This window comes from Nocardioides sp. NPDC006273 (assembly GCF_040613495.1).
In the GTDB taxonomy this organism is placed as follows: Bacteria; Actinomycetota; Actinomycetes; order Propionibacteriales; family Nocardioidaceae; genus Nocardioides.
This window is the reverse complement of the sequence record NZ_JBEXSD010000027.1, coordinates 1-57,248: the sequence shown is the minus strand read 5'-3', so window position 1 is coordinate 57,248 and position 57,248 is coordinate 1. Positions and strand designations below refer to the sequence as shown.

Annotated in this window: 53 protein-coding genes (1 of these 53 running past the window's edge); 4 read left to right on the top strand and 49 right to left on the bottom strand. The window is 68.5% G+C overall.

Features of this window, described 5'->3' with window-relative positions; all coding sequences use genetic code 11:
- From ABZZ22_RS13760 to ABZZ22_RS13740, 5 genes are all read right to left on the bottom strand, one after another.
- Window positions 1-355 carry the 5' portion of an NADPH:quinone reductase gene (locus tag ABZZ22_RS13760; RefSeq protein WP_354932147.1) on the bottom strand. It extends 674 nt beyond the left edge of the window, so the window shows 355 of its 1,029 coding nt (coding positions 1-355); it begins with the start codon at window positions 353-355; its stop codon lies beyond the left edge, outside the window.
- Between the two features lie 65 nt (window positions 356-420).
- The gene (locus tag ABZZ22_RS13755) at window positions 421-1,653 is read right to left on the bottom strand and encodes a hypothetical protein (protein ID WP_354932144.1); all 1,233 of its coding nucleotides are present in this window, start codon (window positions 1,651-1,653) and stop codon (window positions 421-423) included.
- 172 nt (window positions 1,654-1,825) lie between these two features.
- Entirely contained in the window at window positions 1,826-2,239 is a 414-nt protein-coding gene (gene nusB, locus ABZZ22_RS13750) for a transcription antitermination factor NusB (protein ID WP_354932141.1), read from the bottom strand.
- A gap of 3 nt (window positions 2,240-2,242) precedes the next feature.
- Window positions 2,243-2,809, bottom strand: a complete 567-nt coding sequence (gene efp / locus ABZZ22_RS13745; protein ID WP_292647787.1) for an elongation factor P — start codon at window positions 2,807-2,809, stop codon at window positions 2,243-2,245.
- Window positions 2,810-2,954: 145 nt separating this feature from the next.
- On the bottom strand, window positions 2,955-3,410 hold the full coding sequence (locus ABZZ22_RS13740; RefSeq protein ID WP_354932136.1) for a type II 3-dehydroquinate dehydratase: 456 nt from the start codon (window positions 3,408-3,410) through the stop codon (window positions 2,955-2,957).
- A 134-nt stretch (window positions 3,411-3,544) separates the two neighbouring features.
- On the opposite strand from ABZZ22_RS13740, the gene ABZZ22_RS13735 reads away from it, so the two are divergent.
- The gene (locus ABZZ22_RS13735) at window positions 3,545-4,150 is read left to right on the top strand and encodes a TetR/AcrR family transcriptional regulator (protein ID WP_354932133.1); all 606 of its coding nucleotides are present in this window, start codon (window positions 3,545-3,547) and stop codon (window positions 4,148-4,150) included.
- Between the two features lie 45 nt (window positions 4,151-4,195).
- On the top strand, window positions 4,196-5,353 hold the full coding sequence (locus ABZZ22_RS13730) for an acyl-CoA dehydrogenase family protein (RefSeq protein ID WP_354932130.1): 1,158 nt from the start codon (window positions 4,196-4,198) through the stop codon (window positions 5,351-5,353).
- 113 nt (window positions 5,354-5,466) lie between these two features.
- Here the strand turns inward: ABZZ22_RS13730 and ABZZ22_RS13725 are convergent, their stop codons facing one another.
- The 23 genes from ABZZ22_RS13725 to ABZZ22_RS13615 form a co-directional block, all read right to left on the bottom strand.
- Entirely contained in the window at window positions 5,467-5,991 is a 525-nt protein-coding gene (locus ABZZ22_RS13725; RefSeq protein WP_354932127.1) for a hypothetical protein, read from the bottom strand.
- Window positions 5,992-6,141: 150 nt separating this feature from the next.
- Entirely contained in the window at window positions 6,142-7,239 is a 1,098-nt protein-coding gene (aroB, locus tag ABZZ22_RS13720; protein ID WP_354932124.1) for a 3-dehydroquinate synthase, read from the bottom strand.
- Window positions 7,240-7,255: 16 nt separating this feature from the next.
- Window positions 7,256-7,786 carry a shikimate kinase gene (locus ABZZ22_RS13715; protein ID WP_354932121.1) on the bottom strand — a complete coding sequence of 177 codons (531 nt, stop codon included), beginning with the start codon at window positions 7,784-7,786 and terminating at the stop codon, window positions 7,256-7,258.
- Window positions 7,786-8,964: a chorismate synthase gene (gene aroC, locus ABZZ22_RS13710; RefSeq protein ID WP_354932118.1), complete on the bottom strand. Its 1,179-nt coding sequence runs from the start codon at window positions 8,962-8,964 to the stop codon at window positions 7,786-7,788. Before aroC ends, ABZZ22_RS13715 begins: the two co-directional genes overlap by 1 nt.
- A gap of 46 nt (window positions 8,965-9,010) precedes the next feature.
- A complete protein-coding gene (locus ABZZ22_RS13705) occupies window positions 9,011-9,688 on the bottom strand; it encodes an A24 family peptidase (protein WP_354932115.1) in 678 nt (225 codons plus the stop codon).
- The gene (locus ABZZ22_RS13700; protein WP_354932112.1) at window positions 9,685-10,533 is read right to left on the bottom strand and encodes a shikimate dehydrogenase; all 849 of its coding nucleotides are present in this window, start codon (window positions 10,531-10,533) and stop codon (window positions 9,685-9,687) included. The genes ABZZ22_RS13705 and ABZZ22_RS13700 overlap by 4 nt, the downstream gene beginning before the upstream one ends.
- Window positions 10,534-10,546: 13 nt before the next feature.
- Entirely contained in the window at window positions 10,547-11,947 is a 1,401-nt protein-coding gene (mltG, locus tag ABZZ22_RS13695; protein ID WP_354932109.1) for an endolytic transglycosylase MltG, read from the bottom strand.
- A gap of 169 nt (window positions 11,948-12,116) precedes the next feature.
- Window positions 12,117-12,590: a Holliday junction resolvase RuvX gene (ruvX, locus tag ABZZ22_RS13690; protein WP_354932106.1), complete on the bottom strand. Its 474-nt coding sequence runs from the start codon at window positions 12,588-12,590 to the stop codon at window positions 12,117-12,119.
- Window positions 12,590-15,283: an alanine--tRNA ligase gene (gene alaS, locus ABZZ22_RS13685; protein ID WP_354932103.1), complete on the bottom strand. Its 2,694-nt coding sequence runs from the start codon at window positions 15,281-15,283 to the stop codon at window positions 12,590-12,592. The genes ruvX and alaS overlap by 1 nt, the downstream gene beginning before the upstream one ends.
- The gene (locus tag ABZZ22_RS13680; RefSeq protein WP_354932100.1) at window positions 15,283-15,720 is read right to left on the bottom strand and encodes a DUF6167 family protein; all 438 of its coding nucleotides are present in this window, start codon (window positions 15,718-15,720) and stop codon (window positions 15,283-15,285) included. The genes alaS and ABZZ22_RS13680 overlap by 1 nt, the downstream gene beginning before the upstream one ends.
- Window positions 15,717-16,304: a hypothetical protein gene (locus ABZZ22_RS13675; RefSeq protein WP_354932097.1), complete on the bottom strand. Its 588-nt coding sequence runs from the start codon at window positions 16,302-16,304 to the stop codon at window positions 15,717-15,719. Before ABZZ22_RS13675 ends, ABZZ22_RS13680 begins: the two co-directional genes overlap by 4 nt.
- Before the next feature lie 78 nt (window positions 16,305-16,382).
- A complete protein-coding gene (locus ABZZ22_RS13670) occupies window positions 16,383-17,744 on the bottom strand; it encodes a replication-associated recombination protein A (RefSeq protein WP_354932094.1) in 1,362 nt (453 codons plus the stop codon).
- Between the two features lie 33 nt (window positions 17,745-17,777).
- Window positions 17,778-18,770, bottom strand: a complete 993-nt coding sequence (locus tag ABZZ22_RS13665) for an ABC transporter permease (RefSeq protein ID WP_292653053.1) — start codon at window positions 18,768-18,770, stop codon at window positions 17,778-17,780.
- Window positions 18,771-18,898: 128 nt separating this feature from the next.
- Window positions 18,899-20,707, bottom strand: coding sequence for an ABC transporter substrate-binding protein (locus tag ABZZ22_RS13660; protein WP_354932090.1), 1,809 nt, complete (start codon window positions 20,705-20,707; stop codon window positions 18,899-18,901).
- A 56-nt stretch (window positions 20,708-20,763) separates the two neighbouring features.
- Window positions 20,764-21,762 (bottom strand): ABC transporter permease, encoded by a 999-nt coding sequence (locus ABZZ22_RS13655; RefSeq protein ID WP_354932087.1) that lies wholly within the window; start codon window positions 21,760-21,762, stop codon window positions 20,764-20,766.
- A gap of 316 nt (window positions 21,763-22,078) precedes the next feature.
- Entirely contained in the window at window positions 22,079-23,233 is a 1,155-nt protein-coding gene (locus ABZZ22_RS13650; protein WP_354932190.1) for a dipeptide ABC transporter ATP-binding protein, read from the bottom strand.
- Window positions 23,234-23,352: 119 nt separating this feature from the next.
- Window positions 23,353-24,372, bottom strand: a complete 1,020-nt coding sequence (locus ABZZ22_RS13645; RefSeq protein ID WP_354932084.1) for an ABC transporter ATP-binding protein — start codon at window positions 24,370-24,372, stop codon at window positions 23,353-23,355.
- A 106-nt stretch (window positions 24,373-24,478) separates the two neighbouring features.
- Window positions 24,479-25,495 (bottom strand): ABC transporter permease, encoded by a 1,017-nt coding sequence (locus ABZZ22_RS13640; protein WP_354932081.1) that lies wholly within the window; start codon window positions 25,493-25,495, stop codon window positions 24,479-24,481.
- 150 nt (window positions 25,496-25,645) lie between these two features.
- The gene (locus tag ABZZ22_RS13635) at window positions 25,646-27,379 is read right to left on the bottom strand and encodes an ABC transporter substrate-binding protein (protein WP_354932078.1); all 1,734 of its coding nucleotides are present in this window, start codon (window positions 27,377-27,379) and stop codon (window positions 25,646-25,648) included.
- 98 nt (window positions 27,380-27,477) lie between these two features.
- On the bottom strand, window positions 27,478-28,491 hold the full coding sequence (locus ABZZ22_RS13630) for an ABC transporter permease (protein ID WP_354932075.1): 1,014 nt from the start codon (window positions 28,489-28,491) through the stop codon (window positions 27,478-27,480).
- Between the two features lie 320 nt (window positions 28,492-28,811).
- Window positions 28,812-30,602, bottom strand: a complete 1,791-nt coding sequence (aspS, locus tag ABZZ22_RS13625; protein WP_354932072.1) for an aspartate--tRNA ligase — start codon at window positions 30,600-30,602, stop codon at window positions 28,812-28,814.
- Window positions 30,599-31,987 (bottom strand): histidine--tRNA ligase, encoded by a 1,389-nt coding sequence (gene hisS / locus ABZZ22_RS13620; protein ID WP_354932069.1) that lies wholly within the window; start codon window positions 31,985-31,987, stop codon window positions 30,599-30,601. The genes aspS and hisS overlap by 4 nt, the downstream gene beginning before the upstream one ends.
- Complete coding sequence (locus ABZZ22_RS13615) at window positions 31,984-32,688, bottom strand: MBL fold metallo-hydrolase (protein ID WP_292647744.1); 705 nt, start codon at window positions 32,686-32,688, stop codon at window positions 31,984-31,986. Before ABZZ22_RS13615 ends, hisS begins: the two co-directional genes overlap by 4 nt.
- A gap of 188 nt (window positions 32,689-32,876) precedes the next feature.
- Here ABZZ22_RS13615 and ABZZ22_RS13610 point away from each other — a divergent pair, with 188 nt between their 5' ends.
- Window positions 32,877-34,115, top strand: coding sequence for a DUF349 domain-containing protein (locus tag ABZZ22_RS13610; RefSeq protein ID WP_354932065.1), 1,239 nt, complete (start codon window positions 32,877-32,879; stop codon window positions 34,113-34,115).
- Window positions 34,116-34,155: 40 nt separating this feature from the next.
- On the opposite strand, the gene ABZZ22_RS13605 is transcribed toward ABZZ22_RS13610, so the two are convergent.
- From ABZZ22_RS13605 to xylA, 17 genes are all read right to left on the bottom strand, one after another.
- Window positions 34,156-34,350 carry a hypothetical protein gene (locus ABZZ22_RS13605; RefSeq protein ID WP_354932062.1) on the bottom strand — a complete coding sequence of 65 codons (195 nt, stop codon included), beginning with the start codon at window positions 34,348-34,350 and terminating at the stop codon, window positions 34,156-34,158.
- 17 nt (window positions 34,351-34,367) lie between these two features.
- Window positions 34,368-34,535: a hypothetical protein gene (locus tag ABZZ22_RS13600; protein ID WP_354932059.1), complete on the bottom strand. Its 168-nt coding sequence runs from the start codon at window positions 34,533-34,535 to the stop codon at window positions 34,368-34,370.
- 7 nt (window positions 34,536-34,542) lie between these two features.
- The gene (locus ABZZ22_RS13595) at window positions 34,543-36,858 is read right to left on the bottom strand and encodes a bifunctional (p)ppGpp synthetase/guanosine-3',5'-bis(diphosphate) 3'-pyrophosphohydrolase (RefSeq protein WP_354932056.1); all 2,316 of its coding nucleotides are present in this window, start codon (window positions 36,856-36,858) and stop codon (window positions 34,543-34,545) included.
- Window positions 36,859-36,907: 49 nt separating this feature from the next.
- On the bottom strand, window positions 36,908-37,474 hold the full coding sequence (locus tag ABZZ22_RS13590) for an adenine phosphoribosyltransferase (protein ID WP_354932053.1): 567 nt from the start codon (window positions 37,472-37,474) through the stop codon (window positions 36,908-36,910).
- A gap of 79 nt (window positions 37,475-37,553) precedes the next feature.
- Complete coding sequence (gene secF / locus ABZZ22_RS13585) at window positions 37,554-38,792, bottom strand: protein translocase subunit SecF (RefSeq protein WP_354932050.1); 1,239 nt, start codon at window positions 38,790-38,792, stop codon at window positions 37,554-37,556.
- Complete coding sequence (gene secD, locus ABZZ22_RS13580) at window positions 38,792-40,498, bottom strand: protein translocase subunit SecD (RefSeq protein ID WP_354932047.1); 1,707 nt, start codon at window positions 40,496-40,498, stop codon at window positions 38,792-38,794. The genes secF and secD overlap by 1 nt, the downstream gene beginning before the upstream one ends.
- Window positions 40,499-40,505: 7 nt before the next feature.
- Window positions 40,506-40,850 carry a preprotein translocase subunit YajC gene (gene yajC / locus ABZZ22_RS13575; RefSeq protein ID WP_354932044.1) on the bottom strand — a complete coding sequence of 115 codons (345 nt, stop codon included), beginning with the start codon at window positions 40,848-40,850 and terminating at the stop codon, window positions 40,506-40,508.
- An 88-nt stretch (window positions 40,851-40,938) separates the two neighbouring features.
- On the bottom strand, window positions 40,939-42,021 hold the full coding sequence (gene ruvB / locus ABZZ22_RS13570; protein ID WP_354932041.1) for a Holliday junction branch migration DNA helicase RuvB: 1,083 nt from the start codon (window positions 42,019-42,021) through the stop codon (window positions 40,939-40,941).
- A 3-nt stretch (window positions 42,022-42,024) separates the two neighbouring features.
- Entirely contained in the window at window positions 42,025-42,624 is a 600-nt protein-coding gene (gene ruvA / locus ABZZ22_RS13565) for a Holliday junction branch migration protein RuvA (RefSeq protein ID WP_354932038.1), read from the bottom strand.
- Window positions 42,621-43,145, bottom strand: a complete 525-nt coding sequence (gene ruvC / locus ABZZ22_RS13560; RefSeq protein WP_292647722.1) for a crossover junction endodeoxyribonuclease RuvC — start codon at window positions 43,143-43,145, stop codon at window positions 42,621-42,623. The genes ruvA and ruvC overlap by 4 nt, the downstream gene beginning before the upstream one ends.
- Window positions 43,146-43,339: 194 nt before the next feature.
- A complete protein-coding gene (locus tag ABZZ22_RS13555; protein ID WP_292647720.1) occupies window positions 43,340-44,107 on the bottom strand; it encodes a YebC/PmpR family DNA-binding transcriptional regulator in 768 nt (255 codons plus the stop codon).
- Window positions 44,108-44,211: 104 nt separating this feature from the next.
- Complete coding sequence (gene pdxT / locus ABZZ22_RS13550) at window positions 44,212-44,784, bottom strand: pyridoxal 5'-phosphate synthase glutaminase subunit PdxT (RefSeq protein ID WP_354932033.1); 573 nt, start codon at window positions 44,782-44,784, stop codon at window positions 44,212-44,214.
- Entirely contained in the window at window positions 44,781-45,677 is an 897-nt protein-coding gene (pdxS, locus tag ABZZ22_RS13545) for a pyridoxal 5'-phosphate synthase lyase subunit PdxS (RefSeq protein ID WP_354932030.1), read from the bottom strand. Before pdxS ends, pdxT begins: the two co-directional genes overlap by 4 nt.
- A 51-nt stretch (window positions 45,678-45,728) precedes the next feature.
- Entirely contained in the window at window positions 45,729-46,544 is an 816-nt protein-coding gene (locus ABZZ22_RS13540; protein ID WP_354932027.1) for an inositol monophosphatase, read from the bottom strand.
- Window positions 46,541-47,161: a phosphatidylinositol phosphate synthase gene (gene pgsA / locus ABZZ22_RS13535; RefSeq protein ID WP_354932024.1), complete on the bottom strand. Its 621-nt coding sequence runs from the start codon at window positions 47,159-47,161 to the stop codon at window positions 46,541-46,543. The genes ABZZ22_RS13540 and pgsA overlap by 4 nt, the downstream gene beginning before the upstream one ends.
- A 226-nt stretch (window positions 47,162-47,387) precedes the next feature.
- Window positions 47,388-48,782, bottom strand: coding sequence for a xylulokinase (xylB, locus tag ABZZ22_RS13530; protein ID WP_354932021.1), 1,395 nt, complete (start codon window positions 48,780-48,782; stop codon window positions 47,388-47,390).
- A 9-nt stretch (window positions 48,783-48,791) separates the two neighbouring features.
- Window positions 48,792-49,946, bottom strand: coding sequence for a xylose isomerase (gene xylA, locus ABZZ22_RS13525; protein ID WP_354932018.1), 1,155 nt, complete (start codon window positions 49,944-49,946; stop codon window positions 48,792-48,794).
- 138 nt (window positions 49,947-50,084) lie between these two features.
- On the opposite strand from xylA, the gene ABZZ22_RS13520 reads away from it, so the two are divergent.
- Window positions 50,085-51,287 (top strand): ROK family transcriptional regulator, encoded by a 1,203-nt coding sequence (locus ABZZ22_RS13520; RefSeq protein WP_354932015.1) that lies wholly within the window; start codon window positions 50,085-50,087, stop codon window positions 51,285-51,287.
- A 132-nt stretch (window positions 51,288-51,419) separates the two neighbouring features.
- On the opposite strand, the gene ABZZ22_RS13515 is transcribed toward ABZZ22_RS13520, so the two are convergent.
- From ABZZ22_RS13515 to ABZZ22_RS13500, 4 genes are read right to left on the bottom strand one after another with little or no spacing between them, the layout of a single operon-like run.
- Entirely contained in the window at window positions 51,420-53,798 is a 2,379-nt protein-coding gene (locus tag ABZZ22_RS13515) for a glycoside hydrolase family 3 N-terminal domain-containing protein (protein WP_354932012.1), read from the bottom strand.
- Window positions 53,795-54,640 carry a carbohydrate ABC transporter permease gene (locus tag ABZZ22_RS13510; RefSeq protein WP_354932009.1) on the bottom strand — a complete coding sequence of 282 codons (846 nt, stop codon included), beginning with the start codon at window positions 54,638-54,640 and terminating at the stop codon, window positions 53,795-53,797. Before ABZZ22_RS13510 ends, ABZZ22_RS13515 begins: the two co-directional genes overlap by 4 nt.
- Window positions 54,637-55,575: a sugar ABC transporter permease gene (locus ABZZ22_RS13505; protein ID WP_354932006.1), complete on the bottom strand. Its 939-nt coding sequence runs from the start codon at window positions 55,573-55,575 to the stop codon at window positions 54,637-54,639. The genes ABZZ22_RS13510 and ABZZ22_RS13505 overlap by 4 nt, the downstream gene beginning before the upstream one ends.
- 40 nt (window positions 55,576-55,615) lie before the next feature.
- Window positions 55,616-56,896, bottom strand: coding sequence for an extracellular solute-binding protein (locus tag ABZZ22_RS13500; RefSeq protein WP_354932003.1), 1,281 nt, complete (start codon window positions 56,894-56,896; stop codon window positions 55,616-55,618).
- Between the last annotated feature and the right edge of the window lie 352 nt (window positions 56,897-57,248).

Here is a 57,248-nt window from a genome sequence, read left to right as displayed (position 1 = left end):
AGGACGCGCCCGCGGGCAGCTCAACCGCCTTGTGGGCGGGCACGGCGACGTACTCAGCGGCCGTCCCCCACGCCTGCCCGTGCTGGGCCATGAAGAGCCAGACCTGCTGCCCGACGACGTGGGTGCTCACCCCCTCGCCGATCTCCTCGACGACGCCCGCGCCGTCCTGGCCAGGGGTCGCCTCCGGAGTGCTGAGCGTCCCGCTCAGACCGGCGCGCAGCTTCCAGTCGGTCGGGTTGACCCCCGCCCGCACCAGCTTGACCAGGACCTCCCCCGGACCGGGCTTCGGCACCGGCCGCTCGGTCAGACGCATGGCGGAGGAGGGACCGTTCTCGGAGAAGACCACTGCACGCATAGGGAAGACGCTACCGTCCCCTCCCACTCGTCGGCCGCGCGCGGATCGCGGAGCGATCCCAAGAGCTACAGCGCGTGCGCCATCCCAGCGCAGGCCTTCAGCCACGACATCTTGGTCTCCTCCGAGAGCTGCGAGTACTGCACCGTGGACCCGGCGACGAGCACCGGGTCGAACGGCACCCGGTAGACCCCCCTGGTGCGCTGCTGGTAGACCTCGGTGAGGTCGCGGGCCAGGTTGGTGTCGACCTTCGGGGACGGGTCGGAGAGCACGGTGATCGTCTTCAGCTTGAGGTCGGCGTAGCCGGACTCCTGGAGCGCGTCGAGCATCCACAGTCCGCTGTAGCCGGTGTCCTCGCGCACCGTCGAGGTCACCACCAGCAGGTCGGCGGTGTCGGCGGCAGCCAGCCAGTTCTCGGCGCGCATGTTGTTGCCGGTGTCGACCAGGATCACCTTGTAGAAGCGCTCCAGCAGCTGGTGGACCTGCCCGAAGTCGTCGGCGTGGATCTGACCGGTGACATCAGGACGCTCGTCGGAGGCGAGCACGTCGAAGTGGGCATCGCCCTGGGAGCGTACGAAGGCACCCAGGTCGCCGATGCGGGACTGGTAGACGTTGTTGAACGCGGCCAGGTTGTCGAGCAGCTCGCGGGTGGTGTTGCGGTGGGTGCTCCGCATGCCACGGATGCCGAGAGTGCCGCGGGTCTCGTTGTTGTCCCAGGCCACGATCCCGCCACCGCGCACGGTGCCGAAGGTGTAGCCCGCGGCGAGCACGCCGGTGGTCTTGGCGGCGCCGCCCTTGGGGTTGATGAAGCAGATGGTGCGAGGTCCGTCGAAGTCGCGCTGGATCATCGCCCGGTCCTGCTCGAAAGCGACCTCGGCGGCGCTCATCCTCGGGCTGATCAGCCCACCGGACATCTTCCGGACCGCACCTCGCCAGCCCCACGTCGCGGGGCCGAACCCGGCAGACTCGGCGCGCCTGTCGAGGAAGTCGGTCGCGGTGGGGACCTCCTGCCCGTGGGCGCCCGGGGGCGGCGGCACTGCACCAGATGGAGCGGGCGCGGCCGGCGGGGCGGGCGGAGCGGGCGTCGAGGTGACCTGTGGGTTGGTGATGCGAGTCGCCTCCTGACTCGGGTCGACATGAGGATAGGGCTGGGCGTTGGGGTTGGTGCGCGGCCCGCTGGGGTCCGGCTGCGGCGGCTGTCCCGCCGAGCCCGGCGGAGGCGGTGTCACCCAGTGTGAGGGTGCGCCGGTCGGCCGGGTGCGCGAGTCCGGCTCGTCATAGGGGTTGTTCTCCTGCGTCATGCGCTCTCCGAAATACGGGTCTGGTTGGCGGCCCATCTCAGCCTTGAGTCCAAACATACGGTCCCGACCGAAGCAATCGTCGATAACCGGAAAACAGACGCGTCGTGCCGCTCCCTGAAATGACGGCACGCCTGCCCGGAACGGACCAGGACAGGCGTACGTCTCGTGCTGATCAGGCCTTGGGGAGGTCCTTCGCGACCGCGGCGAGCACGCCGTTGACGAAGGACGGCGAGTCGTCCGTCGAGAGCTCGGTCACCAGGGCGGTCGCCTCGCTGATCGCGACCTCAGCAGCGACATCGCCGTCGAGAAGCTCCCAGACACCGATGCGCAGGACATTGCGGTCGACCGCAGGCATCCGGGTCAGCGTCCAGTCGTGGGCGTGGCCGGAGATCAGCGCGTCGATCCGCTCGGCCTCGGCGACCACACCACGGACGAGCTTGACCGTGAACGGGTTGTTGGGAACGTGGCCATCGCCGATCTGCTGGTCGAGCAGGTCGCCGGCGGAGAGACCCCGAGCCTCGGCGGCGAAGAGCAGGTCAAGGGCCCGCTTGCGGGCCTTGGACCGTGCGGTCGCGACGTGAGCCACAGGTCAGCCCTTGACGCGGGAGAGGTAGGAGCCACCGTCGCGGGTGTCGACCTTGATCTTCTCGCCCTGCTCGATGAAGAGCGGCACCTGGATCTCGGCGCCGGTCTCGAGGGTGGCCGGCTTGGTGCGACCGGTGGCCGAGTCACCCATGACGCCGGGTTCGGTGTAGGAGATGACGAGCTCGACCGACGGCGGGAGCTCGACGAAGAGGACGCGACCCTCGTTGGTGGCCAGGATGACCTCCTGGTTCTCCAGGAGGAAGCCGGCGCCGTCGCCGATGATCTCCGGGGTGACCTCGACCTGGTCGAAGTCGGCGACGTCCATGAAGACGAAGTTGGTGCCGTCGTTGTAGAGGTACTGGAACGAGCGGCGGTCGACCGTGGCGGTCTCGACCTTGGTGCCGGCGTTGAAGGTCTTGTCGACGTTCTTGCCCGACTCGACGTTCTTCATCTTGGTGCGGACGAAGGCCGGACCCTTGCCGGGCTTCACGTGCTGGAACTCGACCACCTGCCAGAGCTGGCCCTCGAGCTTCAGCACCATGCCGTTCTTGAGGTCGTTCGTCGTCGCCATAACCGTCCGTCAGCCTTCGTCTCTGTCGTCCTGCAGCGGTGCAGGCCTGGTTGTCAATGTTCCTGGGTTCGCAGGGCCCTGAGGGCCAGAGGGAATCCTAGTCAACGAGACGCACGCCGACACAATCCGTCACGCTGGCGCTCGTTCACGCACGGCCGATCTTCGCGGCGATCACCTCGAGCGCCTCGCGATAGCCGTCGATGCCCTTGCCCGCCACGACCGCCACCGCGTGCTCGGTGACGACGCTGGTGTGCCGGAAGACCTCGGGGCGCTGGGACGGGTCGGAGATGTGCACCTCGACCAGCGGAGCGGTCAGCTGCGCGCAGGCGTCGTAGATGGCGTAGGAGTAGTGGGTCCAGGCGGCGGCATTGAGCACGACCGGGATCTCCTTGTCGGCCGCGTCGTTGAGCCAGTCGACCATGTCACCCTCGTGGTTGGTCTGACGTACGTCCGCGGCGAAGCCGAGTGCATGACCCCAGTCGACGCACATCGCGGCGAGCTCGTCGTGGGTGGTGTGTCCGTAGATCTCGGGCTGACGCTTCCCGAGACGTCCGAGGTTGGGGCCGTTGAGGACCAGGACCGGCTGCAGCTTCTTGCTCACTCGGTCATCCTGTCACGGCCACGTCACAACTTTTGGCTCGTCTCGGCGCGTGACGGCGATCCGAATCTAAGCGCTCACTTATATTGTGCGACACTGGAAAGTGACACCCGGAGACTCCGACACGAGGACGGCCAATGAACGAGGTCCGCACCAGCACCCAGGCACGCGGAGATCGCAGCCGTGCCCGTCTGCTCGACGCGGCGGTCCAGGCCTTCTCCGCCAAGGGTTTCCACGGCACCAGCACCCGCGACATCGCCACCGCAGCCGGGCTGAGCCCGGCGGCGGTCTACGTGCACCACCGCTCCAAGGAGGAGCTCCTGCACGCGATCGCGGTGCGTGGACACGAGGTGATCCTCGAGGCGGTCACCGACGCGGCCCGTGCCGACGCCACGCCCGCCGAGCGGGTTGCCGCGGCCGTACGCACCTATGTCCTCTTCCACGCGCGCTCCCACACGACAGCGCGGGTCATCAACTACGAGCTCGCGGCGCTGACCGACGAGCACCTGCGCGAGATCGCGGCCCTGCGCCGCGCCATCGACACCGTCATGCGCGAGATCGTCGAGGAAGGCGTACGCAGCGGCGACTTCGACACCCCTGACCCGGCCAAGGCCGCCACCGCGCTGCTCTCGCTCGGCATCGACCTGGCCCGGTGGTACCGCGACGACGGCTCCTGGACCCCTGAGTCCCTCGCCGACTTCTACGCCGACCTCGCACTCCGCGTCGTCGGCGCCCGCCCCTGACCTATCGAACGACAACCAGCGCCCCCTAGAAGAAAGCAAGGATCCATGCGCCGCACGATCTACACCGAGGACCACCAGTCCTTCCGCGAGACCATCCGCTCGTTCATCGAGAAGGAGGTCACCCCGGTCTACGACGAGTGGTACGAGGCGGGGATCGTCCCCCACGACTTCTACCTCAAGCTCGGTGAGCTCGGCGTGTGGGGCATCCAGGTGCCCGAGGAGTACGGCGGCGCCGGGATCGCGTCGTTCAAGTACTCCGCCGTGATGACCGAGGAGCTCTCCCGCGCCGGTGTCTCCTTCGGCGGTTCGTCCGTCCACGTCGGGCTGTGCCTGCCCTATCTCCTCAACCTCGGCACCAAGGAGCAGATGGAGCGCTGGATGCCCGGCTTCGTCGCCGGGTCCGAGATGTGGGCGATCGCGATGACCGAGCCGGGCACCGGCTCCGACCTCGCCGGGATGACGACCAACGCCAAGCTCACCGAGGACGGCAAGCACTACGTCCTCAACGGCGCGAAGACCTTCATCACCGGCGGCGTGAACGCCGACCGCGTGATCGTCTGCGCCCGCACTGCGCCGGCGACCCCCGAGGACCGCCGCGCCGGGATCACCCTGCTCGCCGTCGACACGTCGCTGCCGGGCTACGAGGTGGGCCGCAAGCTCGACAAGCTCGGGCTCAAGGTCTCCGACACCGCCGAGCTCTCCTTCACCGACGTGCAGGTCCCGGTCGAGGACGTCCTCGGCGAGGTCGGCAAGGGCTTCTCCTACCTCGGCCAGAACCTCCCGGTCGAGCGCCTCGGCATCGCCGTCGGCGCCTACGCGCAGGCCGCGGCCGCGATCGAGTTCGCCAAGAAGTACGTCGCCGAGCGCAAGGTCTTCGGCACCGCCGTCGCCTCCTTCCAGAACACCAAGTTCGAGCTGGCCGCGTGCAAGGCCGAGGTCGACGCCGCCGAGGCCGTGGTCGACCGGGCCATCGAGGCCGAGGACGCCGGCACCCTGACCGCCGCCGAGGCCGCCTCGGCCAAGCTGTTCTGCACCGAGGTCGCCCACCGCGTAGTAGACCGCTGCCTGCAGCTCCACGGCGGCTACGGCTACATGAACGAGTACCCCATCGCCCGCCTCTACGCCGACAACCGCGTCAACCGCATCTACGGCGGCACCTCCGAGGTCATGAAGCTGATCATCGCCAAGGACATGGGTCTGTGAGCCGAGACGTGGGAGTCCTGAGGTCACCTGGTGCCCTCGGGACTCCCACGTCTACGCGCGTACGCTCTGGGGCATGACGGAGGGCTCGGACCCTGTACCCGGCTCCAGCCCTCCTAGGTTGTGCGAGCACCTCGGTACGCAACCTGCAGATCTCGTGATGCCCGAAGCAGGGTTTGGAACCAGGCACGGTAGACATGATCGACGGCGATCGGTGGCGTGCCGCCGACCTCTTCGATAGCAGCAGAAATCACTCCCGCTCCGTCGTCTCTCATCGCCTCAGGGTCTTCCAAGCACGGCGCCGACTCCAGCATCGTCAACGCACGCGGGCCCAGGAGTGCCACAGCGGCGGCAGCGAGGGTGTGCGCGTTCTTCGATGAGTTCGCATGCCCCAGTGCGACCTCCAGATCGCTCACCACCAATTCGGGAGGGAATCGCAGGCAGTACCAGGCCGCGACGGAGCTCTCACGCCAGGTTCCTTGGAGCATTCGTCGCACATCACTGACCTTGACTCGTCTGCCCGCGCGCGCAACGCGACGAGCCATCGCCCAGTCGTGGGGAAGCCACTCGGCCCACAGGTAGAACGGACGGACGTAGATATTGATGACCCAGATCCATCTGAGTTCCTCATACGTCCGCATCCCCGCAACCTATCGCCACGGATTCGCTTGTGGCGCCAGATCGCCGATTGGCTCATTCTCGAGCGCTATGACAGAGGGTCCGACCTTGTGAATCGTTCACAAAGTCGGACCCACCGTCATAGCGAGCAAACCGGCACTGTCGCGCCAGCCTCATCCACCGACGACCCCGTACGCCTCCCGCAGCTGCTCCTCCGACGGACCGGTGAGGATGCGGGGCGTGGCCAGATCGTGGAGGACGAGGAAGCGGAGGACGGAGCCGCGGGCCTTCTTGTCGACCCGCATGGCGCCGATGAGGTCGTCGAAGCCGGCCTCGACGCCCAACTCCTTGACGGTGGTCGGGAGGCCGACCTTTGCGAAGGTCGGCGCGTGCCGTGCGGCGACGTCGTCGGAGAGGACGCCGGCGAGGCGAGCGAGCTCGGCGGCGTACACGCAGCCGACGGCGACCGCGTCACCGTGGCGGATCGAGTAGCCGGAGTGCTTCTCGAGGGCGTGGGCGAGGGTGTGGCCGTAGTTGAGCGTCTCGCGTCCCGGGTGGCCGTCGGTGCCGCCGGTCTCCTTCAGGTCGGCGGCGACGACCTCGGTCTTGACCCGGATGGCGCGCTCGACCAGCTCGGCCAGGACCGGCGAGTCGGCGGTGATCTTGTCTGTCTCCTCGACGAGCCGCAGGATCTCCGGGTCGGCGATGAAGCCGCACTTGACGACCTCGCCGAGCCCGGCGACAAGGTCCGCATCCGGCAGGGTCGCGAGCAGGCCGAGATCGCACAGCACGCCGGCCGGTTCGTGGAAGGCACCGACGAGGTTCTTGCCGGCGCCGGTGTTGACCCCGGTCTTGCCGCCGACCGCGGCGTCGACCATGGCGAGCACGGTGGTGGGGATGTGCACGACGCGCACTCCACGCAGCCAGCCGGCCGCGACCCAGCCGCCGAGGTCTGTGGTCGCGCCGCCGCCGAAGGTGACCACGGCGTCGGACCGGGTGAAGCCCCGCTCCCCCAGCGCCTCCCAGCAGTCGGCGGCGACCGCGACGGTCTTCTGCGCCTCGCCGCTGGGCAGCCCGAGGCCCAGCACGTCATAGTGCTCGAGCAGCTCTTGGACCACCGGCTCGGCCTGCTCGGCCAGCTCGGCGGCGTAGAGGAATGCCACCCGCTGCACAGACTCGCCCAAGAGCCCCTGCAGCCGCGTGGCCAGGCCGGAGCCGACCACGACGTCGTAGGGCGCGGCGCTCTCGACCCGAATGACTGTCTCGTTCAACGTCTGCTCCGTCGTGTCAGTTGCGGTTTCCCGCCGCGGCGGGGTTCTGCCCGCTCAGCGCGGCGGCGATCTCGTCGGCTACGTCGGCCGCGGTGCGGTCGTCGGTGTCGACGATCAGCGTCGCGACGGACTCATAGATGGGTGCGCGCTCCTCCAGGAGCGCCTTGATCCGCCCGCGTACGTTGCCGAGCAGGAGCGGGCGCCCCGAGCCGAGCCCGACGCGCTTGACCGCGTCCGCGACGCCGACACGCAGGTAGACGACCGTGTGGCCCTCCAGCAGGGCCCGGCTCTGCTCGGCCAGGACGGCGCCGCCGCCGAGGGAGACGACACCCTCGTGCTCGGCGAGCGCCGCCGCGACGGCGGAGGCCTCGACCGTACGGAAGTGCTCCTCGCCCTCGTCGACGAAGATGTCCTGGACGCTCTTGCCGGCAGCGGCCGCGATGTCCGCGTCGGTGTCGCGCAGGGCGACACCGAGACGGGAAGCGAGCAGCGCCCCGACCGTCGACTTGCCCGCGCCCATCGGGCCGACGAGCACGACAGCCGGCATCACACGTACCTCAGGTTCTCGAGGTAGGCCTTGGCGTTGCGCGCGGTCTCCCCGACCGAGTCGCCGCCGAACTTCTCCAGCGCGGCCTCGGCCAGGACGAGCGCGACCATCGCCTCGGCGACGACGCCGGCGGCGGGCACCGCGCAGACGTCGGAGCGCTGGTGGTGCGCCACGGTCGACTCGCCGGTCGCGACGTCGACGGTGCGCAGCGCCCGGGGCACGGTCGCGATCGGCTTCATCGCGGCGCGCACGCGCAGGATCTCGCCGGTCGACATGCCGCCCTCGGTGCCACCGGAGCGCCCGGTCGCACGCCGGATGCCGCCCTCGGAGGGAACGATCTCGTCGTGGGCCTGGGAGCCTGGGGTCGCGGCGAGCTCGAACCCGTCGCCGACCTCGACCCCCTTGATCGCCTGGATGCCCATCAGCGCACCGGCTAGGCGGGCGTCGAGGCGTCGGTCCCAGTGGACGTGCGAGCCGAGGCCCGGCGGCAGGCCGTGGACGACGACCTCGACGACACCGCCGAGGGTGTCGCCGTCCTTGTGGGCCTGGTCGATCCGGGCGACCATCTGCTTGGAGCCGTCGGGGTCGAGGACCCGCACCGGGTCCTCGTCGAGGCGCGCCACGTCCTCGGGCGAAGGAACCTCCACACTCGGCGTACGGACCCCGCCGATCTCCAGGACGTGGGAGACGAGGCGGGCGCCGAGCGTCTGCTCCAGGAAGGCCGAGGCGACCGCGCCGAGGGCGACCCGGGCCGCGGTCTCACGGGCCGAGGCTCGCTCCAGGATCGGACGGGCGTCGTCGAAGTCGTACTTCTGCATCCCGACCAGGTCGGCGTGACCGGGCCGCGGCCGGGTCAGCGGCGCGTTGCGGGCCTGGCCGGCGAGCACCTCGGGATCGACCGGGTCGGAGGCCATCACGGTCTCCCACTTGGGCCACTCGGTGTTGCCGATCTCGATCGCGACCGGTCCGCCCTGCGACTCGCCGTGGCGTACGCCGCCGGTGATCCGCACCTGGTCCTTCTCGAACTTCATCCGGGCGCCGCGCCCATAACCGAGCCGACGCCGGGCCAGGGCATCAGCGATGTCGTCAGAGGTGATCCGGACATGGGCAGGCAGACCCTCCATCACGGCCGTCAGAGACGGACCGTGGGACTCGCCCGCAGTGAGCCAACGCAACATGGACGTCAGTCTTTCATCCCGGCCGCACCAGCCCGTGCACCCGGGCTCAAACCGAGACGGCGAGGACGCCGAGGACCATCCCCAAGATCATGAAGGGCCCGTACGCCAGGGGCTCGCGCATCGCCTCACGCGAGCGCCTCGCGAGCGCACGTCCGATGCCCCACAGACCGAAGATCGCCAGCCCGGACCAGAGTCCGACCGCGAGCTCGTCCCACCCGAGACGGCCGAGGACGAGGCCGACGAGCGCTGCGAGCCGTACGTCACCGAAGCCCATCGCATGCGGCATCAGCCGCCACAGCAGCCAGAACGCCGAGCGGGCCAGGACGAGCCCGACGACGGCACCGATGACGGCTCCGGTGTCACGCACCCACAGCCACTCGAAGCCGACCGCCAGCAGCCCTACGACCGTGGCGGCCAGGATCGGCTGCTTGGGCAGCCGCTGCACCCGCCAGTCGACGTACGCCAGCAGCACCAGCAGCGGCACGAGCGGAACCAGGAAGACCATCAGTCGCGAGGGCTCCACCTGCCAGGCCAGCAGCGCGGCGACGGCCGCGGAGACGCTCACCGCGATCGGAAGGAGCAGCGCCGGTCCGGCCAGATCGGCATAGGACGACGCGGGCGGGTCGTCGGCTGGTTCGGGGAGACGGCGAAGCAGTGCCGGCACCCCGAGAGCGAGCAGCGCGGCGACGGCGGCGCTCACCAGCACGACCGCCCCGGGGCTCATGCCGGTGACGGCTCCATGCTGGACTCCCTGCTGGCCAGCGCCTTCTCCCCCTCTGCCCGCATGGCCTCCAGCGGCGCGGGGCGGCCGGTGAAGAGCTCGAACTGCAGCACGGCTTGATGCACGAGTAGATCCAGACCGCTGATCGCCACGCCAGGCGTCACCGAGAGCAGCGGCGAGGGCCACGGGTCGTAGACGACGTCGAAGACGACCGGGGTGGACGCCCAACGGTCGATGAGCTCAGGAGTCTGTGCCTTAGCCGGGACGGTGGAGACGACCACGTCGACACCGTCGATCGCAGAGTCGATGGGCAGCACCGAGACCACCGGCTTGCTGCGGTGACGCGAGATCATCTCGATCGTCTCCCCCGCCGCACCCGGGTTGCGGGCCAGCAGCGTGATCCGGGATGCACCCAGCTCGGCGAGCGCGAGGCCGGTCGACGCCGCCGTCGCGCCGGCGCCCAGGATCGCACCGGAGGCACACGAGAAGTCCGCACCGGCACGTTCCCGGATCGCCGCGACCGCCCCGGGCAGGTCGGTGTTGTCCCCCACCCAGCCGTGCGAGGAGCGCACCAGCGTGTTGACCGCCCCCACGAGCCGCGCCCGCGGCGAGATCGACCGCGCCAGCTCGTACGCCTCCCGCTTGAGCGGCATCGTCACCGACAGCCCACGCCAACGGCTCGGCGGCCAGTCGCCGCCGAGGTCGGCGACGTACGTCGCCAGGCCACCGGCCTGCACGCGCGTGGACGTGTAGGACCAGTCGGACATCTCCAGCTCGGCGTACGCCGCTCTGTGGAGGGCCGGGGAGAGCGAGTGATCGATCGGATCACCCAGGACGGCACACTTCACGCAGGTCTTCTCCTCAGCAGCTCTTGGACTTGGCTGAACGGCAGTAGGCCTTGTACTCGGCCTTGAACTTCAAGAACTGGTCATAGTTCTTGGCGAATTTCGTCTCACCGGTCTTCAGGTTGACGGTCACGTAGTAGTACCAGTCACCTTCAGTCGGATTGAGCGCGGCCTGAATCGCGGCGTCGCCCGGGGCCCCGATCGGCCCCGGAGGCAAGCCCTTGTTGGTATAGGTGTTGTAGGGCGAGTCGACGGTCTGCACATCGACGCCACCGAGCTCGGTGCTTCCAGACTTCCCGAGCGCATAGTTGACCGTCGCATCGATCTGCAGGAAGCCTGCCTGGCCCGCCGTGCCGGGGTTCTCTACTCGGTTGTAGATCACCTGGGCGATCTTGGCCATGTCCTCGCCACGCCCCTCGGCCTCGACGAGAGAGGCGACGGTCATGATCTGCTCGGCCGTGCACGCCTTGCCGTCGCCGCACTTGAGCTGCTTGGCACGCGCCTCGATGTCGTTGGCTCCGAGCGCCTGCTCCCACCGGTCGATCATCATCGCCAGCATGTCGGTCGGCGTGGCGTCGGGCGGGAAGGCGTACGTCGCCGGGAAGAGGTAGCCCTCGACGTTGCCCTTGGCGTAGTCGGGCAGCCCGATCGCCTCAGTGTCCTGGGCGGCCAACTTGTAGTCGGCCGGCTTCTTCCCGGTCTTCTCGGCGAGCACCTTGTAGATCGCCTTGGCACGCGATCCTTCAGTGATGGTGACGTTGACCGTGTCGATGTTCTCCGGGTTGGCGAGGACCTCGACGGCGTCGGCGGCCTTCATCTCCTTCTTCAAGGGGTAGAAGCCGACCTGCACGGTCAGCGCCTCCTCGTTGGCCGCGTCGATGAAGGCATCGACGGACTTCACCACGCCGACATCCTTCAGGTTGCGGCCGACCGCCGAGACCGAGTCACCCTCGTGCACCTCGAACGAGACCGGGTCCGTGCCCGGGCCGGCATAGTCGGCCGGAGGCGCGACCATGTCCTTGACGTAGTCGATGGCACGGTCGCCGACGAAGTAGAAGCCGCCGACCACGACGGCCATCGCCACCAGCACCGCCAGGCAGCCACCGAAGCGGCGCTTGCGCTTGGGCGGCTCCTCGTCGAAGTACGGATCGTGATCCGAAGGCCCACCACCGTCGAAGAAGCCCGGCTGCTGCTCATAGCCCGGCTCGCCGTAGCCGCCGGGACGCTGCGGGGGCTCCTGCCGGCCATAACCGGGCGGAGGCTGCTGCTGGCCGTAGCCGGGCGGGGGCTCCTGCTGGCCGTACGCCGGCGGGGGCATCCCGCCGCCGGGCATCGGGCGAGGCCCCGGGCGGCGACCCGGCCGACCCGGCTGGCCCGGCTGCTGCGGCGGCATCTGGCCCGGCATCTGCGGCGGCATCCGGCGCGGATCCCGGGGATCCTGCCGGGGGTCTCGCGGATCCGGCCGCTGGCCTTGTCGAGGATCGTGCGGGGGCTGCTGCCGTGGCGGGTAGCCGCCGCGTGGATCGCGACCAGGTGCCCCCTGACCAGGGCGACGCGGGTCGCGCGGGTCCGGGGGGTAGTAGCGCTCACTCATTGACGACCTCAACGATCTCTCCGGGCGCGGCCCCCGATGCGCGCTCACTGTCCAATGCGTGTTGCAGGATCACGACCGCAGCGGCCATGTCCACAACTGCTCGCCGGTCCTGGCCCTTGCGACCTCGATCTCGGAGCATAGCCTCCGCAGAGACAGTGGTGAGTCGTTCGTCGATGAGACGAACCGGGACCGGGGCCACTCGACGCGCCAGGGACGCGGCGAAGTCCCGGACCTTAGCAGTCGCCGGGTTCTCCCCACCCTTGAGGGACCTGGGCAGGCCGACGACCACCTCGAGCATCGTCGACTCCTCAGCGATCTCGGCGACGATCGCCTGCAGCCGCGCGAGGTCACCGCGGCCCTTCTTGACCGTTTCCAGCGGCGTCGCCAGGAACCCCGTGGGGTCGCTCCTGGCGACGCCGATCCGGGCGTCGCCAGGATCGAGACCGAGGCGTACGCCGTGACGCATCAAGCTCCCGTCACGAGGGACGCGACCTTCGCGACGGCATCGTCGATCTTGCCGACCTCGGTGCCACCGCCCTGGGCGAAGTCGGGCTTGCCGCCACCGCGGCCGCCGACGACCGGCGCGAGCTCCTTGATCAGGTCTCCCGCCTTGACGCCCTTGGCGATACCCGCGGGGTTGACCGCGGCCACGACGGCGACCTTGCCGTCAGCGTCACCGAAGAGCACGACGGCCGCCGGCGCGTCACCGAGCCGGGAGCGTACGTCCTGGGCGAGCGTGCGCGCGTCGCCGCCGCCCACGCCCGGGATCCGCTGGGCGACGACCCGGACGCCGTTGACGTCGACCGCGGTGGCCGCGATCGAGCCACCGGAGGCGAGCAGCTGTGCCGTACGCGCCCGGGCGATCTCCTTCTCGGCGGCCTTGAGCCGCTCCATCAGGTCGGAGACCCGGCCGACGACGTCGTCGGACTTCGACTTGAGCAGCAGGTTGAGCTCGGAGACGACGTCGCGCTCACGGGCGAGGTAGTTGAAGCCCTCGACGCCTGTGTATGCCTCGATGCGGCGGTTGCCGGAGCCGACCGAGGCCTCCGAGGTGACCACGATCGTGCCGATCTGGGCGGAGTGGTCCACGTGGGTGCCGCCACACAGCTCGCGCGACCAGGGCCCACCGATCTCGACGACGCGGACCTTGGTGTCGTCGTAGGTCTCGCCGAAGAGCGCGATCGCGCCCCACTCCTTGGCCTGCGGGAGGGTCATGTAGTCCCAGGCGACCGGCAGGTCGGCGCGCAGCGCGTTGTTGGAGACCTCTTCGACCTCGTGCATCTGCTCCGGGGTCAGGCCCTTGGTCCAGCCGTAGTCGAGGCGCAGGTAGCCCGGGCGGTTGAACGAGCCCGACTGCAGCGCGGTCGGCCCGAGCACCTCGCGCAGCGCCGCGTGCACCACGTGGGTGCCGGAGTGGGCCTGGCGGGCGCCGAGACGCCACTCCTTGTCGACCTGGGCGTGCACCAGGCCACCGGCAGTCCCGCGCGCAGCGAACTCGCCGTCGACGACCCGGACCTGGTGCACGACCAGGCCCTTGACCGGCCGCTGCACGTCGACGACCTCGAGCCGGCCACCGTCGAACTCGATGATGCCCGCGTCGGCGGACTGGCCACCGGACTCGGCGTAGAACGGGGTGCGGTCGAGGACGATCTCACCGATCTCCTCGGGGCCGAGCACGTCGACCCGCTTGCCCTCCTTGAGGAGAGCGATCGGCTTCGACTCGGTGTCGAGTGTCGTGTAGGCCTGCCAGTCGGTGGGCCCGTTGGCGTCGAGGATGCCGCGGTAGACCGACACGTCGGCGTGCTGGCCCTTCTTGGCGCGCGCGTCGGCCTTGGCCCGCTCGCGCTGCTCGGTCATCAGGCCGCGGAAGCCCGGCTCGTCGACCTCGAGGCCCGCCTCGGCGGCCATCTCGAGGGTCAGGTCGATCGGGAAGCCGTACGTGTCGTGGAGCTGGAACGCCTTGTCGCCGGAGAACGTGGTGGCTCCGCTCGACTTCACCTCGGTCGCGGCCAGATCGAAGATCTGGGTGCCGGCCGCGAGGGTCTTGCGGAAGGCCTCCTCCTCGGCGTCGGCCACCCGCTTGATGCGGTCCCAACCGGTGTGCAGGTCGGTGTAGGTCTCCCCCATCTTGTCGCGGGAGATCGGCAACAGCTCAGGCATCGCCGGGTCCTCGTACCCCAGCAGGCGCATGTTGCGGATCGCACGGCGCATCAGGCGGCGCAGCACGTAGCCGCGGCCCTCGTTGCCGGGGGTCACGCCGTCGCCGATCAGCATCAGCGAGGAGCGCACGTGGTCGGCGACGACCCGGAAGCGGACGTCGTCATCATAGGCGGCGCCGTACTTCTTCCCGGTCAGCTCCATCGCCTTCTCGATGACGGGGAAGACCACGTCGGTCTCGTACATGTTCGCCTTGCCCTGCATCAGGTAGGCGACCCGCTCGAGGCCCATGCCGGTGTCGATGCCGGTCTGCGCGAGCGGCCCGTCGATGTCGACGTCGTACTTGGACCGCGCCGCGACGACGTTGTCCTGCATGAAGACGAGGTTCCAGAACTCCAGGTAGCGGTCGCCGGCGTCCCAGTCACGGTCGGCGCCGAACTCCGGGCCGCGGTCGATCAGGATCTCCGAGCACGGGCCACCCGGTCCGGGCACGCCCATCGACCAGTAGTTCTCGCTCGGGGGCAGCCGCACGATGCGGTCGTCGGGCAGGCCGGTGATCTTCTTCCACAGCTCGACCGCCTCGTCGTCACCGTTGAGCACGGAGGGATAGAGGATCGACTCGTCGAAGCCGAAGCCACCGTCTGCGACCGACTTGGTGATCAGCTCCCAGGCGAGCGTGATCGCGCCCTCCTTGAAGTAGTCGCCGAAGGAGAAGTTGCCGCACATCTCGAAGAAGGTGCCGTGCCGGGTGGTCTTGCCGACCTCCTCGATGTCAGGCGTACGGATGCACTTCTGCACCGACGTCGCCCGCTCGTAGGGGGGCGTGGCCTGGCCGAGGAAGTAGGGCTTGAAGGGCACCATGCCTGCGTTCACGAAGAGCAGGTTGGGGTCGTCGAGCAGGAGCGATGCCGACGGCACCACCGTGTGCTCGCCGATCTCGGTGTTCTCGGCGAAATGCGCCGTGAAACGGCGGCGGATCTCCGCCGTGCTCAACCACTCCATCAGGGGGTACTACCTTCCGTGTTCAGCCTCGGGTCCTCGGTCGGCCCGTTTCTGTGCTCGATCTCTGGGGCAAGTGTCTGCTGACCGGCGCCGATGGCGCCAATCTGTTTCGGGCCACCTACCGAAGCGGAGCCCGAGGCGATGGACGGAGTCCTGGCCTCCGCGCTGCGCGCGGTCACTCCCTCGCTCGGCGCGGGCGGACGAGCAAGCTCGCCGCCCGACCTCGCTCCGGTCGTCTCGATCCACTCCCGCAGCTCGATCTCCTTCTCGGCTTTGCCGGTGGCCAGCTCGTCGCGGAACATCCGCGCGCCGACCCCGAGCGCCTGAGCGCGGTCGCGCAAGCCGTCGGCGGTGAAGGCCTCCGCGGCCCGCCGCCCCTTGACCATCGCGTACACCCCTGCGCCGGCGCCGGCCACGAACCAGATCGCGCCCCTCATTGCCTGTCCCTTCCGGTGGTCGAGCTCGTCGAGACCACGTCGTCCTCGTCAACTGCCTCGCGCTGCCGCGCCCGGTATTCCCGCAGCGCCTCGCGCATCTCGCTCTTGCGGTCCTTGCGGGCCCGCTTGACCTCGCGGTGCATCTCGTAGCGGATCTTGAACCGCACCTCGGGAGAGAGCGCCCGGCGGACCCCGTGCACCAGCGCGGCGCTGTGCACCACGGTCTCCCGAAACACGGCGTCCGCGAACGCCGGTGCGGTCAACGTACGCCGCGCCACCTGCTCCACCTCAGCAGACTCGCCGTCGTCGTCCGCGTCCTCGCCGAGAGAGGTGATCACGTACTCCTTCTCGGCAGCCCGCTCCTCGCGGCGTTGTCGCCGAGACGTCGACTCCGGCCGGGTCATCCGCCTCTCCAGCGCCTCGAGCCGCTCGCGCAGCTCCGCCTCGCTGGCCTCGGCCTCCGCGACCCGGCGCCGGGCGCTGCGACGCGCCCGGAGCGCAAGCAGCACGACGATCAGCGCCAGGAGTACGACTACCCCTGCCGCAGTTCCCAGGACCCAGGCGGGCACGCTAACCGAGTTCATCGCCCCAAACCCTATAGCCCCGCCTCGCTGGTCGAGCCGCCGGAGCCGCCAGGCGAAGGCGTGTCGAGACCAACACGGTCAGCTGCCGCGTACGATGTCCCGGATCTTCTCCCAACGCTCCTTCACTCCCGCCTCGGCTCCATGTGTCGTCGGCTGGTAGTACTCGGCATCGGCCACCGCATCCGGCGCGTACTGCTGGGTCGCGATTCCGAAGGGCTCGTCGTGGGCATATTTGTAGGTCTCCCCGTGGCCGATCTTCTTCGCTCCCTCGTAGTGGGCGTCGCGCAGGTGCGGCGGGACGTTGCCGATCTTCCCGGCGGCGACGTCGGCGCGCGCGGCGAAGATGGAGTTGGTGACCGCGTTGGACTTCGGGGCGACGGCTAGCGCGATCGTCGCGTGGGCCAGGGTGAGCTGGGCCTCGGGCATCCCGATCAGCTGCACCGTCTGCGCGGCGGCGACCGCGGTCTGCAGGGCCGTCGAGTCGGCCAGACCGATGTCCTCCGACGCCAGGATCATCAGTCGGCGGGCGATGAACCTGGGGTCCTCCCCCGCCTCGATCATCCGCGCCAGGTAGTGCAGCGCCGCGTCCGCGTCCGAGCCGCGCACCGACTTGATGAACGCGCTGACCACGTCGTAGTGCTGGTCGCCCTGGCGGTCGTAGCGCACCGCTGCCTGGTCCACGGCCCGCTCGGCCGCCTCGAGGGTGATCTCGCTGTCATCGGTGGTCGAGCTTGTCGAGACCGCGCCAGCCGCAGCCTCCAGGTAGGTCAGGGACCTGCGCGCGTCACCACCGGCGAGGCGGACGAGGTGGTCGAGCGCCTCGTCGCTGATCGTCACCGAGCCGCCGAGGCCCCGCTCGTCCTCCAGGGCACGCATGAGTACGCCCCGGATGTCGTCGTCGGTCAGCGACTCGAGCCGAAGCAGCAGCGACCGCGACAGCAGCGGCGAGATCACCGAGAAGAAGGGGTTCTCCGTGGTGGCCGCGACCAGGGTGACCCACCGGTTCTCCACGCCCGGCAACAGCGCGTCCTGCTGCGCCTTGCTGAACCGGTGGACCTCGTCGACGAAGAGCACCGTCTCCTTGCCGGTCGCGACCAGCTCGGCCCGGGCGGCGTCGATCGCCGCCCGCACCTCCTTGACCCCAGCCGAGACGGCGGAGACCTCCACGAAGCGCCGGTCGGTGGACTTGCTCACGATGCTCGCGATCGTCGTCTTCCCGGTCCCCGGCGGCCCCCACAGCAGCAGCGAGAGCGACTGGCCGCCCTCGACGACCTGGTGCAGCGGCGAACCGGCCGCCTTGAGCGAGCTCTGCCCGACCAGCTCCTCGAGCGTACGCGGCCGCATCCGCACCGCCAGCGGCGCGGACGCACGGTCACTGTCAGACAGCGACCCGCCTCTGGTCGGGCCGGACGGCTGCGCGATATCGAAGAGTCCCTCCACACACCCAGCCTATGGGGGCGGACCGACACTCGGTCAGCCGATGCGTACCCGGGGGTCCAGGACGCTGTAGAAGAGGTCGACGATCACGTTGCTGCTGATGATGATCGCTGCCGAGATCAACGTCGTCGCCTCGATCACGGGCAGGTCGCTCTGTCCGACCGCCTCGAGAGCGCGCAGCCCCAAGCCGGGGATGTCGAAGATCAGCTCGGTGAAGATCGTTCCGGTAAGCAGGGTGCCGAAGTCGATGCCGAAGATCGTCACGATCGGCACGATCGCGGCCCGCAGGGCGTGCGTGTAGATGACCCGGCCTTCCTTGAGCCCCTTGGCCCGGGCCGTACGGATGTAGTCCTGGTTGAGCGCCTCGATCATCGATCCTCGGGTGAACCGCGCGTACTTGGAGGAGTTGACCAGCCCCAGCGCGAGCCAGGGCAGCAGCAGAGCCCACGCCCATTGCAGCGGAGAGTCGGTGAAGGAGTGGTAGCCCTTCTGCGGGAAGAGGCCGAGCCCCACCGCGAGGAACAGGAACGCGAGCAGGACGAACAGGTAGTACGGGATCGACTCGATCACCAGCGTGGCGCCGATGACGGCCTTGTCGGACATGGTGCCCCTGCGCCTGGCGGCGAACATCCCGATCGGCACGCCGACGAGCAGGATCGTCACGCCCGCGCCGAGCGCCACCGACACCGTCGGCCCGATCCGGTCCTTGATGTCGTCCCAGACGTTCACCCGGTAGATGAAGCTCACCCCGAAGCAGGGAGCCTCACAGTCGTACGTCTCCGAGCCGGCGTTGATCTCACGGCCGGTGACGATGCCGGACATGTACTCGGCGTACTGGACGTGGATCGGCGCATCGAGGTTGAGCGCCTCACGGATCGCGTCCTGTCGCTCCACCGTGCACTTCGGCTCGGGGCACATCGCGTTGGCGGGGTCGCTCGGACCGTAGGTGAAGATCGCCACCACCGCGATCGAGACCGCGAACAGCACCAGCACTGCCGAGATCAGCCTGCGAACGACAAAACCGAGCATGGTGAGGGGTCTCGCTTTCTAGAGATCGTGTCACGGGCTCCTCGCCCGGAGGGGGTGCCACCCGAGAGTCGGGTGGCACCCCGGTTGCCGAACCGGTCCGGCGCGTGGAGCCGCGCCGGACCGTCACGTCACTTGGTGACGTACATCGTGCTCAGGGTCGGCATGCCCTTGGTCGGCTCGTTGAAGACTCCACCGAGCTTCGAACCCTTGATGAACGCGCTGCCCGCGTACCCGATCGTGACCGCCGGGTAGTAGGTCTCCTGCATCCACTTGTCGAACTCGCCCCAAGCACCCGGGACCTCGTCCGGGTCCATCTTCAGGATCTCGGCCTGCTTGGCGTCAGCGTCGGCCTCCTTGAAGTTGGCCGGGTTCGGCATGCCCTCGGTGTTGGCGAGGTCGCCGTCCCACTGGGCCGGGAACCAGGAGCCGCCCGACGGCCAGTCGGAGCACCAGCCGCTGCTGCGCAGGTTGATGTCAGCCTTCAGGTCGCTGCGGTCGTCACGGATGGTCTCCGTGGTCGACGCCAGCGGGGTCGCCTTGAAGCCGGCGGCCTCGTAGGCCTTGACCTGCTGGTCCTTGACGGCGACAGCCTCCTCGTCGTCACGGGCGTAGTACCACTTGAGCTCGAAGCCCTCCGCGCCCGCTTCCTTCAGCAGCGCCTTGGCCTTCTCCGGGTCGGTGGTCTGACCGTCCTGGCCCTCGGGGTACTCGTAGTCGACGCGACCAGCGGTCCCCGGGGGGAGGATCGCGGTCGACGGCTGACGGGTGACGCCGACGATCTCGCCGGCAGCCTTCCACGCGGCCTGGTAGGGGTAGGCCCAGCCGATGGCCTCGCGGACCAACTTGTCCTTGATCTTGTTCTGGTCCATGAAGACCATGAACGTGCACGGCGAGGAGCCGAGGATCAGGTTGTCCGGAGCCGTCTCCTTCACGGACTTGTAGGTCTGCGGGGTCACGTTGTCGTAGGTCAGCGTGGTCTGCGCCGCACCCTTGTCGCCCTTGATGGTGTTCTCCAGCTTGGCCGTGTCCTGGGCGAACTTGAAGCTGAAGCCGTCGACGGCCTGGATCCGGCCGGGGTCGCTGGCCGCGTCCCACTGGTCGTTCTTGACCAGCTCGAGCGAGGCGCCCGGCTTGTAGGACGCGAACTTGTACGGACCGGTCGCCATCGGGTGCGACTCATAGGCCAGCGGGTCGGTGTCCTTCGCCTTCGGGATCGGCGAGAAGACCGGGAAGGAGGCGTAGTAGTCGAGCTCGGGGAACGGCTGGGCGAGCTTGATGATCACCTTGTTGCCGTCGACCTCGACGCCCTTGTAGTCCTCGCCGCCGTACCAGCCGTTGCCGGCCTCGTAGCCCGAGAGCTTCTTCAGCTCGGCCTCGGTGTCGGCGAAGGGACCCTTGTACTTGTCACCGTCGACGAAGAAGGTGGTCTGGTAGGTCGGGCCGTCGGGAAGCGTCTCGATGGCGAAGGACCGCTTGATGCCGTACGCCACGTCCTCGGCGGTGATCTCGGTGCCGTCCTCGTACTTGACGCCGTCCCTGAGCTCGAACGTCCAGGTGAGGCCGTCCTCGGAGGTCTGGCCGAGATCGGTCGCGAGGTCGGGGACCAGGATGGTGTCCTTGGCCTTCTCGTCGTAGACGTACTGAGTCAGCGAGCGAGTGACCAGACCGGACATGATCGCACCGGAGTCGGTGTAGTAGGTCCGGGTCGGGTCGAGCGTGTGCGGCGCGACCGAGGTGAGGATCGACACGGTGCCGCCCTCGGCGGCGTCCGCCGGGACCTTGACCGGGCCTTCGGCGGTGGCGTCCTTACCAGCGCCGGCGCCACCACCCTCGATGAACTCGCCATCGTTACCTTCGGACCCTCCGCCTCCCCCGCCGCACGCAGCAGTGAGCATCAGGGCAGCGATCGCACTGGCGGCAATCGCTGTTCTCTTCATTCGCATCGTATGTGTCCACCTTTCAGGGCTCTTGATGCCTCTCTCCGACAACGTGATCACCGGAAAGACTTGGGATCGAAGGCGTCACGAATGGCGTCTCCGAGCAGGTTGAGCGCGAAGACCAGGACCACGATCCCGATGATCGGCGCGTACAGGTACAGCGGGTACTCCTCGAACCAGCCCTGGGCACGGTTGATCGTCTGGCCCCAGGACGGGCGACCGGTGACGCCCACACCGAGGTAGGCCAGCGAGGCCTCCGCGGCGATGAGCGCGGGCAGCATCAGCGAGAACGAGACCACGATGGGCGCGACCAGGTTGGGCAGCAGCTCCTTGAACAGGATCCGGCGGGTCGGCATGCCGAGGACGTGCGCTGCCTCGATGAACTCCCGCTCGCGCAGAGAGATCACCTCGCCACGCACCAGACGGGTCAGTCCCATCCAGCCGAAGACCGAGAGGATGAGGACCATCGCGATCAGGGACGCGGAATCGAGCAGTGCCGGCTGGGCCCCCCAGCGGTCGATGATCATCGGCGCGACCGCGATCGCGACGAGCAGGAACGGCAGCGTGAGGAACAGGTCGGTCATGAACGTGATGATCCGGTCACCCCAGCCACGGCTGTAGCCCGCGATCAGGCCGAGCACGACCCCGACCACCGTGGAGACGATCGTGGCCACGGAGGCGACCATCATCGACGTACGAGCGCCGTAGAACCACTCCGCCAGCAGGTCGTTGCCCGAGTTGGGCTCCAGCCCCAGCGGGGCCTCCCAGGTGAAGCCGTAGTTCGGCGGACCGATGACCGGGTAGTTGAACGAGTCGGTGTCGGTCACCGGGTCCCCGGCTCGCACCTCGACACCGAACAACCGGCACAGCTGCGGAGCGAAGATCGCGATCAGGATGTAGAGCAGGACGATGCCGGCGCAGAGCATGGCGATCTTGTCCGAGCGCAGCCGGTCCATGGCGATCCGCATCGGCGAGCGGCCGGCGACCTTCTTGGTGCGCGGCTCCGGATCGACCTCGGGATCAGGACCCTGGATCAACACTTCGGACACAGTCATACGCTCGGATCTCCATTCGAATGCCTCGGGCTCGGCTCGCCCAAGACCAGACCACTAGGCGCAGTCCCGAACCAGCGCGCTGCCTCAAGTTATGCCAAGTGCAGGTGGCGCGGGAGGCTCTACAGATAACGGTTCGGTACCGACAGTGACCTATGACACATCTGTAACAAAGAAGGTCCGCAGCCAATGGCTGCGGACCTTCTTTGGTAATCCTGCTGTCACACAGAAGATTCTCCGGATCGAACACCTTCAGTGGTCGAGCTTGTCGAGACCTCACAGGCACGACCTGCCCGGTGGTCGAGCTTGTCGAGACCTCTCAGGCACGACCCCGCGAGTTGTTCGCCAGGTCGTACCAGGTGTCGGCGTAGCCCGGGCCGTCGCCCGGGATCTCGGCCGGGCTCGCGCCCGGGTCCGGAGCTCCGTACTCGTCGACACCGAGCAGCGGCGCGGTGACCGGCCGCTCCGGCGCGTGCCCGACCTCGCTCGCGAAGTGGCAGGCGACCTTGTGCCGCTGGTCGATCTGCAGCAGCGGCGGCTCGACCACGGAGCAGATCTCCTTCGCGATCGGGCAACGCGTGCGGAAGTGGCACCCCGACGGCGGGTTGACCGGGCTGGGGACGTCACCCTCGAGCCTGATCCGCTCCCGGCGACCGCCCGTCTGGGCCTGCTTGATGTCGGGCACCGCAGAGAGCAGCGCCTGCGTGTAGGGGTGATGAGCATTCTTGTAGATGCTCTCGCGATCACCGATCTCGACGATCTTGCCGAGGTACATCACCGCGATCTCCGGCGAGAAGTGACGCACGATCGCGAGGTCGTGGGCGATGAACAGGAACGCGATCCCGAACTCTTTCTGGATGTCCTGGAGCAGGTTGATCACCTGCGCCTGGATCGAGACGTCGAGCGCGGAGACCGGCTCGTCAGCGACCAGGACCTTCGGCTGGAGCGCGAGCGACCGAGCGATGCCGATGCGCTGACGCTGGCCGCCGGAGAACTCGTTGGGATAGCGGTTGTAGTGCTCCGGGTTGAGGCCGACGATCTCCAGCAGCTCCTGGACCTTCTTGAGCACCTGCTTCTTGGGCACTGTGCCGTGGATCACCATCGGTGCCCCCACGATCGCACCCACGGTGTGCCGCGGGTTCAAGGAGCTGTAAGGGTCCTGGAAGATCATCTGGATGTCGCGGCGCCGCGGCTTGAGCTGGCGCTGGCTCAGCTTGGCCAGGTCTCGGCCCTCGAACTCGATCGAACCCTCGGTCGGATCGTAGAGGCGCGTGATCAGCCGACCGGTCGTCGACTTGCCACATCCCGACTCGCCGACGAGGCCGAGAGACTGACCCTCGCGCAGCTCGAAGGAGACGCCGTCGACTGCCTTTACGTGCCCGACCGTTCTCCGGAGCAAGCCGCTCGACTTGACCGGGAAGTGCATCTTGAGGTCGGTGACGGTCAGCACCGGCTTCTTCGAGGCGTCGAACATCGCGGCGGTGTGCGAGTCGTCGAGGAGGTTCTCGAGCGACTCCGCCGAGGTCTTCGCCTCCCCATTCGGGACGGCTTCCCGCTGCTCCTCAGCGGGGAGCCCACCAGTGGACTGGTCGGTCATCGGTCTTCCTCCAGGAGGTCAGGGGCGATCTCGGGCAGCACCTCTTCGCGGTAAACCGCCTCCGGGTCGGCAAGATGGCAGCGCTTGAAGTGGGTCGGACCGCTCCGTGCCGGAAGCAGCTCAGGCAGCTCGGTGGAGCACAGACCACCCGGGACCTTGGCGACGTGGGGGCATCGCGGGTGGAACGAGCATCCGCTCGGAAGGTTGAGCAGGCTGGGCGGATTGCCTGCGATCGGGATCAGCTTGGCGTTCGTATCAGCCTCGACATCCGGGATGCTGCTGAGCAGACCCCAGGTGTAGGGCATCTCCGGTCGCACCAGGATGTCCTTCGCCGGCCCCTTCTCCACGGCCCGGCCGCCGTACATGACCATCACGTCGTCGGCGAACTCGGCCACGACGCCGAGGTCGTGGGTGATCAGGATGATCGCTGAGTTGAACTCGCGCTGCAGGTCCTGCAGCAGGTCGAGGATCTGCGCCTGGACCGTCACGTCCAACGCCGTCGTCGGCTCGTCCGCGATCACCAGCTTGGGGTCGTTGATGAGCGCCATCGCGATCATCACCCGCTGCCGCATGCCGCCGGAGAACTGGTGCGGGTAGTCCTTGAACCGCATGTCCGGCTGGGGGATGCCGACCCGGTCGAGCATCTCGATGGCCCGCTTCTCCCCGTCACGCTTGCTGGCGCTGGGGTGGTGCGCGAGGTAGGCCTCGGACAGCTGCTTGCCGATCCGGAAGTACGGGTGCAGGGCAGCGAGGGCGTCCTGGAAGATCATGGCGACGTCGTTGCCGCGAAGCGCCCGCATCGCCTCCTCGCCCTTACCGAGGATCTCGTCGCCGCCGACTCGGATCGAGCCGCTGAGCTCGGTCGATCGGCGGTCGTGCAGGCCGAGGATGGCCATCGACGAGACCGACTTGCCCGAGCCCGACTCGCCCACGATGCCGAGGGTCTTCCCCAGCTCGACCTCGTAGGACAGGTTGGAGACGGCGCTGACGACACCATCGGCCGTCGGAAACCGCACGCTCAGGTCGTCGACGACAAGAAATGGCCCGTCGTCAAAGGGGTTGGCCGCACTGGTCATGAGATCCTCACTCGGGAAAAGAAAGCTGCAGAAGACGGAGGCATCACTAGGCCACCTTCACCCGCGGGTCGATGTAGGCGTAGAGGATGTCGACGATGATGTTCGCGATGATCACGATCATGCCGGCCAGCAGCACGATCCCCACGAGGACGGCGAGGTCAGAGACTTTGCTCGCATCGACCGTCAGCATGCCGATGCCGTGATACGTGAAGACGCGCTCGGTGATGATCGCGCCACCCAGCAGGCTCGCGAAGTCGAGACCCGTCATCGTGACCAGCGGCGTGAGCGCTGCGCGCAGAGCGTGCTTGAACACGACCGTGCGCGTCTTGAGGCCCTTCGCCTTGGCCGTGCGGATGTAGTCCTCGCTCAATGACTCGAGCACGAACGCGCGTGTCATCCGCACATAGCCGGCAAGATAGAGGAGCGCCAGGGTGAGAGCCGGGAGCAGCAGGTTCGAGAACCAGCCCCACAGCCCGCCGTCGGCGATCTCGGTGTATCGCGGTAGCGGGAACACGCCCCACTTCACCGCGACGTACTGCAGCAGGAACACGGCGATCGCGAAGCTCGGGAAGGCGTAGATCACGAGGGTCCCACCGACGACGCCGCGGTCGATGAGCGAGCCCTGGTAGATCGCCGCGAGGATTCCGAAGAGCACTCCACCGATGAGCCACATCACCAGTGCCACGATCGCCAGCGATGCCGTGATCGGCAGCGCGTCGGCGACCATCTCGTTCACTGTCTTCGAGTCCAGGTGGGAGTAGCCCAGGCAGGGCGCACCACAGTGCGTCACCTGGTCGGGGGCGGCCGCCCGCTGCTCCGGGTCGAGCGGGAACTCGCGGCCCACCGCAAGTCCCTTGACGTAACCGGCCCATTGGACTACGAACGGCTTGTCGTAACCGAGTGCCGCACGCGTCTCGTCACGCTGCTCCGGGCTGCAGTTCTTCCCGCACGCGAACCGAGCAGGGTCGATGGGTGAGGCGAAGAACAGTACGAAGGTGATGAACGTCAGCGCCAGGATGAGGACGATCCCCACCAAGCACCGTCGGACGACATAGGCCCACATCGGACGTACTCATCCTTTCAGATGGCTTGTTGTTTCACGCGGCCACAGCGGCCGCGGAGCTCCGGTCATCGGACCGGAAGTCGCTGGTGCCGGGCGGACATAGCGCCCACCCGGCACCAGCGGCTAGTGATCATTCAGCGAGCGACAGAATCAGTTCTGAACGCCGATGAGACCGATCTCCGCGTAACCCGAGGAGGCCGGCGTCGTGGTGAAACCGGTGACCTTGGAGCCGTGGAGCCAGTTGAACTTCGTGACGTTGAGCGGGAAGTAGGCGATGTCCTTGCCCAGGATCTCGTCACCCTCCTGCAGCGCCTTGATCTGAGCGTCGAGGTCGGAGGCGTTGGCGGCCTCGTCCATCTTCTTGTTGAACTCGTCGCTGTGGTAGCAGCCGTAGTCGTTGTTGCAGTCGGTCGCGGAGATGTTCGGCCGGCTGTCGAACAGCGGCGGCATGACGGTCATCATGCTCGGCCAGTCGTTACCCCAACCGCCCATCATGAGGTCCGAGTCCTTGTTGGGCTTGGAGATGACGTCGTAGTAGGTGTCACCGAGGCCGTCGAGCGTGACCTGGAAACCGGCGGCGTCCCACTTCTGCTTCAGCGCGCCCATGGCGGCGTCGTTGGTCGGCGACTTCGCGTAGGTGAGCTTGATCGGGTAGGGAACCTTCTCGCCCGACTCCTCGAGGAGCTTCTTCGCAGCCTCGACGTCGCCGGAGTTGTCACCCTCGAACGCCGGGTTGTCCTGGTAGCCCGGGGTGACCGGGTTGACCAGCGACTCGGCGGGCACCGCGACCTTGTCGCCACCCAGCGCCTTGACGAACGAGTCGATGTCAGCGCCGACCTTGAGGGCTTCGCGCACCTTCGGGTTGGTCAGCTTCTTCGCGTTCGGCACCATGTAGTTGACGTACGGCGAGAGCACGTTGCGGTAACGCTTCTCGACATCGCCGGTGACCTGCTGGAGCATCGTCGCCGGCAGGCGGCCGGTGGTGATGGCGTACTGGTCGTCACCGGAGTTTGCGAGCAGACGCTGGTTGATGATCTCGGCAGCGTCGTCGGAGCCGTCGATGGACCAGACGATCTCGTCGGGAAGCGCCAGCCGGAGCTTCTCCGGGGTGTCGGTCTTCTCGTCGTACTGGTCGTTGCGGACCATGGTGGCGCCCTTGTTCTTGTCCCAGACGCCGCCCTCGAGCTTGTAGGGCCCGTTGGACAGGACCTTCCACTCCGACTTCGGGCCCTCGTCGAACGACTCCTTGTAGGGGTCGGTCATCATCATGCCCGCCGCGGCGAGCGGGAAGTCCGCCCACGGCTTGTTGAAGTTGTAGGTGATCTTGTTGCCGTCGCACGCGATGGCCTTGTCGAACTCGGCCTGCTGCTCAGGAGTGGCCTTGTACGGGCCCGGGTAGGCCGGCTTGCCGTCCTTCTGCGGGACGTCGAGGTAGCTCAGGGTGTAGTTGGGGCCACCGGTGATGACGTCGTTCGCGAACACACGCGACGCGCCGTAGCGGAAGTCCTCACAGGTGATGTCGGAGCCGTCTTCCCACTTGACGCCGTCCTTGATGGTGAACTCCCAGGACGAGGCGTCTTCGTTGGGCGTGCCCGTGTCCGTGGCGAGGTCGGCGACCGGCGTGTTGCCGGCCTTCTCGTCCTCGTCCATCGGGAACGCGACCAGGCCGCGGTAGACGGTGCGTCGCCAGTTGGCGAGCTGAACACCGAGGTAGATGCGCTGCGGGTCCGCACTCTCGAAGGGCGAAGAGAGCAGGTAGTTCAGCGTCCCGCCCTTCGAGGCGGTCTCATCACCGCTGCCCTCATCCGAGCCGGAGCCGCCGCAGGCGGCCAGGCTGAGTCCCAGACCGGCTGCCACCGAGGCGGCACCGATCCTCCTCAACATGCTTCTCATTGTTGTGTCCTCCTTGAGTGCGCGACTCGATGTCGCACGTTTGGGTCGTCGGCGGGGCCGACTGGCTGTCACGAACAGAGAGGCTCTGTTCATCGACCTGACTTGGGATCAAGCGCGTCCCGCAGGCCATCTCCGAGAAGGTTGAAGCAGACGACGACGAGCGCGATGAGCACCGCCGGGATGATGAAGTACGTCAGGTTGCTCGAGATGAAGCTGAGCGAGTCGGTGAGCACGTTGCCGAGCGTCGGGGTCGGCGGCGCGACGCTGACGTTGAGGTAGGCCATCGCGGCCTCGGCCGAGACGAACGCCGGCATCATCAACGTGAAGGAGACCAGGATCGGCGCCCACAGGTTGGGCAGGATCTCCTTGAAGTAGACCCGCATCCGGGAGGCGCCGACGAGGTTCGCGGCGTGCACGAACTCGCGCTCGCGGAGCGTCAGCACCTGGCCACGGACCAACCGCGCCGTCGTGGTCCAGCCGAAGATCCCGAGGACCCCGACCACGTAGACGAACCGCGGCGCTGGGCTGCCCTCACCGCCCGGCACATGCAGCACCTCGATGATGAAGGCGAGCGCGACGCTGGAGAGTGCCAGCAGCATCAGCGTCTGCGGGAAGGCCAGGGTCAGGTCGATGATGCGGCCGATGATCGCGTCCACCCAGCCACCGGCAGCACCCGAGACGATCCCGAGGACGACTCCGATGAAGATCGCGATCAGCGCGGCCAGCAGCGCGATGCTCAGCGAGAAGCTGATTCCGTACCACACTCGCGCCAGCGAGTCGCGCCCCGTGCGAGGCTCGACCCCGAACGGGTGATCCGCTGAGATGCCACCGTAGGGACCATCCGCCACCTGGTACTCGTTGAGCAGGGTTTGGTCGTAGGTGAACGGATCCAGGACGTCGGCCGCCACGAGGATCGGCGCTGAAGCCGCCGCGATGACATAGAAGATGACGACGAACAACGAGATCATCGAGATCTTGTCCTTGCGGAACCGCTCCATCGCCAACCGCATCGGAGACTTGCTGACGACCTCCTTGCCGGCGTTCGCGTCTTCCTCGCCCGTATGGGGATTCGCCAGCTCGACCTGAGTGCCAGGCGTGGTCATGCTCACCTCGTCAGTTTCTACGTTCAGTCGTGTAGCCAGCAGTGCCGTCGCCACACACATGGCAACGTTCGACCCACGATGTCGACGGACGGAACTCTATGTGATCCCTTGCCCGGATGCGCCTCGTAGGGGTAACGATCCGATTTCATCCGCGACGCCCCATTCCCCCGGACGCATTTCCGCCATAGACGCCGGTAACGCAAGAGTCTGCGGTCGAGGCGAGATCCTGCCGCAGAGCCAGATCACTGCCTCTCGAGAACCTCAAAACCGAAGAAGGTTCCCGAAACCCTGGGGTTTCGGGAACCTTCTTGGTCTCGAGGTCAGGCTCCTGCCTTCTCCTCAGGGGTCGAGGGCTTGGCGTCGACGCCCGCCTCCTTGCGCTGCTCGGGCGTGATCGGCGCCGGGGCGGCGGTGAGGGGGTCGTAGCCGGCGCCCGTCTTCGGGAAGGCGATGACGTCGCGGATCGAGTCGGTGCCGGCGAGGAGGGCGACGACGCGGTCCCAGCCGAAGGCGATGCCGCCGTGCGGCGGGGCGCCGAACTTGAACGCGTCGAGCAGGAAGCCGAACTTCTCCTCGGCCGCCTCCTCGTCGATCCCCATCAGCTCGAAGACGCGCTTCTGGACGTCCTCGCGGTGGATACGGATCGAGCCGCCGCCGATCTCGTTGCCGTTGCAGACGATGTCGTAGGCCCAGGCGAGCGCGTTGCCGGGGTCCTTGTCGAAGCCCTCGACGTCCTGCGGGCTGGTGAAGGCGTGGTGAACCGCGGTCCACTCCCCCGCACCGACCGCGACGTCACCGGACTCGACCGCCTCGGAGGCCGACTCGAGCAGCGGAGCGTCGACGACCCACAGGAAGCTCCAGTCGCCGTCCTTGCGGAGGTCGAGGCGGTTGCCGATCTCCAGGCGGGCGGCACCGAGCAGGGACCGGCTCGCCTTGGGAGTGCCGGCAGCGAAGAAGATGCAGTCGCCCGGGTTGGCGCCGACGTGAGCGGCCAGTCCGGCGGCCTCGGTCTCGGAGAGGTTCTTGGCGACCGGACCGGTCAGCGAGCCGTCCTCCTGGACCAGGACGTAGGCCAGGCCCTTGGCGCCGCGCTGCTTGGCCCAGTCCTGCCACCCGTCGAGCTGACGCCGCGGCTGGCTCGCCCCGCCCGGCATCACCACGGCACCGACGTACGGGGCCTGGAAGACGCGGAACGTCGTCTCGGAGAAGTAGTCGGTGCACTCGGTGATCTCGATGCCGAAGCGCAGGTCGGGCTTGTCGGAGCCGTACTTCGCCATCGCGTCCGCGTAGGTCATCCGCGGCAGCGGGAGCGGCACGTCGTAGCCGATCAGCTTCCACAGCGCCGCGACGATCTCCTCGCCGAGCGCGATCACGTCGTCCTGCTCGACGAAGCTCATCTCGATGTCGAGCTGGGTGAACTCCGGCTGCCGGTCGGCGCGGAAGTCCTCGTCACGGTAGGCGCGGGCGAGCTGGTAGTAGCGCTCCATGCCGGCGACCATGAGCAGCTGCTTGAACAGCTGCGGGGACTGCGGCAGCGCGTACCACGAGCCCGGCTGCAGACGAGCCGGGACCAGGAAGTCGCGGGCGCCCTCGGGCGTGCTCCGGGTCAGGGTCGGGGTCTCGATCTCGACGAAGTCATGACCGGCGAGCACGTCGCGGGCGGCCTTGTTCGCCTTCGAGCGCAGCCGGATGGCGTTGCCGGGCGCGGTGCGGCGCAGGTCGAGGTAGCGGTGCTTGAAACGTACGTCGTCGCCGACCTCTCCCTGGGCGGAGGAGGCGGCGTCGTCGATCGGGAACGGGAGGGGCGCGGAGGCGCTGAGGACCTCGAGGTCCTGGGCGACGACCTCGATCTCGCCGGTCGCGAGCTTGTCGTTGACGTTCTCGCTCGTGCGGGCGACGACCTCGCCGGTGACCTTGATGCAGTACTCGTTGCGGAGCGCGTGGGCGATCTCCTCGTCGCGGACGACGACCTGGACCACGCCGCTGGCCTCACGCAGATCGAGGAAGGCGACCCCGCCGTGATCGCGTCGGCGGGCTACCCAGCCGGCGAGGGTCACGGTCTGGCCGACGTGCTCGGCACGCAGGGTGCCGGCGTCGTGGGTGCGGATCACTTCTCTTGCTCCTCGTTGTCGTTCCCGGTGGTCGAGCCTGTCGAGACCACTTGCGGGGTCAGGTCGTTCTGGTTCGCCGGTGTCCAGGTGGCCGGGTCGGCCGGGACCTGGTCGCCGGTGCGGATGTCCTTGATCTCGTACGCCTCTGTGCCGTCTTCCCGGCGGGTGGCGAAGAGGACGTACGGGATGCCGCGGCGCTCCGCGAAGCGGATCTGCTTGCCGAACTTGGCGGCGTTGGGCGAGACCTCGCAGGCGACATCGTGAGCGCGCAGCTGCTGCGCCGCCGCATCGGCCTCGGCCCGGCTCTCCTCGTCGGAGACGGCGACCAGGACGGTGCTCGGGACCTTGCGGTCGGCGTCGAGCACGCCCTTCTGCACCAGCGGCACCAGGACGCGGCTGACGCCGAGCGAGATCCCGACGCCTGGGTAGGTCGTCTTCCCGTCGCTGGCCAGCGCGTCGTAGCGTCCGCCGGAGCAGATGCTGCCGAGGCTCTCGTAGCCGTCGAGACGGGTCTCGAAGACGGTGCCGGTGTAGTAGTCGAGACCGCGGGCGATGCTGAGGTCGGCCACGATGCGTACGCGCTCGGTGTTGAGCGGCGCGGTGGCGTTGATCAGCGTGGCCAGCTCGGTCAGGCCCTCGTCGAGCAGGTCGCTCTCGACCCCCATGGCCCGGACCTTCTCGACGAAGGTGTCGTCGGTGGCGGTGATCGTGGCGAGCTCGAGGCACTTGGCGGCCTGCTCGTCGCTCAGCCCGGCCTCTGCGACCAGCAACTTGCCGACCTCGGTGGCCGGCATCTTGTCGAGCTTGTCGATGAGCCGCATGGTCTCCTCGACGTCGGGCACGCCGAGGCCGGCGTAGAAGCCCTGGATCAGCTTGCGGTTGTTGACCTGGAGCGTGAACCCGGGCAGGAAGGTCAGCTTGCCGAGCGCCTCGAGCATGACCCGGGCGACCTCGACGTCGTGGTGGAAGGGCAGCGTGTCGCGCCCGACGATGTCGATGTCGGCCTGCGCGAACTCGCGGAAGCGGCCCTCCTGCGGGCGCTCACCGCGCCAGACCTTCTGGATCTGGTAGCGGCGGAACGGGAACTCCAGCTTGCCGGCGTTCTCCAACACGTAGCGGGCGAAAGGGACGGTGAGGTCGAAGTGGAGCCCCATCCCTTTGTCTCGCGACTCGTCCTGCTCCTGGAGTCGCTTGAGGACGTAGACCTCTTTGCTGGTGTCGCCCTTGCGCAGCAACTGGTCCATCGGCTCGACGGCGCGGGTCTCGATGTTGCCGAAGCCGTGCAGCTCGAAGGTGCGGCTCAGGGTCGCGATGACTTCGCGCTCGACGGTGCGCTGGCTCGGAAGGAACTCCGGAAACCCGGAGAGCGGTGTTGGCTTGTTCATGGCGTGGTGATCAGGTCCTGAAGAAATGGGTTGGTGGCGCGCTCGCGCCCGATGGAGGTCTGTTCGCCGTGTCCGGGGAGCACCACGATGTCGTCGGCGAGGGGCAGCACCTTGGTGGTCAGGGACTGCAGCATCGTGGCGTGGTCACCGCCGGGGAGGTCCGTACGCCCGATGCTGCCCGCGAAGAGCAGGTCGCCGGAGAACATCACATCACTGACCTCGGCGTGGTCGGGGTAGGGAGTCCGGAAAGTGACCGACCCCTCGGTATGCCCGGGCGTATGGTCGATCAGGAAACTCATCCCGGCCAGGTCGATCGCTTGGCCGTCGCTCAGCTCCCGAACGTCGTCGGGCTCCACGAAGTCGTAGGTGCCCCCTTGGATGTCTGCCATCCCGAGCAGCATCTGCGCCGACTCCGGCGAGATGCCTGCCATGGGGTCAGCCAGGAGGTGGCGGTCGTTGGGGTGGATCCACGCGGTGGAGTCGTACGTCCTGCTCACCGGCGTCACGGACCACATGTGGTCGACGTGGCCGTGGGTGAGGAGCACGGCAACCGGCTTGAGACGCTGCTCCCGGACGACCTCCGCGATGCCGTCGGCGGCGTCCTTCCCGGGGTCGATCACGACACACTCGGAGCCCGGGCCGGTGGCGGCCACGTAGCAGTTGGTGCCCCACGGACCGGCGGGAAAGCCTGCGATCAACACGAGAAACACCCTATCCAGCGGTACAGTGCAGCGCCGCATCGTGGCGTCTGACTACGATGGGCACCCCGAGGTGTGTCGGGACACCATGGGGACCTGCAAGTTGAGCCGACCGGGACTGTGACGAGCACGGTGTCCGGCGGGGGAGATTTCATAAGAGGTTAGCGCCTCATGCGAAGAGTAGGGACATTGTGACCAGCGAGCAGTGGGGTCGGGTCGAGGAAGACGGAACGGTCTACGTGAAGACCGCTGAGGGTGAGCGTTCCGTGGGGCAATACCCAGAAGGCACGCCGGAGGAGGCGCTTGCCTTCTTCACCAACCGGTTCGACCAGCTCGCCTTCGAGGTCGAGCAGCTCGAGCGGCGGGTGCATGCGGGCAAGACGTCGCCCGACGAGGCGACCGTGGCGGTGAAGACCGTCGTGGAGAAGGTGACCGAGGCCAACGCCGTCGGTGACCTGGCCTCGCTGGTGGCGCGGCTGGAGGCCTTGGCCCCGGTCATCGCCATCCAGCGCGAGGCCCGCAAGGCCGAACGGGCCGCGAAGGCAGCCGAGGCGAAGGTCGCCAAGGAGGCCCTCGTGGACGAGGCCGAGAAGCTGGCCCAGAGCAATGACTGGCGCAACGGTGCCAACCGGCTGCGTGAGCTGCTCGACCAGTGGAAGGCGCTCCCCCGCATCGACCGCGGGTCCGACGACGCGCTGTGGCGCCGCTTCTCGACCGCACGCACCGCCTACACCCGTCGACGCAAGGCCCACTTCGCCGAGCTCAACGCGCGGCGCGAGGACGCCAAGGTGATCAAGGAGCGGATCATCGACGAGGCCGAGCAGCTCTCCACCTCCACCGACTGGGGCCCCACCGCCGGTCGCTACCGCGACCTGATGCGCGACTGGAAGGCCGCCGGGCCGGCGCCCAAGGACGTCGACGACAAGCTCTGGAAGAAGTTCCGAGCCGCCCAGGACGTCTTCTTCGGCGCCCGTGACGCCGCGAACTCGGCGCTCGACGCCGAGTTCGCGCAGAACGCCGTGGTCAAGGAGGGGCTGCTCGCCGAGGCGCAGGAGCTGCTCCCGCTGCTGGAGAAGGGCGACGATCTCGACAGCGTCAAGCGTTCGTTCCGCGACATCGCCGACCGCTGGGACGAGGCCGGCAAGGTCCCGCGCGACCGGATCAAGGAGCTCGAGGGCGCCATGCGCAAGGTCGAGCAGGCCATCAAGTCCGCCGAGGACGACCAGTGGCGCAAGTCGGACCCCGAGAAGTCGGCTCGTGCCGACGACATGATCGCCAAGCTCGAGGAGGCCATCGCCCAGGTCGAGTCCGACCTGGAGAAGGCTCAGGCGTCGGGTGACGCCCGGAAGATCAAGTCGCTCGAGGAGAACCTCGAGTCGCGTCGTCAGTTCCTCGACATGGCCAAGCGGGCTTCCGCCGACTTCTCCTGAGAGTCTCCGGAGCGCCCGGTGCTACCGGGCGCTCCGAATCTCAGAACGGCGAAGGTCCCTGCGGACCGTTGGGGTCGGGCGATGCGCCCCGGTAACCATCTCGGCCGTCGCCGCCCATACCCACCTGGCCGACTGAGCCGGTCCTACGCGGCAGGCTTGGCCTCACCAGACCCCAGACCAGGGTGATCACTACGGCCACCGCCGCGACGACGAGTATCCACGTGAACAAGTTCATGAGCCACACTCCTCTGTTCAGCGGCCGTGGTACTCGGCCTTGCCGATGGTTTTGCCCAGGTTCGAACGGGCAGTTCGCTCGTCGATGACGCCCTTGCGCGGCTTGAAGACGGACCATGCGGCACTGACGACGAGAACTACGCCTGCGATGATGAGTATCCAGGTGAACATCCCGAGCTCCTTCACTGGTTGATCATTGGGTGACGCGGTAGGCGTCGAAGACGCCGGGGACGGTGCGTACCTGCTTCAAGACGGTGTCGAGGTGCTTGGAGTCGGCCATCTCGAAGGAGAAGCGTGACTTGGCGACGCGGTCGCGGGTCGTCTGGAGCTGCGCGCTCAAGATGTTCACGTGGGCGTCGGAGAGCGCCATGGTGATGTCGGACAGGAGCCGGGCCCGGTCGAGGGCCTCGACCTGGATGTTGACCAGGAAGACGGAGTTGGAGGTCGAGCCCCACTCGACCTCGAGCAGGCGCTCGGGGTGGGAGCGGAGCTCGGTGGCGTTGGTGCAGTCGGTGCGGTGGACCGAGACTCCCCCGCCCTTGGTGACGAAGCCGAGGATGTCGTCGCCGGGAACCGGGGTGCAGCACTTGGCGAGCTTGACCCAGACGTCCGGGGATCCCTTGACGACGACCCCGGCGTCGGAGCTGGTGGTGGAGACCTTGCCGTGGCGTCGGCGGCCGACGTTGACGGCTTCGGCGAGATCCTCAGCGGCGCCGTCGTTGCCGCCGTGGTCCTCGATCACCCGGCGTACGACCGCTTGGGCGGAGAGGTGGCTCTCGCCGACCGCGGCGTAGAGCGACTCGACATCGCCGAGGTCGAAGTGGTCGGCGGCCAGCATGAGCGACTCGCGCGACATCAGCCGCTTGAGGGGCAGGCCCTCTTTGCGCATGAGCCGGGCGATCGCGTCCTGGCCCTTCTCGATGGCCTCGTCGCGGCGCTCGCGGGTGTGCCACTGCCGGATCTTGGCCTTGGCCCGGTTGGACTTGACGAAGGAGCCCCAGTCCCGCGACGGGCCGGCGTTGGGCGACTTGGAGGTGAAGACCTCGACGACATCACCGCTCTCCAGGGTCGACTCCAGCGGGACCAGACGCCCGTTGACCCGGGCGCCGATGGTCTTGTTGCCGACCTCGGTGTGGACGGCGTACGCGAAGTCGACAGGGGTCGCGTCAGCGGGCAGCGCAATCACGTCGCCCTTGGGGGTGAAGACATAGACCTCGGTGCGCTTCATCTCGAAGCGCAGCGACTCCAGGAACTCGCCGGGGTCGTTGACCTCCGACTGCCAGTCCATGAGCTGCTTGACCCAGCTCATGTCGTTGTCCATCGGCCGGTCGGTATCGACACCGCTGCGGCCGTCCTCCTTGTACTTCCAGTGCGCGGCCACGCCGAACTCGGCACGGCGGTGCATCGCGAAGGTGCGGATCTGCAGCTCGACCGGTTTGCCCTGCGGGCCGATCACCGTGGTGTGCAGCGACTGGTACATGTTGAACTTCGGCATCGCGATGTAGTCCTTGAAGCGCCCCAGGACGGGGTTCCACCGCGAGTGCAGGATGCCGAGGACGGAGTAGCAGTCGCGCTCGTCCTCGACCAGGATCCGGATGCCGACCAGGTCGTTGATGTCGGAGAAGTCCTTACCGCCGACGATCATCTTCTGGTAGATCGAGTAGTAGTGCTTCGGTCGCCCGGTGACGGTCGCCTTGATCCGAGCCTCGTGCAGGTCGCGCTCCACCTGGTCGATGACCTGGGCCAGGAACTTCTCGCGCGAGGGGTTGCGGTCGGCGACCAGGCGGACCAGCTCGTCGTACATCTTCGGGTAAAGGGTCGCGAAGGCGAGGTCCTCGAGCTCGAACTTGATCGTGTTCATGCCGAGCCGGTGGGCCAGCGGCGCATAGATGTCGAGCGTCTCGCGCGCGCTGCGCTCCTGGCTCTTCTGCGGGACGTACCGCAGCGTACGCATGTTGTGCAGGCGGTCGGCCAGCTTGATCACCAGCACCCGGATGTCGCGCGACATAGCCACGACCATCTTGCGGATCGTCTCGGCCTGCGCCGAGTCGCCATAGGTGACCTTGTCGAGCTTGGTGACCCCGTCGACGAGGTGAGCGACCTCCTCACCGAAGTCGCGGGTGAGCTCCTTGAGCGTGTAGGGGGTGTCCTCGACGGTGTCGTGGAGGAGCGCCGCCACCAGGGTCGGCTCGGTCATGCCGAGCTCGGCGAGGATCGTGGTCACCGCGAGCGGGTGGGTGATGTAGGGATCACCGCTCTTGCGCATCTGGGTGCCGTGCAGGCGCTCCGCAGTGACGTAGGCGCGCTCCAGCAGCGTCAGGTCGGCCTTGGGGTGGTTGGACCGCACCGCTCGGAAGAGCGGTTCGAGCACGGGGTTGCCCGCGTTTCCTCGACCGCCCATCCGGGCGAGACGCGCACGTACGCTGCGGCCCGACGGCGCAGGGCCAGTGCTCTCCCGGGCCTCGATGTTGTGCGCCCGAGGCTGCGCAACGATGCGATCCTCTGCCATGATCCGAGTCTACCGGCCGGACCGCCGACGTTGGCTAGCGAAACAGTTGCTACGTGGACAAGAGCGCGTGCACCGGAGTGTCGGGAAGCTTGCTCCGCGGGTCGAGGAAGCCGAGCTCGAGCAGCACCGAGACGCCTTCGACGATGCCGCCGCAGCGCTCGACCAGCTCGATCGTGGCCGCGGCGGTGCCACCGGTGGCGAGCACGTCGTCGATGATGAGCACCCGCTCCCCTGGCTCGACCGCGTCGGTGTGGATCTCCAGCGTCGCCTCGCCGTACTCCAGCGAGTAGGAGACCGCGTGAGTCTCCCGTGGGAGCTTTCCGGCCTTGCGCACGGGGACGAATCCGACCCCGAGATGCAGGGCCGCGGGAGCGCCGAGGATGAAGCCGCGCGACTCCATCCCGAGCACCTTGGTCACGGTCGGGTTGCCGTCTGGATCGAGAGCCGGGGCCCCGAGCGCCTCGACCACCTGGGTGAATCCCGCGTGGTCGGCCAGGAGCGGAGTGATGTCCTTGAACCCGACGCCCGGCTCGGGGAAGTCGGGCACGTCGGTGACCAGCCGCTCGAGAACCTCATCGAGCGACCGGTCACCTGCGCCTGTCTCGGAGACAGTCACGCGCCCGCCTCCGTAGCGCAAGCGCCAATGTACAGAAGCGGACGCGCTTCGTACTGATGGTTTGCTCGCTGACGCTCGCTCACTTGCGCTTCGACCTCGACTCGCGCTTCGGCTGCGGGCGTCCGGCAGCGCCGCTGTCGGAGACCGAGCGCTGCTGGTTGGGTACGTTGCGGCCTCGTCCGGTCGGGGAGGTGTTGGGGCTGGTGCCCCTGGCGACGCCGGCCTCGTGAAGGTCATCGGACTCGGACTCACGAAGCTCTTCCGGCTCGTCGGCGGCGGGGACCGGCATGCCGTCGTCGAAGACCGGCACGGCGGCGTACTTGTCGGCTTCCCGCATCCGCGCCTCGGCGCGCTTCTCGGCGTCGACGACGTCCTTCTCCTTCGACTTCAGGTGCACCAGCAGCGGGGTGGCGATGAAGATCGAGGAGTAGGTGCCGACGGCCATACCGACGAAGAGGACCAGTGAGATGTCCTTCAGCGACGAGGTGCCGAGCTGAACGGCGCTGACGTAGAGGATCGCGACGACCGGAAGCAGGCCGACGATCGTGGTGTTGATCGAGCGCACCAGCGTCTGGTTGACGGCCAGGTTGGCCGCCTGGGCGTACGTCTGCTTCTTCAGGCCGAGGTTACGGGTGTTCTCCTTGACCTTGTCGAATACCACCACGGTGTCGTAGAGCGAGTATCCGAGAATCGTCAGGAAGCCGGTGACGGTCGCCGGAGAGACCTCGAAGCCGATGATCGCGTAGACGCCGACGGTGAGAAGCACGTCGTGGCAGAGAGCGACGACGGCCGCGACCGACATCTTCCATTCCTTGAAGTAGATCCAGATGAACAGGACCACGCCGATGAGGAAGATGCCGAGAGCGAGGGCCGCCTTGGTGGCGACCCGCTCACCCCAGGACGGACCGATGCCGGTGCGGCTGATGTCGTCCTCGGGAACGTCGGCGGTCGCGGTGATCGCCTCGATGATCGACTGGTCGGCCTCCGAGCCGTCGGCGATCGACTTGGTCTCGATGACGATCGACTCGCCGCCCGCGGTGCGGACCGTGGCACCGTCCGCGGCGGCCACGTCGGTGTCACCGACGGCGGAGCGCAGATCGTCGGCCAGATCCTGATCGGCCTGCTCGACGGTGACGGTGTAGCGGGTGCCGCCGGTGAAGTCGATGCCGAGGTTGAGACCACCCTGGAGCATCAGACCGCCGGACACGATGACCAGGACGACCGCGGAGATGACGTACCAAAGGATCCGGCGGCCGACGAAGTCGAAGGAGCGCTCTCCGGTGTAGAGCTCCTTGCCGAAGCGAGAGATCTTGCTCATCAGGCCTTGCCTCCGACCAGGGACGGGGAGTTGATCGACTGGCTGTCGGTGCCGAGGGCACGCTTGTCCATGCCGGAGAGCACGTGGCCCTTGTTGAAGAAGCCCATGTTGGCCATGAGCTTCGTCATCGGGTGGGTGAACCAGAAGAACACCAGCACGTCGATGATCGTGGTCAGGCCGAGCATGAAGGCGAAGCCCTTGACCTCGTTGGTCGCGAAGACGTAGAGCACGAACGCGGCCAGGAACGAGACGGCGTCGGAGGCCAGGCAGGTGTTGCGGGCCCGGACCCAGGCCGTGTCGACGGCCACTCGCATCGAGCGGCCCTCACGCATGTCGTCACGCATCCTCTCGTAGAGGATGATGAAGGAGTCGGCGGTGATTCCGATACCGACGATCAGACCGGCCACGCCCGGGAGGTCCAGGGTGACGCCGGCGGTCTCGCTGAGCAGCAGGATCATGCCGTACGTCAGCGCACCGGCCACCGCCAGCGACCCGATCACCACGATGCTCATCGCGCGGTAGTAGAGGATCGAGAAGATCACGACGAGGATCATGCCGACCAGTCCGGCCCAGAGTCCGGCGGTGAGCTGGTTGCCGGCCAGGCTCGGGCCGATGACCCGGGTCTGGATGCCGTCCTCGGGGAAGTCGAGGGGCAGCGAACCGTACTTGAGGTTGTTGGCGAGAGCCTCGGCGGACTCCTGGGTGAAGTCACCACTGATCTGCGCACCACCGCTGATCCGCGAGTCGGCGGTCGGCGCGGAGATGACCTTGCCGTCCAGGGTGATCGCGAACTGCTCGTTCGTGCCGGCGATCGCACCGGTGGTCTCGGCGAAGGCCTTGTTGCCCTCGGACTTGAAGTCCAGGGTGACGACGTAGTTGGCCTGCTGCTGCGGGATGCCGTAAGAGGCTTCCTTGATCTCGGTGCCCTCGATGACCGCCGGGGTCAGCAGGTAGGGGATCCCGTCGTCGTCACAGGTCAGCAGCGGCTCGCCGGGCAGGTCGTCGACCGGGTCGGAGCCGGGAGCCGGGCAGGTGAAGCCGTTGTAGCGGGCTGCCCACTCCGCCGGGGGGTTGCGCATGAACTCGACGGCGTCGTCGACCGGAACCGTGGAGTTGGCGTCCTTCTTGGCGTCCTTCTTGTCGTCCTTCTCCGACTCGGCTTTCGCGCTCGGCGAGGCGCTCGGGCTGCCCGAGGCCTTCTCGTCGGCGGCGGGCTCGACGGTCTCGCCGCCGAACGGTGCGCGCGGCGACGTGCCGGGCACGGTGCCGGTCGAGGGGTCCTGGATCATCGACCCGGGGTCGGACCCGGCGGCGTTGCCACAGGGCTTCTGCGGGCTGCAGGCGACCAGCCGGAAGCGGAGCTTCGCGGTCTGGCGAACCCGCTCGGCGGTCTCCTTCTGCACCTTGCCGGTGCCCGGGATGGAGACCTTGATGACGTCGTTGCCCTCGGTGGTCACCCGGCCGCCGGTGACGCCGCTGCCGTTGACCCGCTGGTCGATGATCGACTTGGCCTCGTCGAGGCTCTCCCTCGGGACCGATCCGCCCTCGGAGTTCTCCGCGGTCATCGAGATCTCGGTGCCGCCGCGCAGGTCGAGACCCAGCTCAGGCTTCCAGGTGCCGGCGAACGCGATTCCGCCGAACATGATCGCGACCGCCAAGAAGAGCAGGACGAGTGTCCGGCCGGGGCGCGCGCTCTTGCGTGCCATGTGTTGGTCAGTCCTTCTTGTCGAGGTCCATGATGACGTTGTCGGCGTCGGCAGAGGTCTGCTCGGGAGCAGTCTCGACCTCGGCCTCCTCGGCAGGCGCCTCGACGACCTTCTGGGCCACCGCCTGGCGCACCACCTGGACGACGACGCCGTCAGCGACCTCGACCTTGATGTTCGTCGTGGACTCCTCGACCTCGGTCACGGTGCCGAAGAGGCCGGCGGTCAGCATCACCCTGTCCCCCGGCTGGAGGTTGAGCTGCAGCTCACGAGCCTGCTTGGCACGCTTCTGCTGCGGCCTGATCAGCAGGAAGTAGAACAGGACGATGATGACGATAAAAGGCAGGAATTCCACGGGGGTTCGGCTCCGACAGTCTCAGGGGTCAACCGGCAGTCGCACGGCGACGTGCAAGTCTAACCAGGGACCTGGTTGAGACTGTGACTCAGGGCTCATCCCAGAGAGTCTCCACCGACCAGGCCGCGGCCTCGGTGTTGGCGGGCACCGGCAGTCCGAGGTGTGCCCAGGCGGCCGGGGTGGCGACGCGGCCCCGCGGCGTACGGGCCAGGAAGCCGGAGCGAACCAGGAATGGCTCGGCCACCTCCTCGACCGTCTCGCGCTCCTCCGCCACCGCGACGGCGAGGGTGGAGATGCCCACCGGTCCCCCGCCGAAGCGGCGGCACAGGGCATCGAGGACGGCCAGGTCGAGGCGGTCCAGACCGAGCGGGTCGACCTCGTAGAGGTCCAGGGCCTTCTCGGCGACCTGCTGGGTGACCGTGCCGTCGGCCTTGACCTGGGCATAGTCGCGTACGCGGCGCAGCAGCCGGTTGGCGATGCGCGGAGTGCCGCGGGAGCGGCTGGCGATCTCGGCGGCGCCGTCGTCCTCGAGGGTCACCTCGAGCAGACCCGCCGAGCGGCGCACGATCAGCTCGAGGTCTGCCGGGTCGTAGAGCTCGAGGTGGCCGGTGAAGCCGAACCTGTCCCTGAGCGGGCCCGGGAGCAGCCCCGCACGCGTGGTCGCACCGACCAGCGTGAACGGGGGCAGGTCGATCGGGATCGCGGTCGCGCCCGGGCCCTTGCCGATGACGACGTCGACCCGGAAGTCCTCCATCGCCAGGTAGAGCATCTCCTCGGCGGGGCGGCTCATCCGGTGGATCTCGTCGACGAAGAGCACCTCACCCTCGTTGAGCCCGCTCAGGATCGCGGCCAGGTCACCGGCGTGCGTGATCGCGGGCCCGGAGGTGATCCGCAGGGGTGTGGCCATCTCGGCGGCGATGATCATCGCGAGGGTGGTCTTACCGAGGCCCGGAGGCCCGGAGAGAAGTACGTGGTCGGGGGCCCGCTCGCGCTGCCGCGCCGCCTCCAGGACGAGGCTGAGCTGCTCACGGACGCGTTGCTGGCCGATCAGCTCGTCGAGGCTCTTGGGGCGCAACGCCGCCTCGACGACTCGGTCGTCGCCGTCGGCCTCGGCGATGGTGAGCGAGGTGAAGTATTCGTCCTCGTTGGCCTGCAGGTCGTCCTCGTGCATCGGCTATGCCTTCGAGAGGGTTCGGAGCGCTGCACGCAGGAGAACCGAGATGTTGGCCTGGTCACCGGCCTCCGGCTCGATCGCGGTGACGGCCTTGTCGGCGTCCCTGGCGTTGTAGCCCAGGCCGATCAGGGCCTCGGCGACCTGGTCGCGCCATGGCGCCGACGCGGCGGTGGGCGCGGGCGCCGAGGCGCTGCCCGTCGGGGCACCGATCCGGTCCTTGAGCTCCAGGATCACCCGCTGGGCGCCCTTCTGGCCGATGCCGGGGACCTTGGTGAGCGTCTTGGCGTCCTCGCCTGCGATGGCCATCCGGATGCCGTCGGGTGAGAGCACCGCGAGCATCGCCTGGGCGAGCTTCGGGCCGACGCCGGAGGCGGTCTGGAGGAGCTCGAAGAGGGTGCGCTCGTCGGTGTCGGTGAACCCGAACAGCGTCAACGAGTCCTCCCGCACCACCAGGCTGGTCGGCAGATAGGCCTCCTCACCGGCGCGAAGCGTGGCCAGCGTGTTGGGGGTGCAGAGCAGCTCGATGCCGATGCCACCGACCTCGACGACGGCGGTGGAGAGACTCACGGCGGCGACCTTGCCGCGTACGGACGCGATCATCTGCGTACCTTCCCTGCCGCGGCGACCGCGGCTTCGATGCGGTTCTGGGCGCCTCCGCGCCACTGGTGGGTGATGGCCAGCGCGAGCGCGTCGGCGGCGTCGGCCGGCTTCGGCGGGGTCGGGAGCCGCAGGATGCGGGTCACCATCGCGGTCACCTGCTGCTTGTCGGCTCGACCGTTGCCGGAGACTGCGGCCTTGACCTCGGACGGCGTGTGCAGGGCGACCGGGAGCCCGCGCCGCGCGGCGCAGACCATCGCCAGACCGCTGGCCTGGGCCGTACCCATGATCGTGGAGACGTTCGAGCGCGCGAAGATCCGCTCGATCGCGACCGCGTCGGGCCGGTGCTCCTCGATCCAGGCGTCGATCCCCTTCTCGATGCTCACCAGCCGCTCCCAGACGGGAAGATCGGAGGACGTACGGAGCACGCCGACGTCCACCATCGACAACGGCCGGCCGAGCGAGCCGTCGACCACACCCATACCGCATCTGGTCAGGCCGGGGTCGATCCCAAGCACCCGCACGCCGCCACTCCTTCGTCCGATCGAACGCCTGTTCGTAGCGTACAGACTAGGGCTCTTCTCACCGAGACCTGACACGCCCTCGCGCCGAGTCTGTAGTTGCGGCGGGCCGAGACTGCAGTTGTGGGCGACGAAACTGTCGTCTCGTCGCCCACAACTAACGATTCGGCCCGCCATTTCTACCGATTCGGCGGGGGTCAGGCGTCGACGGTCTCCATGACCTCGTCGGGGATGTCGGCGTTGGAGAAGACGTTCTGCACGTCGTCGAGGTCGTCGACCGCGTCGATGAGCTTGAAGACCTTCTCCGCAGCGGAGGCATCGGCGACCGGGATGTCCATGGAGGCCACGAACTGGACCTCGGCGGAGTCGTAGTCGATGCCGGCCTCCTGCAGCGCAGTGCGGACCGCGACCACGTCGGAGGGGTCGGAGACGATCTCGAAGGCTTCACCGAGGTCGTTGACGTCCTCGGCACCGGCGTCGAGGGTCGCCTCGAGGAGGTCGTCCTCGGAGACCGACTTGCTCTCCTGCGCCTTCGCCACCACGACGACGCCCTTGCGGTCGAACAGGCGCGAGACCGAGCCCGGGTCGGCCATGGTGCCGCCGTTGCGGGTCACCGCGGTGCGCACCTCCATCGCCGCCCGGTTGCGGTTGTCGGTCAGACACTCGATGAGGAGAGCGACGCCCTGGGGGCCGTAGACCTCGTACATGATCGTGTCGTAGCTGACGCCGCCGCCGTCGAGCCCACCGCCGCGCTTGACCGCGCGGTCGATGTTGTCGTTGGGGACCGACTGCTTCTTGGCCTTCTGGATGGCGTCGTAGAGGGTCGGGTTGCCGGAGGGGTCGGGACCGCCGGTCTTGGCCGCGATCTCGATCGTCTTGATGAGCTTGGCGAAGAGCTTGCCGCGCTTGGCGTCGATCGCCGCCTTCTTGTGCTTCGTCGTTGCCCACTTGGAGTGGCCGCTCATCTGGAAACCGTCCTTTGCCCCGCGTCGTCGCTGTGCTTTCGAGCCGCCACCGGAGTCGTCACAGGGCAGCGAGGCCCATTCTAACTACGTGCGGTACGTCACGGTCAGCAGCAGGTGTCCAGGAACAGCCGGTGCAGCCGGTCGTCGGCGTTGACCTCGGGATGAAAGCTCGTCGCCATCAGCTGGTTCTGACGTACGGCGACGGCGTGTCCCTCGACCCTGGCCAGCACCTCGACTCCCGCGCCGACCTGCTCGACCCACGGCGCCCGGATGAAGACGCCGTGAACGGTCTCGTCCAGGCCGGTGACCTCGAGATCGGTCTCGAAGGACTCCGTCTGCCGCCCGAAGGCATTGCGTCGAACGGTGATGTCGAGGCCGCCGATGGTCTCCTGCCCTTCGGCCCCGTCGAGAAGACGGTCGGCCAGGAGCACCATCCCGGCACAGGTGCCGAGCGCCGGCATCCCGCCCTGGACCCGCTCGCGGAGCGGGTCGAGCAGATCGAACGTACGCGCCAGGCGCCACATCGTCGTCGACTCCCCGCCGGGGATCACGAGCGCGTCGCAGGCGTCGAGCTCCTCCCGGCGGCGTACGGCCGTCCCCTTCACTCCCAGGCGGTCGAGGGCGGCGAGGTGCTCGCGGACGTCGCCTTGGAGGGCGAGTACGCCGGTGGTGGTCACCAGCCGCGCTCCGCGAACTGGATCGACCTGGCCGGCTCGTCGACGTTGATGCCGACCATGGCCTCGCCCAGACCGCGGGAGACCTTGGCTACGACGTCTGGGTCGTCGTGGAAGGTGGTCGCCTTGACGATCGCCTCGGCACGCTGGGCCGGGTTGCCGGACTTGAAGATGCCGGAGCCGACGAAGACGCCCTCGGCGCCGAGCTGCATCATCATCGCGGCGTCGGCCGGGGTCGCGATGCCGCCGGCGGTGAACAGGACGACCGGGAGTTTGCCGTTCTCGGCGACCTCCTTGACGAGCTCGTAGGGCGCCTGGAGCTCCTTGGCCGCCACGTAGAGCTCGTCCTCGGCGAGGGCGCCGAGGCGGCGGATCTCCCGCCGGATCGTACGCATGTGGGTGACCGCGTTGGACACGTCACCGGTGCCGGCCTCGCCCTTGGAGCGGATCATCGCCGCACCCTCGGTGATGCGGCGCAGGGCCTCACCGAGGTTGGTCGCGCCGCACACGAACGGCACCGTGAAGGCCCACTTGTCGATGTGGTTCTCGTAGTCGGCCGGGGTCAGCACCTCGGACTCGTCGATGTAGTCGACGCCCAGGGACTGGAGGACCTGGGCCTCTGAGAAGTGGCCGATGCGGGCCTTGGCCATGACCGGGATGGAGACGGCCTCGATGATGCCGTCGATCATGGCGGGGTCGGACATCCGGCTGACGCCGCCCTGGGCGCGGATGTCGGCGGGGACGCGCTCGAGCGCCATCACCGCCACTGCCCCGGCGTCCTCGGCGATCTTCGCCTGCTCGGGCGTGACCACGTCCATGATCACGCCGCCCTTGAGCATCTCCGCCATCCCGCGCTTGACCCGCGAGGTTCCCGTCTCGTTCATGCTTGTTGCCATGTGCCGATCGTAGGTCGGGAACCGACGTAAGCCACCCTCGGAAAGCCCTGGTCAGGCCACTGTTCCCGAAGTGGACTGATCGCTGGTGAGGGCTTCGGCGGCCTCGGCGACCGCGGTCGGTGTGCCGGCGAGGGACCAGAGCACTCCCCCGGCCTCGACCTGAGCCGTGGTGCCGCCGACGCCGAGGACGAGGGCGGCCCCGGGGAGGCGGTCCCAGTCGGGGACGGAGTGCTGACAGAAGAGGTGGAGCTTGCCCTGAGCGATGGCGGTGAGATCCATCGACCCGGAGCCGAGGATCCGGATCGAGGCTGCCCGGGCGGCGACCCGGACGTACGCCTCGCCGGACGGGTGGCTCAGCTTGCGCGGGTGGAGGTAGGTGGTGAGGCACGCGTGCGAGAGCGGCACATCCGGCATCGCGTCGAGACGGATCCCGTTGCGGGTGGTGGGCAGCTCGGGGCCTCCGACGTAGACGGCGTCCTCGGCCGGTGAGTAGACCGCGCCCAGGACGATGCTGTTCACGTCTCCCGGGGCACCGTCGGTCAGGGCCAGCGCCGAGCACCACCAGTCGAGGCCGCGTACGAAGTTGTAGGTGCCGTCCACTGGGTCGATGGTCCACACGCGTCCGGTGGCCGACTCGCGAGCGGAGCCCTCCTCCCCCAGGATGCCGTCGCCGGGGTGCTCGGCCGCGAGCCGGTCGACGATCGCCTTCTCCGCGGCCTTGTCGGCGGCGGTGACCACGTCGGAGACCGAGGTCTTGGTCTCGATCGAGTCGCCGATCCCCGCGGTGCGCATCTTCGCCGCGAGGGAGCCGGCGCCGCGGACGAGCTCCACGGCCAGGCGTACGTCTGCTTCCGTCGGCGCGGTCACGAGGCCGCCTCCTCGGCGAGGGCCTGGCGGCGGACGGTCCAGACGCGCTGGATGACGGTGATCGTCGAGGCGACGGCGAGGATCCACAGCGCGATGCAGATGAGCAGGTCGAGGGAGAAGATGCCGGCGAGGCCGGTCATCACGAGGACCAGGACGAGCCGGTCGGCACGCTCGGCGATGCCGACGTTGGCCGTGAAGCCCAGGGACTCGGCGCGGGCACGGGCGTAGGAGGTGACCGCCCCCGTCACCAGGCACCACAGGGTCAGCGCGAGGTAGAGGTCGGAGTCGCCCGGGCCGGCGAAGTAGAGCGCCAGGCCACCGAAGACCGCGCCATCACCGAAGCGGTCGAGGGTGGAGTCCCAGAAGGCGCCGAACTTCGAGGTGCGTCCGACGGCACGCGCCATCGCCCCGTCGATCAGGTCGCTGAAGACGAAGCAGGTGATGAAGACCGTTCCGGCAAACAGCTCGCCGCGGGGGTAGAAGGCCAGCGCTCCGACCGCTACTCCGATGGTGCCGACGAGCGTCACGAGGTCGGGGCTGATCTTCAGCGCCACGAACAGCCGGACGATGGGCGCGAGGACGACTCCCTGAACGAAGCCTTTGATGTGATCCAACATGGCGCGGCCACGCTATCGGATCCCGCCGAAACGGTCGTTGTGGACACCGAATCGGTAGAAATGGTGGCCGAGACTTCACCTCTCGCGCGCCGAATCGTTACTTGTGGAGCGCGAGTCGGTCGTTGTGGCGACTCGGGGATCGCCACAACGACTGACTCGGTCACCATTTCTGCAGTCTCGGCACGCACGAATTGCGGACTCGGCCGCCATTTCTGCAGTCTCGGCGTCAGACTCCTTCGGTCAGATCGCGGACCTCGGCGTAGCGGGCGCGGACGGCGGGGTCGGGGTCGGCCTCGTAGGTCTCCGTGCCGGCGAGCTCCCACGTCGGCGGCTCGTCACCGCCGGCGAGGGCCCAGGCGGCCTGGCGGGCGGCGCCGTCGGCGACGTACTCCCCCGGCTCGGGGACGAGGACGGGGTGGCCGAGGACGACGGGGGCCAGGCGGCGGACGGCCTCGGAGCGGGCCCCGCCGCCGACGAGGAGCACACGGTCGACCGCGACGCCTTGCACCTTCAGCGCGTCGATGCCGTCGGCGAGCCCGCAGAGCAGACCCTCGAGGGCCGCGCGCGCCAGGTGGGCGGGCTCGGCGGTGGACAGCGTCAGACCGTGGATCACGCCCCGGGCTGCGGGCCGGTCGGGGGTGCGCTCCCCCTCGAGATAGGGGACGAGGACCAGACCGCCGGCGCCCGACGGCGCCCCGAGCGCCAGCCTGGAGAGCTGCTCGTGGCTGACCCCGAGCAGCCGGGTGGTGGCGTCGAGGACCCGCGCGGCGTTGAGGGTCGCGACCAGCGGCAGGTAGCGGCCGGTGGCGTCGGCGAAGCCCGCCACGGCGCCCGACGCGTCGGCGGTCGGGGTCTCCGAGACCGCGCAGGCGACCCCGGAGGTGCCGATGGAGACGACCACGTCACCGGGCCGCGCACCGACGCCCAGGGAGGCTCCGGCGTTGTCGCCGCAGCCGGCGCCGAGCAGCGCCCCGTCCGGCGTACGTCCCGCGGACGCGGACGGCGCGAGCACCTCCGGAAGCACGACGTCGTCACGTCCGAACGCGCGTTTGAGCAGGTCGCGCCGGTATTCGCCGGTGACCGCGGAGTAGTAGCCGGTGCCGCTGGCGTCGCTCCGGTCCGTACGCAGCGCGCCGAGGTCGCCACCGCCGGCGAGCTTCCAGGTGAGCCAGTCGTGGGGCAGGCACACCGCCGCGGTCCGAGCCGCCGCGTCCGGCTCGTGCTCGGCCAGCCAGCGCAGCTTGGTGGCGGTGAAGCTGGCCACCTGGACCGAGCCGACCGTGTCGGCCCAGGCCGCGGCACCGAGCTCGGTGTTGAGCGCGGCGGCCGCGGCGGCCGAGCGGGTGTCGTTCCACAGCAGCGCGGGGCGTACGACCTCTCCGGCCTCGTCCAGGCAGACCATCCCGTGCTGCTGCCCCCCGACGGAGACCGCGGCGACGTCGGCGAGCCCGCCCGCGGCCTCGACCGCGGACGACAACGCCGTCCACCAGGCCGCGGGGTCCACCTCGGTGCCTTCGGGGTGCGGCGCGGACCCGGAGCGTACGAGCGCACCGGTCTCCGCGTCACGGACTACGACCTTGCACGATTGGGTCGAGGAGTCGACCCCGGCGACGAGCGGCATCGACCGAACCTAGCGGACGCCGAGAAGGTGGTCCATGGCGAGCTGATCGAGGTGCTCGAACGCATAACCGTGATCGAGCGCCTCGATGTCGTAGGTCGCCTTGCGGATGTCCTCGAGCGTCTCGCCCTCGGCCAGGGTCGGCACGGACAGCTCCTCGACCTGCGAGGCCTCGAGCGCAGCCTTGACCTCCGGGTCCGCCCGGAACGCCTTGGCCCGCTCGCGCAGAACCAGGTAGTTGCGCATGCAGCCGGCGGCCGATGCCCACACGCCGTCCTCGTCCTCGGTGCGCGGCGGCTTGAAGTCGAAGTGGCGAGGGCCGTCGTAGCCCTTGGACTCCAGCAGGTCGACCAGGTTGAACGCGCCGCGCAGGTTGCCCGCACCGAAGCGGAGATCCTGGTCGAAGCGCGGGCCGTGCTGGCCGTTGAGGTCGATGTGGAAGAGCTTGCCGTGCCACAGCGCCTGGGCGACGCCGGCGGCGAAGTTGAGCCCGGCCATCTCCTCGTGACCGACCTCGGGGTTGAGGCCGACCATCTCGGGGCGGTCGAGGGTGTTGATGAAGGCGAGCGCGTGGCCGATGGTCGGCAGCAGGATGTCGCCGCGGGGCTCGTTGGGCTTCGGCTCGATGGCGAACCGGATGTCGTAGCCCTGCTCGACCACGTAGTCGCCGAGCAGGTTGACCGCCTCGCGGTAGCGGTCCAGCGCGGCCGCGATGTCCTTGGCGGCGTGGGACTCGGCGCCCTCGCGGCCACCCCACATCACGTACGTCGTCGCGCCGAGCTCCGCGGCGAGGTCGATGTTGCGCGCGACCTTGGCGATCGCGTAGCGGCGCACCTCGCGGTCGTTGGAGGTGAAGCTGCCGTCACGGAAGACCGGGTGACCGAAGAGGTTGGTGGTGGCCATGGGCACCTTGAGGCCGGTCTCGTCCAGCGCGGCCTTGAGCTTGTCGATCTCCGCCTGGCGCTCGGCGTCGTTCGCGTCGATCGCGAAGACGTCGTTGTCGTGGAAGGTGATGCCGTAGGCCCCGAGCTCGGCCAGCTTGCGCACCGAGTGGGCGACATCGAGGTGAGGCCGGCTCGCCGAGCCGAACACGTCCTGTCCGCCCCAGCCCACGGTCCACAGCCCGAAGGTGAACTTGTCCTCGGCGGTGGGGGTGTGATCCGTCATAGCCTTGTTTCCTCACATTAGTTCACGACTCGGACTATATGACGAACATGAAACGCGACGAGCGTCACATTGTCAACCCTCTCCCTGCATTCCGGCGGGTCGCTTGACCTAAAGTTCATAACTTGCTCTAATCCGTTCATGACGGTCAGAACCGAGCCTGCCCAGCATGCCGGGATGCGGGCGAGCAACCTCGCGCTCGTGCTCGGCGAGGTCGCCCGCACCAGTCCGGTCTCGCGCGCGCAGGTCGCTGCGCGCACCGGCCTGACGAAGTCGTCGGTCTCCGGGCTGGTCTCCGATCTGATCGCCGCGGGTCTGGTCCAGGAGAGCGCCCCGGCCGCGAGCGAGCGGGGTCGGCCCGCCACCGCGCTCGACCTCGCTCCCGAGGGCATCGCCGGCCTCGGCCTGGAGGTCAACGTCGACTACCTGGCCGCCATGGTGACCGACCTGACCGGTGTGCCGCGCTACCACCACGTCCTACGCCGCGACAACCGCGGCCGCGAGGTCGAGGAGGTGGTCGCCGACCTCGTCGATCTGGCCCGCACGGCCACCCGCAGCGCCGCATCCCAGGGCCTGCCGCTCTCCGGGGCCTGCGTGGCGGTGCCCGGCCTGACGGTCGAGGGCGCCGTGGTGCGTACCCCCAACCTGGGCTGGGCACGGGTCCCCCTCGCCGACGCCGTCGGCGAGGGCACCGGGCTCGATGTCGACCTGGAGAACGAGGCCAATCTGGCGGCACTCGGCGAGATGTGGTTCGGCGGGCACGAGCACGACGGGGCTCCCCTGCGCGACTTCGTGCACGTCTCCGGCGAGATCGGCATCGGCGGCGGCATCGTGATCGACGGCGAGGTCTTCCGCGGCGCCCACGCGGGCGCCGGCGAGCTCGGCCATGTCGTGGTGGCCCCCGACGGACCGCGGTGCGGCTGCGGCGGCCACGGCTGCCTGGAGCGGATGGCCGGACAGCAGGAGATCCTCGCCCGCGCGCAGATGGCGACCATGGCCGACCTCACCCGGGCCTGCGAGGCGGGCGATCAGGCAGCGCTGGACGCCGTCGTCGGCGCCGGCCGACACCTCGGCGTCGCACTCGCCTCGGTCATCACCCTCCTCGACCCCACCGCGATCGTGCTCGGCGGCGCATTCGCCACGCTCGCGCCCTGGCTCACCAGAGCGACCGCCGCCTCGATCAGCCACCACAGCGGGGCCGTCGAGCCGCCCCGGCTGCTGGTCTCCGGACTAGGCAGCGACGCCGCCGTGCGTGGGGCGGCCGGGACCGTCGTACGCCGCGTCATCGCCGACCCTGCGGCGCACCTCGCGCGCCACGCAACCCGCCGAGTCGGCTCATCCTGACCACGAACCCCACCGAGTCGGCTCGTCATGACGAGCCGACTCGGCACGAATCTCGGTCAGAACAAGCCGACTCGACAGGATCTAGTGGCGCGTCCCGGAAGCCAAGCATCCAGGAACTTCCAGGACACACCACTAGCGAGCGACCGTCGCCGTCGTGATCCGCCGATCGGCGGTGCTGACGCGATGGACGTCGCCGGTGACCGTGACCAGCGCCTTGTCGCCGCCCGAGTCGCCGGCGGCAGAGGCCACCTCGACGTCGGAGAGCTCGGCGATGCCCTCGGCGACCGCGGCGGCGACCTTCTCGCCGGCCGAGGCGGCGACCCAGACCTCGACCTCGCCGGGCTCGACGACACGGGCCAGTGCGCGGTCGGTGAAGGCCAGCCGGGCCGTCGGCACCTCGAAGCGCACCGTCGCCGACTCGGCCGGCCGCAGCGCGACCCGCTGGTAGCCGAGCAGCTGCGAGACCGGTCGGGCCACCGAGGCCAGCAGGTCGCGACCGTAGAGCTGGACCACGTCCACACCGGCGACCTCACCGAGGTTGGTGACGGTCACCTCCACCGCGAACGTGCCACCGGCCTCGACCGCACGATCGGCCGAGAGCCCGCTGTAGCCGAAGGCGGTGTAGGAGAGACCGAAGCCGAACGGCCGCACCGGCGTGGAGTCGGCGGAGGTCACCCCGGAAGGGCCGCCGAGGATGGGATGGAGGTAGGTGTAGGGCTGGGCTCCGGCCGAGCGCGGCAGGGTCAGCGGCAGTCGACCGGACGGGTTGACGGTGCCGGTGAGGATGCGTGCGATCGCGGGTCCGCCCTCCTCACCCGGGAAGAACGCCTGCAGCACCGCCGCAGGACGGTTTGGTCCGTCGAGGGCCCAGCCGATGGCGTACGGACGGCCGGTGACCAGCACGAGGACCGTCGGGGTCCCGGTGGCGACCACCGCCTCGACCAGCTCACGCTGGACGCCGGGTAGGTCGAGGGACTCGGTGTCGTTGCCCTCCCCCACGGTGCCCTTGCCGAACAGGCCGGCCTGGTCGCCGGCGACGACGACGGCGATCTCGGCTCGTTCGGCCGCCTCGATGGCCGCCGCGAACCCCGTGGTGTCGGTGCCCTCGATCTCGCAGCCGCGTACGACCTCGACCTCGGCGCCCGGAACCTCGGTCCGCAGCGCCTCGGCCATCGTCGGCACCTCGATGCCGAGCGCGACGCCGGGATGGTGGGCGAGGACGTGGTTGGGGAAGGAGTAGCAGCCCATCAGCGCCTCGGCGCGGTCGGCGTTGGGACCGATCACCGCGATCCTGGCGGCGGTCTCGGCGAGCGGGAGGGTGCCGTCGTTGGACAGCAGGACCACGGACTCCTCGGCCAGCCGGCGAGCCACCTCCCGGTGAGCCGGAGTGTCCAGATCGATCATCGACGGCGGCTCTGCGGTGAACTCCTCCTCGAGCAGCCCGGCCTCCTCCTTGGCCGCCAGCGCCCGGAGGACCGCGCGATCGATGACGGTCTCGTCCACCTCACCGGCTCGGACCAGCGCGGCCAACGGCTCGAGGAACGCGTCACCACTGGGGAGCTCGACGTCGATCCCGGCCTCCAGCGCCATCGCCGCGGCGTGGCCCCGGTCCGCCGCGACGCCGTGCATGAGCGCGAGGAAGGCCACCGAGAAGTAGTCGGCCACGACGGTCCCGTCGAACCCCCACTCCTCGCGCAGCAGCCCGGTGAGCAGCTCGGCGTTGGCCGCCATCGGGACGCCGTCGACGTCGTTGTAGGCGTTCATCACCGACCGCGCGCCACCGTCGAGGACGGCCATCTCGAAGGGCGGCAGGAACAGGTCGGCCAGCTCCCGCGGTCCCGCGGAGACCGGGGCGTGGTTGCGACCCGCCCGCGATCCGGAGTAGGCCACGAAGTGCTTCAAGGTGGCCTGGATGCCCGCGGACTGCAGACCCCGGACGTACGCGGTCCCGACCGTCCCGACCACGTAGGGGTCCTCGGAGATGGCCTCCTCGGTGCGACCCCAGCGCGGGTCACGGATCACGTCGAGCACCGGCGCGAGGCCCTGGTGCACCCCCAACGTACGCAGCGAAGACCCGATCAGCGACGCCATCTCCTCGACGAGGTCGGGGTCGAACGCGGCACCCCAGGCCAGCGGCGTCGGGAAGCAGGCGGCCTTCCAGGCGGCCAGCCCCGTGAGGCACTCCTCGTGGACCAGCGCCGGGATGCCGAGCCGGGTCTCGCGCAACAGCCGCCGCTGCTCCTCCCACAGCCACCGCGCCCGCTCGGCCGGGTCGACCGGTCGGGTCCCGTAGACCCTGGTGAAGTGGCCGATCCCGTGCTCGGTGACCTCAGCGATTCTCGTCGGCGCGCCGGCCGTCATCTCGCCGGCCAGCGGCGCGACGACCTCGTCGCCGTGGTCGATCCAGAAGCCGACGAGCTGCGCCAGCTTCTCCTCGAGCCTCATCCGAGCGTGCAGCTCCTGCACCCGGGTGGATACCTGCGGCCATGCGCGCATGTGGGCGTCCGTCATCCCTTCACCGCTCCTTGTAGTCCGGAGACGATCCGACGCTGCAGGGCCAGGAACAGCACCAGCGCCGGGATCATCGCGATCGTCGTGAACGCCAGGACACCGGCGGTGTCGGCGGAGTGCTCGGTGGAGAAGTCGGCCACCCCGAGCGGCAGCGTGCGCATCTCCCCCTGGAGGAGCAGCAGCGGCAGGATGTAGGCGTTCCAGGAGGTCACGAAGGCGAGCACCGCCACCGTGATCACCCCTGGCATCGACAGCGGCAGCATGATCCGCCAGAAGACACCGATCCGCGAGGCACCGTCGATCAGTGCCGCCTCCTCGAGCTCGCGCGGCAGCGCCATCAGGAACGGCCGGAGGATCACCACCGTCAGTGGCAGCGCGAACGCGGCCTGGGGTAGCGCCACTCCCCACCAGGTGTTGCCCATCCCCAGGTCACGAGTGACGAGGATGAACAGCGGGATCACCGCCACCGCGGCCGGGAAGAGCAGGCCGAGCACGAAGACCATGAACAGCGCCTCGCGCCCCTTGAACCGGTAGCGCGCGAGCGGGTAGGCGGCCATCACGCCGAAGACCACCGCGACTCCCGTGGTGATCACCGCGATGATGGTCGAGTTGACCGCGTAGGTCCAGAACGACCCGCCGCTCAGCACGCTGGAGTAGTTCGTCCCGACCCATGGGTCGGGCAGCCCGGTCGGGCTCTCGGCCAGCTGGGCGTTGGTGCGGAAGCCGCCCATCGCTCCGTAGAGCACCGGTCCGACGGTGATCGCGACGACGATCAGCGCGACCAGATAGACGAGCACGTTGTTGCCGCCGCGCTTGCCGCTTGGCGCCAGGTTCGTCGTCATGTCGCCTCCTTGGTGTCACGACGCAGCACGACCAGCTGGTAGACCAGCGCCATCACGAACGCGATCGCGAACAGGACCACCGAGGCGGCGCCCGCGATGCCGTAGTTGTGCCGGTTGGTGCCTTCGTCGATCAGGTACGTCGCCATCGTGGTCGTCGCGTTGGCGGGACCACCGCCGGTGAGGACCCAGATCATGTCGAAGCACTGGATGGAGCCGATCATCGACAGGAAGCACCAGGTCCGGATCGTCGGGCCGAGCAGCGGGATGCTGATCCGCCACTGCGTCTGCCACCAGCCTGCGCCGTCGAGCTGCGCCGCCTCGTAGAGCTCCTCGGAGACTCCCTGCAGCCCAGCGAGGAACAGCAGGACAGCCAGGCCGAGGTATTTCCAGGTCAGCACCGCGAGCACGACCCACAGGGCGACCTCGGGGGTGCCGAGCCAGCCCTCCTCGGGCGGGACGAGGCCGATCCCGTTCATGAGGGCGTCGACCAGCCCGTACTCCGGCTGCAGCAGCTGGAACCAGATGACCCCGGCGATGACCTCGGCCAGGACGTACGGGACGAAGATCAATGTACGCAGCACCCCCTGTCCCGCCATCTTGCGGTTGAGCAGCAGCGCGATGGCTACGCCCAGCGGGAGCTGAACGACGATCGAGCCGACCACGATGATCATGTTGTGGGCGACCGCGGCCCGGAAGACGTCGTCGGCGAGCACCTCGGCGTAGTTCGCGAACCCGACGAAGTCGTCCAGCGGCCCGAGGCCGTTCCAGTCGTAGAGCGAGAACCGAGCCGCGGTGAAGATCGGCCAGGCGACGAACAGGGCCATCAGCGCCAGGGCCGGGGTCACGAAGAACGCGATCTCCGCCCACTTGCGCCAGGCGTCATGCCGGTGCGGCCGCCCCGAGGCGACCGCACCGGTAGCTGCTTCAGAGCTCACGAGGCGACCGTGCCTCCCGAGAACCTGCATTCCGCCATGCTCACTTCTCCTTGTCCGCGGCTTCCTGGGTCGCCTTGACGACGTCCTCAGGGGTGGCCTTGCCCGCGAACTGCAGCGCGATCTCGTCGTTCATCGCACCGCCGATGGACTCACCGAAGGCGGTGTCGAAGTAGAGCTGCACGAAGGGCGACTCGTCGCGCACCTTCAGCAGGTCGGCCAGTGCGGGGTCCTTGACCGAGGAGCCGGCCGCGGGGATGGTCGGCAGGCCCATGTCGTTCTCGGCGAAGCCCTTCTGGACCTCGTCGGAGAGCAGGTGGTTGACGAGGTCGACAGCCTTGTCGGGCGCCCCCTCGGAGACCGCCCAGGCGTCACCGCCGCCGAGCTGGGCGGCCGGGCCGCCCTCGCCGCCGTCGACGGCCGGGAACGGGAACCAGCCGGTCTTGTCACCAAGGCCCTGCTTGTCCTCGGTGATGCCCTGCATCACGCCGGGCTCCCAGTGGCCGGCCAGCTCCATGGCGACCTTGCCGGTGGCCAGCAGGCCGCTGGCCGAGGTCGGGCCGGTCTGCGAGGGCGTCGACAGGAAGCCCTTGTTGAACGGCTTCTCGGCGACGATCTCCTCGACGGTCTCGCCCGCCTCCACGAAGCACGGGTCGGAGAAGTCGAGGTCGGCGACCGCAGTCTCGAGCACGTCCTGGGAGCAGGCCCGCAGCGCGGTGTAATACCAGTAGTGCGCCGCCGGCCAGCCATCGCCGGCGCCGAGCGAGACCGGGGTGATGCCGGCCTTGTCGAGCTTGTCGAACGCGGCGTACAGGTCCTCCATGGTCGCCGGGGGCGCGGTGATCCCGGCCTTCTCGAAGAGCTCGGTGTTGTACCAGAACCCGACCACGCCCATGGAGAACGGCAGGGCGTACGTCTTGCCGTCGACCTGCCAGCCGGCGGCGCTGCCGCCGATCTGCTCGATGATGTCCTTGGAGTCCTCGGAGAGGTCGCGGGTGAGACCGGCCTCGACGTGGTCGGCGAGCTCGCCGCCGCCACGTTCCATGTAGACGTCCGGGACGTCGCCGCTCTGGAAGGCGGCGTCGAGCTTGGTCAGCATGTCCTCGTGGGCCATCGCCTGGACCTTGACGTCGACGCCAGGGTTGGCCTTCTCGAAGTCCTTCGCGACCTGCTCGTAGAACCCCTTGCCGGGGTCGTTGTTGGAGTTGTGCCACCAGGTGATGGTGTCTTCGTCGCCACCGGAGTCGCCCGAGCCGCCACAACCGGTGGCGGCAAGCATCAATCCGGCGCACAACGCAGCGAGCGCTTGTGTCTTTCTCGGCATCTTGGGACCTCTTCGTCACAGCTCGGGATGTGTGGTGATGTGACTGCCGCCACATTCTCGGGACGAGCATGGCGGTTGTCGGCCGGGCGTGTCAATCGTTGTCGATAACGTTTTCGTAGATGGTTATCGAACCTGACCCGAGTGGGCTACTGTCAGGCCATGAGCGAGCGTCAGCGAGTGACCACAGGCCTCAGGCCGCCGCGTCCGTACGATCGCGCTTGCGCTACGGCAACGACCGGAGCGAGGTCGAGCGCCGAGCTTGCTCGTCCGCTCGCGCCGAGCGAGGGAGTCACCGCGCGATCACCGGCACCGGCTGGATCGAGGCGCTGATGCCGCCGGTGGTGACCGGCGC

Bases quoted from the DNA above. Each gene is read 5' to 3' on its own strand.
- ABZZ22_RS13755 (WP_354932144.1), bottom strand. From the start codon at position 1,653: ATGACGCAGGAGAACAACCCCTATGACGAGCCGGACTCGCGCACCCGG.
- efp (WP_292647787.1), bottom strand. From the start codon at position 2,809: ATGGCGACGACGAACGACCTCAAGAACGGCATGGTGCTGAAGCTCGAG.
- ABZZ22_RS13735 (WP_354932133.1), top strand. From the start codon at position 3,545: ATGAACGAGGTCCGCACCAGCACCCAGGCACGCGGAGATCGCAGCCGT.
- ABZZ22_RS13730 (WP_354932130.1), top strand. From the start codon at position 4,196: ATGCGCCGCACGATCTACACCGAGGACCACCAGTCCTTCCGCGAGACC.
- ABZZ22_RS13725 (WP_354932127.1), bottom strand. From the start codon at position 5,991: ATGCGGACGTATGAGGAACTCAGATGGATCTGGGTCATCAATATCTAC.
- ABZZ22_RS13715 (WP_354932121.1), bottom strand. From the start codon at position 7,786: ATGCCGGCTGTCGTGCTCGTCGGCCCGATGGGCGCGGGCAAGTCGACG.
- aroC (WP_354932118.1), bottom strand. From the start codon at position 8,964: ATGTTGCGTTGGCTCACTGCGGGCGAGTCCCACGGTCCGTCTCTGACG.
- ABZZ22_RS13705 (WP_354932115.1), bottom strand. From the start codon at position 9,688: ATGAGCCCCGGGGCGGTCGTGCTGGTGAGCGCCGCCGTCGCCGCGCTG.
- mltG (WP_354932109.1), bottom strand. From the start codon at position 11,947: ATGCCGCCGCAGATGCCGGGCCAGATGCCGCCGCAGCAGCCGGGCCAG.
- ruvX (WP_354932106.1), bottom strand. From the start codon at position 12,590: ATGCGTCACGGCGTACGCCTCGGTCTCGATCCTGGCGACGCCCGGATC.
- alaS (WP_354932103.1), bottom strand. From the start codon at position 15,283: ATGGAGTGGTTGAGCACGGCGGAGATCCGCCGCCGTTTCACGGCGCAT.
- ABZZ22_RS13680 (WP_354932100.1), bottom strand. From the start codon at position 15,720: ATGAGGGGCGCGATCTGGTTCGTGGCCGGCGCCGGCGCAGGGGTGTAC.
- ABZZ22_RS13675 (WP_354932097.1), bottom strand. From the start codon at position 16,304: ATGAACTCGGTTAGCGTGCCCGCCTGGGTCCTGGGAACTGCGGCAGGG.
- ABZZ22_RS13665 (WP_292653053.1), bottom strand. From the start codon at position 18,770: ATGCTCGGTTTTGTCGTTCGCAGGCTGATCTCGGCAGTGCTGGTGCTG.
- ABZZ22_RS13660 (WP_354932090.1), bottom strand. From the start codon at position 20,707: ATGAAGAGAACAGCGATTGCCGCCAGTGCGATCGCTGCCCTGATGCTC.
- ABZZ22_RS13655 (WP_354932087.1), bottom strand. From the start codon at position 21,762: ATGACTGTGTCCGAAGTGTTGATCCAGGGTCCTGATCCCGAGGTCGAT.
- ABZZ22_RS13650 (WP_354932190.1), bottom strand. From the start codon at position 23,233: ATGTTCGACGCCTCGAAGAAGCCGGTGCTGACCGTCACCGACCTCAAG.
- ABZZ22_RS13640 (WP_354932081.1), bottom strand. From the start codon at position 25,495: ATGTGGGCCTATGTCGTCCGACGGTGCTTGGTGGGGATCGTCCTCATC.
- ABZZ22_RS13635 (WP_354932078.1), bottom strand. From the start codon at position 27,379: ATGTTGAGGAGGATCGGTGCCGCCTCGGTGGCAGCCGGTCTGGGACTC.
- ABZZ22_RS13630 (WP_354932075.1), bottom strand. From the start codon at position 28,491: ATGACCACGCCTGGCACTCAGGTCGAGCTGGCGAATCCCCATACGGGC.
- hisS (WP_354932069.1), bottom strand. From the start codon at position 31,987: ATGAACAAGCCAACACCGCTCTCCGGGTTTCCGGAGTTCCTTCCGAGC.
- ABZZ22_RS13605 (WP_354932062.1), bottom strand. From the start codon at position 34,350: ATGAACTTGTTCACGTGGATACTCGTCGTCGCGGCGGTGGCCGTAGTG.
- ABZZ22_RS13595 (WP_354932056.1), bottom strand. From the start codon at position 36,858: ATGGCAGAGGATCGCATCGTTGCGCAGCCTCGGGCGCACAACATCGAG.
- secF (WP_354932050.1), bottom strand. From the start codon at position 38,792: ATGAGCAAGATCTCTCGCTTCGGCAAGGAGCTCTACACCGGAGAGCGC.
- secD (WP_354932047.1), bottom strand. From the start codon at position 40,498: ATGGCACGCAAGAGCGCGCGCCCCGGCCGGACACTCGTCCTGCTCTTC.
- ruvB (WP_354932041.1), bottom strand. From the start codon at position 42,021: ATGCACGAGGACGACCTGCAGGCCAACGAGGACGAATACTTCACCTCG.
- ruvA (WP_354932038.1), bottom strand. From the start codon at position 42,624: ATGATCGCGTCCGTACGCGGCAAGGTCGCCGCCGTGAGTCTCTCCACC.
- ABZZ22_RS13555 (WP_292647720.1), bottom strand. From the start codon at position 44,107: ATGAGCGGCCACTCCAAGTGGGCAACGACGAAGCACAAGAAGGCGGCG.
- pdxS (WP_354932030.1), bottom strand. From the start codon at position 45,677: ATGGCAACAAGCATGAACGAGACGGGAACCTCGCGGGTCAAGCGCGGG.
- pgsA (WP_354932024.1), bottom strand. From the start codon at position 47,161: ATGTTGGATCACATCAAAGGCTTCGTTCAGGGAGTCGTCCTCGCGCCC.
- xylB (WP_354932021.1), bottom strand. From the start codon at position 48,782: ATGCCGCTCGTCGCCGGGGTCGACTCCTCGACCCAATCGTGCAAGGTC.
- xylA (WP_354932018.1), bottom strand. From the start codon at position 49,946: ATGACGGATCACACCCCCACCGCCGAGGACAAGTTCACCTTCGGGCTG.
- ABZZ22_RS13520 (WP_354932015.1), top strand. From the start codon at position 50,085: ATGACGGTCAGAACCGAGCCTGCCCAGCATGCCGGGATGCGGGCGAGC.
- ABZZ22_RS13515 (WP_354932012.1), bottom strand. From the start codon at position 53,798: ATGACGGACGCCCACATGCGCGCATGGCCGCAGGTATCCACCCGGGTG.
- ABZZ22_RS13510 (WP_354932009.1), bottom strand. From the start codon at position 54,640: ATGACGACGAACCTGGCGCCAAGCGGCAAGCGCGGCGGCAACAACGTG.
- ABZZ22_RS13500 (WP_354932003.1), bottom strand. From the start codon at position 56,896: ATGCCGAGAAAGACACAAGCGCTCGCTGCGTTGTGCGCCGGATTGATG.